Annotated in this window: 54 protein-coding genes and 3 pseudogenes (2 of these 57 cut by a window edge); 38 read left to right on the forward strand and 19 right to left on the reverse strand. The window is 73.9% G+C overall.

The features are described 5' to 3' along the window. The 9 genes and pseudogenes from ACFV9J_RS10220 to ACFV9J_RS10260 all read left to right on the forward strand — a co-directional run. Positions 1–357 carry the 3' portion of an alpha/beta hydrolase gene (locus ACFV9J_RS10220; RefSeq protein WP_385352429.1) on the forward strand. The gene continues 654 nt to the left of window position 1, outside the view, so 357 of the gene's 1,011 nt are visible here — the last part of the coding sequence; its start codon lies off the left edge, out of view; its stop codon occupies positions 355–357. After that, entirely contained in the window at positions 354–1,565 is a 1,212-nt protein-coding gene (locus ACFV9J_RS10225) for an acyltransferase (protein WP_385352431.1), read from the forward strand. The genes ACFV9J_RS10220 and ACFV9J_RS10225 overlap by 4 nt, the downstream gene beginning before the upstream one ends. Positions 1,566–1,640: 75 nt before the next feature. After that, positions 1,641–2,714: a fatty acid desaturase family protein gene (locus ACFV9J_RS10230; RefSeq protein WP_385352433.1), complete on the forward strand. Its 1,074-nt coding sequence runs from the start codon at positions 1,641–1,643 to the stop codon at positions 2,712–2,714. Between the two features lie 28 nt (positions 2,715–2,742). After that, positions 2,743–4,032, forward strand: a complete 1,290-nt coding sequence (locus ACFV9J_RS10235; protein WP_385352435.1) for a sensor histidine kinase — start codon at positions 2,743–2,745, stop codon at positions 4,030–4,032. Beyond that, entirely contained in the window at positions 4,029–4,706 is a 678-nt protein-coding gene (locus tag ACFV9J_RS10240; RefSeq protein WP_115742951.1) for a response regulator transcription factor, read from the forward strand. Before ACFV9J_RS10235 ends, ACFV9J_RS10240 begins: the two co-directional genes overlap by 4 nt. A gap of 161 nt (positions 4,707–4,867) precedes the next feature. Beyond that, complete coding sequence (locus ACFV9J_RS10245; RefSeq protein ID WP_385352438.1) at positions 4,868–5,737, forward strand: ABC transporter ATP-binding protein; 870 nt, start codon at positions 4,868–4,870, stop codon at positions 5,735–5,737. Further along, positions 5,734–8,250: an FtsX-like permease family protein gene (locus tag ACFV9J_RS10250; RefSeq protein WP_385352440.1), complete on the forward strand. Its 2,517-nt coding sequence runs from the start codon at positions 5,734–5,736 to the stop codon at positions 8,248–8,250. Before ACFV9J_RS10245 ends, ACFV9J_RS10250 begins: the two co-directional genes overlap by 4 nt. Before the next feature lie 163 nt (positions 8,251–8,413). Next, positions 8,414–8,767, forward strand: a pseudogene (locus ACFV9J_RS10255) (DegT/DnrJ/EryC1/StrS family aminotransferase); the annotation flags it as partial. Positions 8,768–8,909: 142 nt separating this feature from the next. Then, complete coding sequence (locus tag ACFV9J_RS10260) at positions 8,910–9,326, forward strand: DegT/DnrJ/EryC1/StrS family aminotransferase (protein WP_385352442.1); 417 nt, start codon at positions 8,910–8,912, stop codon at positions 9,324–9,326. 13 nt (positions 9,327–9,339) lie between these two features. Here ACFV9J_RS10260 and ACFV9J_RS10265 read toward each other — a convergent pair whose 3' ends face one another. The 4 genes from ACFV9J_RS10265 to ACFV9J_RS10280 all read right to left on the reverse strand — a co-directional run bounded on the left by ACFV9J_RS10265 (position 9,340) and on the right by ACFV9J_RS10280 (position 14,551). After that, the gene (locus tag ACFV9J_RS10265; RefSeq protein ID WP_385352444.1) at positions 9,340–10,473 is read right to left on the reverse strand and encodes a glycosyltransferase; all 1,134 of its coding nucleotides are present in this window, start codon (positions 10,471–10,473) and stop codon (positions 9,340–9,342) included. Between the two features lie 483 nt (positions 10,474–10,956). Beyond that, positions 10,957–13,509: an FtsX-like permease family protein gene (locus ACFV9J_RS10270; RefSeq protein ID WP_385352446.1), complete on the reverse strand. Its 2,553-nt coding sequence runs from the start codon at positions 13,507–13,509 to the stop codon at positions 10,957–10,959. Between the two features lie 2 nt (positions 13,510–13,511). Continuing rightward, positions 13,512–14,270 (reverse strand): ABC transporter ATP-binding protein, encoded by a 759-nt coding sequence (locus tag ACFV9J_RS10275; protein ID WP_385352448.1) that lies wholly within the window; start codon positions 14,268–14,270, stop codon positions 13,512–13,514. Continuing rightward, a complete protein-coding gene (locus tag ACFV9J_RS10280; protein WP_385352450.1) occupies positions 14,267–14,551 on the reverse strand; it encodes a hypothetical protein in 285 nt (94 codons plus the stop codon). Before ACFV9J_RS10280 ends, ACFV9J_RS10275 begins: the two co-directional genes overlap by 4 nt. A 224-nt stretch (positions 14,552–14,775) precedes the next feature. Between ACFV9J_RS10280 and ACFV9J_RS10285 the strand changes: the two genes are divergently transcribed. Further along, positions 14,776–16,026, forward strand: coding sequence for a sensor histidine kinase (locus ACFV9J_RS10285; protein ID WP_385352452.1), 1,251 nt, complete (start codon positions 14,776–14,778; stop codon positions 16,024–16,026). A 487-nt stretch (positions 16,027–16,513) separates the two neighbouring features. Next, complete coding sequence (locus ACFV9J_RS10290; protein WP_385352454.1) at positions 16,514–17,170, forward strand: hypothetical protein; 657 nt, start codon at positions 16,514–16,516, stop codon at positions 17,168–17,170. A 61-nt stretch (positions 17,171–17,231) separates the two neighbouring features. Here ACFV9J_RS10290 and ACFV9J_RS10295 read toward each other — a convergent pair whose 3' ends face one another. After that, positions 17,232–17,753, reverse strand: a complete 522-nt coding sequence (locus ACFV9J_RS10295) for an NUDIX domain-containing protein (RefSeq protein ID WP_385352456.1) — start codon at positions 17,751–17,753, stop codon at positions 17,232–17,234. Continuing rightward, on the reverse strand, positions 17,750–19,015 hold the full coding sequence (locus tag ACFV9J_RS10300; protein WP_385352458.1) for a tetratricopeptide repeat protein: 1,266 nt from the start codon (positions 19,013–19,015) through the stop codon (positions 17,750–17,752). The genes ACFV9J_RS10295 and ACFV9J_RS10300 overlap by 4 nt, the downstream gene beginning before the upstream one ends. Positions 19,016–19,254: 239 nt before the next feature. Here ACFV9J_RS10300 and ACFV9J_RS10305 point away from each other — a divergent pair, with 239 nt between their 5' ends. From ACFV9J_RS10305 to ACFV9J_RS10325, 5 genes are all read left to right on the forward strand, one after another. After that, entirely contained in the window at positions 19,255–19,677 is a 423-nt protein-coding gene (locus ACFV9J_RS10305; RefSeq protein WP_385352460.1) for an ATP-binding protein, read from the forward strand. 256 nt (positions 19,678–19,933) lie between these two features. Further along, positions 19,934–20,170: a putative ATP-grasp-modified RiPP gene (gene tgmA, locus ACFV9J_RS10310; RefSeq protein WP_385352462.1), complete on the forward strand. Its 237-nt coding sequence runs from the start codon at positions 19,934–19,936 to the stop codon at positions 20,168–20,170. After that, positions 20,170–21,135, forward strand: coding sequence for an ATP-grasp ribosomal peptide maturase (gene tgmB, locus ACFV9J_RS10315; protein ID WP_385352464.1), 966 nt, complete (start codon positions 20,170–20,172; stop codon positions 21,133–21,135). The genes tgmA and tgmB overlap by 1 nt, the downstream gene beginning before the upstream one ends. Beyond that, positions 21,132–22,256 carry an ATP-grasp peptide maturase system methyltransferase gene (gene tgmC / locus ACFV9J_RS10320; RefSeq protein ID WP_385352466.1) on the forward strand — a complete coding sequence of 375 codons (1,125 nt, stop codon included), beginning with the start codon at positions 21,132–21,134 and terminating at the stop codon, positions 22,254–22,256. Before tgmB ends, tgmC begins: the two co-directional genes overlap by 4 nt. 264 nt (positions 22,257–22,520) lie before the next feature. Further along, a complete protein-coding gene (locus tag ACFV9J_RS10325) occupies positions 22,521–22,724 on the forward strand; it encodes a cold-shock protein (protein ID WP_003975194.1) in 204 nt (67 codons plus the stop codon). Positions 22,725–22,783: 59 nt separating this feature from the next. Here the strand turns inward: ACFV9J_RS10325 and ACFV9J_RS10330 are convergent, their stop codons facing one another. Further along, positions 22,784–24,172 carry a hypothetical protein gene (locus tag ACFV9J_RS10330; RefSeq protein ID WP_385352469.1) on the reverse strand — a complete coding sequence of 463 codons (1,389 nt, stop codon included), beginning with the start codon at positions 24,170–24,172 and terminating at the stop codon, positions 22,784–22,786. A 113-nt stretch (positions 24,173–24,285) separates the two neighbouring features. Here ACFV9J_RS10330 and ACFV9J_RS10335 point away from each other — a divergent pair, with 113 nt between their 5' ends. Next, a complete protein-coding gene (locus ACFV9J_RS10335) occupies positions 24,286–25,524 on the forward strand; it encodes a molybdopterin-dependent oxidoreductase (RefSeq protein WP_385352471.1) in 1,239 nt (412 codons plus the stop codon). A 331-nt stretch (positions 25,525–25,855) separates the two neighbouring features. On the opposite strand, the gene ACFV9J_RS10340 is transcribed toward ACFV9J_RS10335, so the two are convergent. Genes ACFV9J_RS10340 through ACFV9J_RS10350 form a run of 3 tightly spaced genes read right to left on the reverse strand, consistent with a single transcriptional unit; the run spans position 25,856 to position 28,013 of the window. Then, positions 25,856–26,632 (reverse strand): class I SAM-dependent methyltransferase, encoded by a 777-nt coding sequence (locus ACFV9J_RS10340; RefSeq protein ID WP_385352904.1) that lies wholly within the window; start codon positions 26,630–26,632, stop codon positions 25,856–25,858. A gap of 14 nt (positions 26,633–26,646) precedes the next feature. Continuing rightward, positions 26,647–27,279, reverse strand: a complete 633-nt coding sequence (locus ACFV9J_RS10345) for a DUF2064 domain-containing protein (protein ID WP_385352906.1) — start codon at positions 27,277–27,279, stop codon at positions 26,647–26,649. A gap of 5 nt (positions 27,280–27,284) precedes the next feature. Further along, positions 27,285–28,013 (reverse strand): glycosyltransferase family 2 protein, encoded by a 729-nt coding sequence (locus ACFV9J_RS10350; protein WP_385352473.1) that lies wholly within the window; start codon positions 28,011–28,013, stop codon positions 27,285–27,287. A 375-nt stretch (positions 28,014–28,388) separates the two neighbouring features. On the opposite strand from ACFV9J_RS10350, the gene ACFV9J_RS10355 reads away from it, so the two are divergent. Together ACFV9J_RS10355 and ACFV9J_RS10360 are read left to right on the forward strand one after the other, a co-directional pair. Continuing rightward, positions 28,389–29,120: a response regulator transcription factor gene (locus tag ACFV9J_RS10355; RefSeq protein WP_385352475.1), complete on the forward strand. Its 732-nt coding sequence runs from the start codon at positions 28,389–28,391 to the stop codon at positions 29,118–29,120. A gap of 2 nt (positions 29,121–29,122) precedes the next feature. Next, positions 29,123–30,235 carry a sensor histidine kinase gene (locus ACFV9J_RS10360; protein WP_385352477.1) on the forward strand — a complete coding sequence of 371 codons (1,113 nt, stop codon included), beginning with the start codon at positions 29,123–29,125 and terminating at the stop codon, positions 30,233–30,235. 20 nt (positions 30,236–30,255) lie between these two features. Here ACFV9J_RS10360 and ACFV9J_RS10365 read toward each other — a convergent pair whose 3' ends face one another. Next, positions 30,256–31,260 (reverse strand): NAD-dependent epimerase/dehydratase family protein, encoded by a 1,005-nt coding sequence (locus ACFV9J_RS10365; RefSeq protein WP_385352479.1) that lies wholly within the window; start codon positions 31,258–31,260, stop codon positions 30,256–30,258. A gap of 200 nt (positions 31,261–31,460) precedes the next feature. Here ACFV9J_RS10365 and ACFV9J_RS10370 point away from each other — a divergent pair, with 200 nt between their 5' ends. From ACFV9J_RS10370 to ACFV9J_RS10390, 5 genes are read left to right on the forward strand one after another with little or no spacing between them, the layout of a single operon-like run. Next, complete coding sequence (locus ACFV9J_RS10370; protein ID WP_385352481.1) at positions 31,461–31,850, forward strand: LPXTG cell wall anchor domain-containing protein; 390 nt, start codon at positions 31,461–31,463, stop codon at positions 31,848–31,850. Continuing rightward, complete coding sequence (locus ACFV9J_RS10375) at positions 31,847–32,473, forward strand: class F sortase (RefSeq protein ID WP_385352483.1); 627 nt, start codon at positions 31,847–31,849, stop codon at positions 32,471–32,473. The genes ACFV9J_RS10370 and ACFV9J_RS10375 overlap by 4 nt, the downstream gene beginning before the upstream one ends. Before the next feature lie 51 nt (positions 32,474–32,524). After that, a complete protein-coding gene (locus ACFV9J_RS10380) occupies positions 32,525–33,016 on the forward strand; it encodes an RNA polymerase sigma factor (RefSeq protein WP_003975205.1) in 492 nt (163 codons plus the stop codon). Continuing rightward, positions 33,000–33,554, forward strand: coding sequence for a hypothetical protein (locus tag ACFV9J_RS10385; protein ID WP_385352486.1), 555 nt, complete (start codon positions 33,000–33,002; stop codon positions 33,552–33,554). Before ACFV9J_RS10380 ends, ACFV9J_RS10385 begins: the two co-directional genes overlap by 17 nt. 46 nt (positions 33,555–33,600) lie before the next feature. Continuing rightward, positions 33,601–33,954 carry a DUF952 domain-containing protein gene (locus tag ACFV9J_RS10390; protein WP_385352488.1) on the forward strand — a complete coding sequence of 118 codons (354 nt, stop codon included), beginning with the start codon at positions 33,601–33,603 and terminating at the stop codon, positions 33,952–33,954. Positions 33,955–33,961: 7 nt separating this feature from the next. Here the strand turns inward: ACFV9J_RS10390 and ACFV9J_RS10395 are convergent, their stop codons facing one another. The 4 genes and pseudogenes from ACFV9J_RS10395 to ACFV9J_RS10410 form a co-directional block, all read right to left on the reverse strand. Continuing rightward, positions 33,962–34,291, reverse strand: a complete 330-nt coding sequence (locus ACFV9J_RS10395) for an SCO5918 family protein (RefSeq protein WP_385352490.1) — start codon at positions 34,289–34,291, stop codon at positions 33,962–33,964. Between the two features lie 78 nt (positions 34,292–34,369). Further along, on the reverse strand, positions 34,370–35,980 hold the full coding sequence (locus ACFV9J_RS10400) for a DEAD/DEAH box helicase (protein WP_385352492.1): 1,611 nt from the start codon (positions 35,978–35,980) through the stop codon (positions 34,370–34,372). A 283-nt stretch (positions 35,981–36,263) separates the two neighbouring features. Continuing rightward, a complete protein-coding gene (locus tag ACFV9J_RS10405; RefSeq protein ID WP_003975209.1) occupies positions 36,264–36,467 on the reverse strand; it encodes a cold-shock protein in 204 nt (67 codons plus the stop codon). A 287-nt stretch (positions 36,468–36,754) separates the two neighbouring features. Then, a pseudogene (locus ACFV9J_RS10410) lies at positions 36,755–36,970 on the reverse strand (aldo/keto reductase); the annotation flags it as partial. Between the two features lie 85 nt (positions 36,971–37,055). Between ACFV9J_RS10410 and ACFV9J_RS10415 the strand changes: the two are divergent. Further along, entirely contained in the window at positions 37,056–37,787 is a 732-nt protein-coding gene (locus ACFV9J_RS10415; protein WP_385352495.1) for a ferritin-like domain-containing protein, read from the forward strand. Between the two features lie 181 nt (positions 37,788–37,968). On the opposite strand, the gene ACFV9J_RS10420 is transcribed toward ACFV9J_RS10415, so the two are convergent. Further along, entirely contained in the window at positions 37,969–38,553 is a 585-nt protein-coding gene (locus ACFV9J_RS10420) for a TerD family protein (protein ID WP_385352497.1), read from the reverse strand. Positions 38,554–38,683: 130 nt separating this feature from the next. Between ACFV9J_RS10420 and ACFV9J_RS10425 the strand changes: the two genes are divergently transcribed. The 13 genes and pseudogenes from ACFV9J_RS10425 to ACFV9J_RS10485 all read left to right on the forward strand — a co-directional run bounded on the left by ACFV9J_RS10425 (position 38,684) and on the right by ACFV9J_RS10485 (position 51,482). Continuing rightward, positions 38,684–39,304 carry a glyoxalase gene (locus ACFV9J_RS10425; protein WP_385352499.1) on the forward strand — a complete coding sequence of 207 codons (621 nt, stop codon included), beginning with the start codon at positions 38,684–38,686 and terminating at the stop codon, positions 39,302–39,304. A 78-nt stretch (positions 39,305–39,382) separates the two neighbouring features. After that, complete coding sequence (locus ACFV9J_RS10430) at positions 39,383–40,672, forward strand: phosphatase PAP2 family protein (protein ID WP_385352501.1); 1,290 nt, start codon at positions 39,383–39,385, stop codon at positions 40,670–40,672. Between the two features lie 184 nt (positions 40,673–40,856). After that, a complete protein-coding gene (locus ACFV9J_RS10435; RefSeq protein WP_385352503.1) occupies positions 40,857–41,375 on the forward strand; it encodes a hypothetical protein in 519 nt (172 codons plus the stop codon). A gap of 120 nt (positions 41,376–41,495) precedes the next feature. Continuing rightward, the gene (locus tag ACFV9J_RS10440) at positions 41,496–42,338 is read left to right on the forward strand and encodes a DUF4097 domain-containing protein (protein ID WP_385352505.1); all 843 of its coding nucleotides are present in this window, start codon (positions 41,496–41,498) and stop codon (positions 42,336–42,338) included. A 66-nt stretch (positions 42,339–42,404) separates the two neighbouring features. Then, on the forward strand, positions 42,405–43,442 hold the full coding sequence (locus ACFV9J_RS10445; RefSeq protein WP_385352507.1) for an ATP-binding cassette domain-containing protein: 1,038 nt from the start codon (positions 42,405–42,407) through the stop codon (positions 43,440–43,442). Beyond that, the gene (locus ACFV9J_RS10450; RefSeq protein WP_385352509.1) at positions 43,439–44,230 is read left to right on the forward strand and encodes an ABC transporter permease; all 792 of its coding nucleotides are present in this window, start codon (positions 43,439–43,441) and stop codon (positions 44,228–44,230) included. Before ACFV9J_RS10445 ends, ACFV9J_RS10450 begins: the two co-directional genes overlap by 4 nt. A gap of 93 nt (positions 44,231–44,323) precedes the next feature. Then, positions 44,324–44,551 (forward strand): annotated as a pseudogene (locus tag ACFV9J_RS10455) (hypothetical protein); the annotation flags it as partial. A gap of 89 nt (positions 44,552–44,640) precedes the next feature. Continuing rightward, entirely contained in the window at positions 44,641–44,730 is a 90-nt protein-coding gene (gene kdpF, locus ACFV9J_RS10460; protein ID WP_037922167.1) for a K(+)-transporting ATPase subunit F, read from the forward strand. A 7-nt stretch (positions 44,731–44,737) separates the two neighbouring features. Next, complete coding sequence (gene kdpA, locus ACFV9J_RS10465) at positions 44,738–46,399, forward strand: potassium-transporting ATPase subunit KdpA (protein ID WP_385352512.1); 1,662 nt, start codon at positions 44,738–44,740, stop codon at positions 46,397–46,399. Then, the gene (gene kdpB / locus ACFV9J_RS10470) at positions 46,396–48,522 is read left to right on the forward strand and encodes a potassium-transporting ATPase subunit KdpB (protein WP_385352514.1); all 2,127 of its coding nucleotides are present in this window, start codon (positions 46,396–46,398) and stop codon (positions 48,520–48,522) included. The genes kdpA and kdpB overlap by 4 nt, the downstream gene beginning before the upstream one ends. 5 nt (positions 48,523–48,527) lie before the next feature. Continuing rightward, positions 48,528–49,205, forward strand: a complete 678-nt coding sequence (locus ACFV9J_RS10475; protein ID WP_385352516.1) for a potassium-transporting ATPase subunit C — start codon at positions 48,528–48,530, stop codon at positions 49,203–49,205. A gap of 21 nt (positions 49,206–49,226) precedes the next feature. Continuing rightward, positions 49,227–50,171, forward strand: coding sequence for an RNA polymerase sigma factor SigJ (gene sigJ, locus ACFV9J_RS10480; RefSeq protein ID WP_385352518.1), 945 nt, complete (start codon positions 49,227–49,229; stop codon positions 50,169–50,171). 114 nt (positions 50,172–50,285) lie between these two features. Then, positions 50,286–51,482, forward strand: coding sequence for an NAD(P)/FAD-dependent oxidoreductase (locus ACFV9J_RS10485; protein ID WP_385352520.1), 1,197 nt, complete (start codon positions 50,286–50,288; stop codon positions 51,480–51,482). 13 nt (positions 51,483–51,495) lie between these two features. Here ACFV9J_RS10485 and ACFV9J_RS10490 read toward each other — a convergent pair whose 3' ends face one another. The 3 genes from ACFV9J_RS10490 to ACFV9J_RS10500 all read right to left on the reverse strand — a co-directional run. Continuing rightward, a complete protein-coding gene (locus ACFV9J_RS10490; protein WP_385352522.1) occupies positions 51,496–52,275 on the reverse strand; it encodes a polysaccharide deacetylase family protein in 780 nt (259 codons plus the stop codon). Between the two features lie 150 nt (positions 52,276–52,425). Beyond that, positions 52,426–52,818: a hypothetical protein gene (locus ACFV9J_RS10495; protein WP_385352524.1), complete on the reverse strand. Its 393-nt coding sequence runs from the start codon at positions 52,816–52,818 to the stop codon at positions 52,426–52,428. Between the two features lie 121 nt (positions 52,819–52,939). Continuing rightward, positions 52,940–54,338 carry the 3' portion of a PH domain-containing protein gene (locus tag ACFV9J_RS10500; protein ID WP_385352526.1) on the reverse strand. 200 nt of this gene lie beyond the right edge of the window, so the window shows 1,399 of its 1,599 coding nt (coding positions 201–1,599); its start codon lies beyond the right edge, outside the window; it ends in the stop codon at positions 52,940–52,942.

Consider the following 54,338-nt stretch of genomic DNA (forward strand, 5'->3'; position numbering starts at 1 on the left):
CACAGCTACGGCTCGGTGGTCTGCGGCCTCGCCGCCGACGACACCGACGCCGAGGACATCGTCGTCATGGGCTCGCCCGGCATGCGCGCCGACGACGTCGGCGCCCTCGGCACCGACGCCCACGTCTGGGCGGCGAAGTCCCCGGACGACTGGATCGACCGCGTCCCCAACGTCGAGTTCCTGGGCCTCGGCCACGGTGCCGACCCCACCTCGCCCGGCTTCGGCGCGACCGTCCTGCCCGCCGCCGACGTCCCGGCGCACGACGAGTACTTCGCGCCCGGCACCTCCACCCTGGCCGCGTTCGCGGCGATCGCGGACGGAGAGCTGGACGGAGAGCTGGACGGAGAGCTGTCATGAGGGTGCTCACCAAGCTCGCGAAGTTCAGCACCGGGGTCGACGAGCGGACCCCGGCCCACCGCGACCGTGCGATCGACGGCCTGCGCGCGCTGGCGCTGCTGGCCGTGCCCACCGGTCACTGGCTGGTCGGCGGCTTCACCCTCGACGGCGACGGCGGACTGCACAACGCCAGCCCGCTGGCCACGTTCGGCGCCCTGGCCCCGGCGAGCTGGGTCCTCCAGATGCTGGGCATCTTCTTCCTCGTCGGCGGCTACTCCTCGTACCTCTCCTACCGGCGTCGCAAGGGGTCGGTCCGGGAGTGGACGGCCGGGCGGCTCAGGCGGCTGGGGCGGCCGGTCCTCGGTGTCACGGCCGTATGGGCGCTGCTGCTTCCTCTGCTGCACTACGGCCTCGGTGTGCCGGGCGACACCCTGCACACCGCCTCCACGCTGGTCGTCCAGCCGTTGTGGTTCGTCGGCGTCTATGCCGTGATCACGGCTCTCACGCCGTACTGCGTCCGCGCGTCCCGGCGCCTCGGCTCCTGGGCCGCGGTGCCGTTGATCGGGTCCGTAGCGGTGGTCGACTTCCTGCGGTACGGGCCCTTCGCGGACGGGATGCCGTCCTGGCTGAGTCTGCTCAATCTGCTGCCGGGCTGGATGTTCGCCTACCAACTGGGCGTGTCCTGGGCGGACGGGCGGATCGGCCGGCGCGGGGCGTGGCTGCTGCTGGCGGGCGGTACGGCGCTGTTCGCCGTGCTGCTGCTCGCCTTCCACTACCCGATGTCGATGGTGGGCGTGCCCGGCGAGGCCCGGACCAACTCCCACCCGCCGTCCCTGCTGGTCCTCGCGCTCGCCGCCGCCCAGTCCGGCGCGGCGATCCTGCTGCGCGACCGGCTGGCCCGGCTGCTGCGGCGGCCCGCCCTGTGGGCGCCGGTGGTCATCGTCAACCTGTCGGCGATGACGATCCTGTGCTGGCACCAGACGGCGATGCTCGCCGCCGCCGTCCCCGGCTCGTACGTCGGTGAGGTCCCCGGGCTGACCGCCGCACCCGACACGGGCGGCTGGGTCCTGGCCCGGCTGGCCTGGATGCCGCTCTTCGCGGGGCTGCTCGTGGCCATCGCGAAGTTCGCCCGGCCGCTGGAGTCCCCGTGGGACCGCACCGGCACGGCCCGGCGTACGGCGGCGGCGGTGCTGGCGGCGGGCTTCGGCTACTTCGCGCTGGCGGCGTGAGGCTCCCAGGGCGCCGGCGATTCCCAGAGAGCCACTCACCCACCCGCCTACCCACCCACACCACCAAGGAGCCCCATGCCCCCGCCCCCGCCCCTGCCCCTGCCCTTGCCCCTGCCCCTGCCCCGCGAAATCGTCCCGCCGGACACCGGCAGTGAGTTCACGCCGCTGTTGCGCGAGGTCAAGGAGCAGCAGCTGCTCGAACGGCGCACCGGCTGGTACGCGCGCACCATAGCGGTCAACGCGCTCGGTCTCGTCGCCGTCGGCACCGGCATGGCGCTCCTCGGCGGTTCGTGGTGGGTGCTCGCGCTCGCGCCCGTCCTCGCCGTCCTGTGTGCCCGTACGGCGTTCATCGGCCACGACGCGGGCCACGCCCAGATCAGCGGCAGCCGCGCCGTCAACCGCCGCATCGGGCTCGTCCACGGCAATCTGCTGCTCGGCATGAGTTACGCGTGGTGGAACGACAAGCACAACCGCCATCACGCCAACCCGAACCACATCGACAAGGACCCCGACGTCGCCGCCGACGTGCTCGTCTTCACCAGCGGTCAGGCCGCCACGCGCGTGGGTTTCCGCGGCTGGCTCACCCGGCACCAGGCGTGGCTGTTCTTCCCCCTCACCCTCCTCGAAGGCGTCGCCCTGAAGCTCCACGGCTTCCAGGACCTGCGGCGCCAGCAGGGCCGGGCGCGCCTGGTGGAGGGCACGCTCCTCGCCGCCCATGTCGCCGGGTACGTCACCCTGCTCCTGACGACCATGCCGCTCGCGCACGCCGTCGTCTTCGCCGCCCTCCACCAGGCCCTGTTCGGGCTGCACCTGGGCCTGGCCTTCGCGCCCAACCACAAGGGGATGGACATGCCCGACCCGGACCCCGACGGCGAGAAGTGGGGGCACCTGCGGCGCCAGGTGCTCACCTCCCGCAACATCAGGGGCGGCTTCCTCACCGACTGGTTCCTCGGCGGCCTCAACTACCAGATCGAGCACCACCTGTTCCCCAGCATGCCCCGCCCGCACCTCCGGCCCGCCCAGGGCGCGGTCAAGGCCCGCTGCCGCGACCTCGGCATCCCCTACGCGGAGACCGGCCTCGCCGACTCCTACCGGCAGGCCCTGCGGCACATGCACGAGGTGGGAGAACCGCTGCGTGCCGACTTCTGAGGAGCACCGGGCGCCTAGGCTGGTGCCCATGACCCCAGTGGAGGCGGAACGCCCGCGCGCGCTGCTCGCGGGCGCGTCGCGGCGGTGGGTGCGGCTGCTGCCGTGGGCCGTGGCGTTCGTGCTGTGCGTCGCCCTGCTGCCCACCACCATCGTGGTCCTCACCGCCGACTACGGACTGAACGGCGGCCTCGCGAGCGCGCTGGCCGTCGCCCAGGCCGCCCCGCTGCTGCTCGCCGTCGTACGGCCGCTGCAGGCCTGGTACGTGGTCTTCGCCGCGGACGTGGCCGGTGCGCTCATGCTGCTCACCGTCGACTTCCAGGAGCGGCTGCTGTGGCCGTTCCCGCCCATGGAGATCGTCGGGTACGTCGGCCTCTGCCTCGCCCTGGGCCTGCGCGAGCGGCGCCGGACGCTGCTGCTGGTGTGGCTGGCGACGGCGGGCGCCAACGTCGGCCTGGGGTTCGTGGCGCCGCACGGCACCGGCGCCAAGGACCTGTTGCTCACCATCCTCGGGGGCGTCGCGCTCCTGCTGGGCGGCGTGCTGCGCGAGCGGTACGAGGTGCAGCGCAGGCTGGTCGAGCAGGAGACGATCAGCGAGGCCGAGCGGGGCCGGCGCACGCTGCTGGAGGAACGCGCCCGCATCGCGCGCGAGCTGCACGACGTGGTGGCGCACCACATGTCCGTCATCACCGTGCAGGCGGACACCGCGGAGTACCGCCTCGCGGCGCTGCCGCCGGACGTGCGGGAGGAGTTCACGTCCATCGCGGCGACCGCACGCGAGTCCCTCGGCGAGATGCGACGGCTCCTCGGCGTGCTGCGCAACGAAGAGGCGCACGGCGAACTCGTGCCCCAGCCGGGCCTCGCGCAGATCGGGCAGCTGGTCGAGGCGACGGCGCGGACGGGCGGGTGGGTGGAGTTCACCCCCTGCGACGCCGAGGTGCCGGAGGCGGTGGGCCTGTCGGCGTACCGGATCGTCCAGGAGGCCCTCGCCAACGTCGTACGGCACGCGCCGGGAGCGGCGACGCACGTGTCGCTGTCGGTTGCGCGGCCCGCCGACGAGCAGGGCGAGGGGCGGGATGAACGGCAGGGCGACGGGCAGCGCGAGGGGCAGGGCGGGGAGCGGCTCACCGTCCTGGTCGTCAACGACCCGCCGCCCGAACCGCCCGCCGGGCCGCTCGAAGTGGGCGGCACCGGGCACGGCCTGGTCGGCATGCGCGAGCGGGTGCGGCTCGTCGGCGGCACCCTCGACGCGGGGCCGCTGCCGGACGGCGGCTTCCGGGTCGCCGCACAACTCCCCCTGACGGAAGAGGACCTCACGTGACGACGCGCGTCATCATCGTCGACGACCAGGCCATGGTGCGGGCCGGCTTCGCCGCGCTGCTGGCCGCCCAGAGCGACATCGACGTGGTGGGCGAGGCCCCCGACGGCGCGCAGGGCGTCGAGCTGAGCCGGCGTACGCATCCGGACGTCGTGCTGATGGACGTGCGGATGCCCGAGATGGACGGGCTGGAGGCCGCGCGCCGGCTGCTGTCGCCGCCGCCGGGGGTGACCCACCGGCCGAGGGTGCTGATGCTCACCACGTTCGACGTCGACGACTACGTGTACGAGGCGCTGCGGGCGGGCGCCAGCGGCTTCCTGCTGAAGGACGCGCCGCCGGCCGACCTCATCGCGGCCGTACGGGTCGTGGCCTCGGGCGACGCGCTGCTCGCGCCCTCCGTGACGCGCCGCCTGATCGCGGACTTCGCCAAGCAGCGCCCCGCTGCTTCACGGGGCAAGCCCGCGCTGCGGCTCAAGGGGCTGACGGAACGCGAGACCGAGGTCCTCACCCTGGTCGCCCGCGGCCAGTCGAACACGGAGATCGCCCGGACCCTGGTGCTGGCCGAGCAGACGGTCAAGACGCACGTCAGCCGCGTCCTCACCAAGCTCGACCTGCGCGACCGTGCGCAGGCGGTGGTCTTCGCGTACGAGTCGGGGCTGGTGGCCCCCGGAGAGTAGTCCCGCCCGGCCGGTCCCGCGCACCCGGCCGCTCTCCTTCTCCCCCTACCGGGGTAGCACCTCCACATTGGCTCCCGGGTATGACGCCCGGCGCCGAGCCGTCCCCGCACTCTTCACCTCGTCACAGAGACGCACGAAGCACGGACGAGGGAGACGGCACCATGAGGCTACGCAAGGGCAAGCGCCAGAAGGCGGACGACCGGGCGGGGGTGGACGGGGTGGACCACCGCCCCGAGGTTCCGGCCGCCACGCCCGGGCTCGCCGTCGAGCTGCGCGGGGTCCGGCGGCAGTACGGCCGCGGCGCGGGCACCGTGCACGCCCTCGCGGGCATCGACCTCGCCCTGCCGCGCGGCACCTTCACCGCCGTCATGGGCCCGTCCGGGTCCGGCAAGTCCACCTTCCTGCAGTGCGCCGCCGGGCTCGACCGGCCGTCGGCGGGATCGGTGCGCCTCGGCGGCACGGAGATCACCGGCATGAACGAGAACGAGCTGACCGAGCTGCGCCGCAGCCGCCTCGGCTTCGTCTTCCAGGCGTTCAACCTGCTGCCGTCGCTGACCGTCGAGCAGAACGTGCTGCTGCCCATGCGCCTGGCCGGGCAGCGCCAGGACCACCGCCGGGCGGCCGAAGTGCTGGCGCAGGTCGGGCTCGCCGACAAGGCGCGGCGCCGGCCCGGCGAGCTGTCCGGCGGCCAGCAGCAGCGGGTGGCCGTCGCCCGCGCCCTGGTCACCGCCCCCGATGTGATCTTCGCCGACGAGCCCACCGGCGCCCTCGACACCGGCACCGCCGCCGAGGTCCTCGGCCTGCTCCGGCAGGCGGTGGACACCCTCGGCGCCACCGTCGTCATGGTCACCCACGACCCGGCCGCGGCCGCCTGGGCCGACCGGGTGCTGTTCCTCGCCGACGGGGCCTTCGCCGACCACCTGGAGCGGGGTTCGGCGGAGCAGATCGCGGCGCGGATGACCGCGCTCACCGGCCGTACGCGGGCGATGGCCGGGGCGGGCGCCGGTGCCGGGGCGGGGGTGGCGGCATGAGCCTCAAGCCCAACGGCCTGGCCCGCGCGGCTGTACGTTTCAAGCCCGCCTCGTTCGCGGGCACGTTCGTCGCGCTGATGATGTCGGCGCTGATCGTCGCGGCCTGCGGTGTCCTGCTGGAGACCAGCATCCGCGCCTCGGTGCCGGCCGAGCGGTACGCGAACGCGCCGGTCGTCGCGGCGGCCGACCAGTCCGCGCGCGTCGTCGCCGACACCGTCGACGGCCCCGAGGAGACCGCGTATCCGCTGCCCGACACCGCCCGCGTGGACGCGGGGCTCGCGGCGAAGGCCGCCGGGGTGCCGGGTGCGGCCACCGCCGTAGCGGACTTCACCTTCCCGGTGCACGGCGACGGTGCGTCGGGCGCGCTCACCGGCCACGGCTGGGGCTCGCACGCCTTCACCGGCACCGCGCTGTCGAAGGGCGCCGCACCGCACGCGGGCGAGGTCGTACTCGGCGCGGACGCGGCCCGCGGCGCCGGGGCGGGCGTCGGTGACACCGTCGTACTGGAGACGGCCGACGGCCGCGCCGACTTCCGGGTGTCCGGGCTGGCCGAGGCCGGTGCCGGGGACACCGCGGGCGAGGGGGCGGGCGGCGCGGCCACGGCCTGGTTCGCCGACGCCGAGGCGCCCGTGCTGGCCGGGCACCCCGGCAAGGCCGACGCCATCGCCGTCATGGCGAAGGACGGGGTCGACACGGACGCCCTCGCCGCCGCCGTGGAGAAGGCCCTCACCGGCACCGGCGCGCAGACGCTGACCGGGGACGACCGCGGCGAGGTCGAGGACCACGGGCTGGCGTACGGCAAGGAGACGCTCTTCGCGATCGGCGGCTCCTTCGGCGGCATCGCCACCCTGGTCGCGGTCTTCACCGCGGCCGGCACGGTCGCCCTCTCCGTCGGCCAGCGCACCCGCGAGTTCGCGCTGCTGCGCGCCGTCGGCGCCACCCCGCGGCAGATCCGGCGCGCGGTCGCCGCCGAGGCGCTCCTGGTCGCCCCGCTCGCCGGGCTGCTCGGCTGCCTGCCGGGCATCGGGCTCGCGCACTGGTGGTTCGGGCAGATGCAGGACCGCGGGGCGGTTCCCGAGGCGGTCGAACTGCACGTCTCGGGGTTCCCGCTGCTGGCCGCCGTCGGCGTCGGGCTGCTCACGGCGCTGGGCGCCGGCCTCGCGGCCGGGCGCAGGCCCGCGAAGATCAAGCCGGGCCAGGCGCTCGCCGAGGCCTCGGTGGAGCGGCTGCGGCCGGGTGTCGTCCGTACCGTCCTCGGTCTCGCCGCGGTCGGCGGCGGCTCGGCGCTCGCCGGTGTGGCGGCCTCCGCCGCCGGTTCCGACGCGGCCAACGCCTCCCTCGGCGTGGTCATGCTCTTCATGCTGGCCGTCGCCCTGCTCGGGCCGATCCTGGCCAGGGCGTGCGCGGCCCTCTTCGGCCTGCTGCTGCGCGGCGGTGACGCCTCCGCGTCGCTGGCCGCCGCCAACTCCCGTACGAACGCCCGCCGCCTGGCCTCCGCGATCACGCCGATCGTGCTGGCGATGGCCTTCGCCTCGACGCTGGTCTTCATGCACACCAGCGAGAGCCACGTCGCCTCGGAGCAGCTGCGCGACGGCATCACGGCGGACCACGTCGTCACCGCCCCGGCCGGCCTGCCCGCCGACGCCGCCGACCGGGCCGCCCGCGCGCCCGGCGTCGACGCGGCCGTGAGCCTGCTGGACACGCAGGTGCTGGTGCCCGTCCGGGGCGGCGGCGAGACCTCGCTGCAGGGGACGGCGACCCAGGGCATCTCGGGCTCCGGCGCGCAGCTCGCGAAGGTGCAGGACCTGGACGTGCGCGAGGGCGACCTGGACCGGGTGGGGCCGGGCCGTATCGCCATCGACAGGACCCTCGCCACCGCCACGGACACCGGCCTCGGCGACCAGCTGTCCCTCTACCTCCCCGACGGCACGAAGGCGGCTCCCGAGGTCGTCGCGGTCTACGGCCGCGGCCTGGGCCTGCCGGCGGTGACCATGGACCGCGCCTCCCTGGACGGGCACGTCACCTCCGCCTTCGCCGACACCCTGCTGGTCAGCGGCGGCGACGCGGAGCCGCTCGCCCCGCTCGGCGAGGTCACCGACGCCTCCGGCTACGCGCTCGCGCAGAACGTGGACCGCGAGTTCGGCGCCTGGGCCAACTACATGATGGCCGCCGTGCTGGGCGGTTTCGCCGCCGTCGCCGCGGTCAACACCCTGGTGATGACGGTCCTGGACCGCCGCCGCGAACTGAACACCCTCCGCCTGGTCGGCTCCACCCGGCGCCAGGTGCTGCGCATGCTGGGCTGGGAGAGCCTGCTGGTGTCGGCGGCGGGCGTGGCCCTGGGCACCGCCATCGCCATGATCACGCTGACCCCGATGATGCGCGGCCTGACCGGCGAGTTCCCGCACGTCCCGCCCCTGCTGTACGCCGCCTTCGCGGCAACCGCGGCAGCCCTCGGCCTGGCCGCCGTCACCCTCCCGGCCCGCACGGCCCTGCGCGACCGGGGGGCGGTCTGAGACCTACCGGTGCGCGAGGCTCCGCCGGGGGGCGGAGGTCCGTCCGGGGGGGAACGCCGCGGGCCTTGCAGCGCGAGATTCGCCGCAAGGCCCGTAACGGGTACGCCCCGGCCAGGGCGCTGATCCGGCCGATCGTCCGACCGACCTCTGAAGGGGCATGGGGATGACCACTGCGATCACCGCGGGGTTCGCCCACAACGCCCGCCCGTTCCTGTACGGGCTGGAAGAGGCCGCGGTCTGTGAGGCCCTGCGCAGCGGCTACTACAACCACTCTGCCGTCACCGACCGGTTCGAAGCGGAAGTCGCCCGCTTCCTGGCGGTGGAGGACACCATGGCCGTCGCCTCGGGCACGGCCGCCCTTCACGTGGCGCTGCTGTCTGCCGGGGTCGGGCCCGGACACGAGGTCATCGTGCCCTCCTTCACATTCTGCGCGACCGTGCAGGCCGTCCTTGCCACCGGGGCATCGCCGCGGTTCGCCGACATCGACCCGCGCACGCTGTGCACGGAGAGCCCCCAGGTGCTGGAGGCCCTGACGCCTTCCACGCGGGCGGTGGTGCCGGTGCTGTACGGGGGCACGGAGCCTGGGGATCACCGCCCCGGCTGCCGCCCGGGCCGGCCTCACCACGTACGACGTCGACAGCTTCGGCCTCCGGGTGCAGATGCCGTCGCTCAACGCAGCCATCGGCCTCGCTCAGCTCGCGCACTTCGGCCGTGCGGAGACGAAGCGCAAGGCGCTGTGGCGGCGCTACGCGGCAGCGCTGAAAGGCCTGGGCGATCTCACGGTGGTGGATGTCGACATCGACCGTACGGTGCCGCATCTGTGCGCCGTACGGGTACTGGACGGCCGGGACCAGGTGTTCCGCGCCTTGCGTGAGCGCGGCATCGGCGTCGGCACGCATTATCCGCCCAACCACCTGCAACCCGCCTTCGCCCGCTGGCAGCGGCCCCTGCCGGTGACGGAGCAGGTGGGCCGGCAGATCATGACACTGCCGTTCCACCAGCACATGACCGACCCAGACGTCGATCACGTGGTGCACGAGCTGCGCAGCGTCATACGGACTCAGGTCCGAAGGTAGAGCCCCGGCCCGGTCAGCCGGACGCGGCGGACAGGATCACATCCACGAGCCTGTCCGCAGCGTCCGGCTTGCCGTGCGCCCGGGCCTGCTGAGCGATCGACGCCCGGCACGCGGGTTCCATGAGGAGCGGGCCCACGGCGTCCCGCAGCGTTGCCGCGGTGACTTCACCGAGCAGGGCCACGGCCGCGCCACCCTCGTGCAGATGCCGAGCGTTGTGGGCCTGCTCGTTGCCGGCCGACGTGGCCAACGGAATGAACACGGCCGCCTTGCCCAGCGCGGTCAGCTCAGCGAGCGTGCCCGCCCCGCTGCGGGAGATCACCACATCGGCCAGAGCGAGTACGTCAGGCAGCTCAGGGCCGACGAATCCCGTCAGGTAGTACCGTGCCGCCTGGCCGGGCGGAAGCCGCGTGGAGTGCTCGTGCAGGGCCTCGACATTGGCGGTGCCGCACTGGTGCACCACGTTGGCGTGCTCCAGGAGCCACGGCAGGACGTCTCGTACGACCTCGTTGATCTGCTGCGACCCTTGGGCGCCCCCGGTGACGTAGATGGTGGGTAGCCGGCGGTCGAAACCCGACAGTCCCAGCGTCTCAATGGCCTTGTCGGCGTGCCCGGACAGTACCTCCGGCCGCACAGGGTTGCCGGTGACGACCGCGATGCGTCGCGCTTCCTCGGACAACAGGGGGATCGTCGACTCGGAGGAGACCGCGATCCGGGTGGCCGACCCCGCGAGCTTGCGGTTGGCGAGCCCCAGGCGAACGGTCTGCTCGTGCAGGACCAGAGGCCGGCGGCACAGGCGAGCGGCCAGACCGGCGGGCACGGCGACATACCCGCCAGTGGCCAGGACGACGTCCGGCTGGAAGTCGGCGATTGCCTTGCGGGCTTGGGCGACTCCGAGTGGCACTCGGGCCATGTCCTTCACGTTCGCGGGGGAAACCATCTTCAGCGGGTTGCTGGAGCGGCGGATCTTGCCGGTCGCGACCGGAGTGAAGGCGATGCCTTCGGCCGGCGCGACGCGCGCTTCCAGCCCGTCCTGAGTGCCGATCCACAGCACCTCCAGCGCCCGCCCGGATGCCGCCAGACGGGCCTGGAGCGCGCGGATGGCGGTCAGGGCCGGGTAGGTGTGGCCGCCGGTGCCACCGCCGGTCACCGCCAGGCGGAAGCTCGGAGCCGGACCGGCGTCCGGGGCGTAGGGGTGCGCACTGTTCACGAGGAGTTCCCGTCTGGCCGTATGGGGATCGCTCGTACGCTAGCGGATCTGAAGGGCGCGCCGGCGTACGAACGCGAGCCTCGTGGCGAGAACGCCGGCGCTGGTTCACGAGGACGGTCACGCGGGCGTCGAGGACGGCCGCGATGCGCATCAGCTCGCTGAAGCGGGGGTCGGCTTCCCCACGTTCGATGCGCTGGCGATTGCTCCGGCTGAGGCCGGTCGCCTCGCAGAACTGCTCCTGGGCGTAGTGCGCGGCGGTCTTGCTGCGCAGGGGAAGGCCCGGCCGGGGAGCGGAGACTCGTTCGGTGGCGGGGCACCTCGGCGCCTGGCCGCGACCCGCCCGGTTGGCGTGGCCACGGCCGGGGTGGGGGCCGCCTCGGGCGCGGGCGTCCCGCCGGGCGCGGGGTTGGCCCGTGCGTCGGGTCACCCTGTTCGCAGCCCCTCCGCCGGAGGTGTGCGCAGGGCGTGGCGGGTGGGGAGTTCGGTCGTGAGGTACGACGTCAGTGCCACCGTCGCCGCCACCGCCGGGAGGAGCCAGGCGGGGCCCGCCGGCCAGGGGTGGCCGAGGAAGCCCTGGCCGAGGAGGGCCAGGGGGACGGCGGACAGCAGGAGGCCGGAGACGAGGGCCGCGGCGGCGATCACCGTGGCCTCGCGGCGCATCATCGCGCGGATCTGCCGGGGCGTCGTGCCGACCAGGCGCAGCGCGGCGATCTCCGTCCGGCGCTGGGCGGTGGCGGCGACCAGCTTGTTGGCGATGCTCAGCAGCAGATAGCCGAGGAGCACCACGACCACCGCCAGGTTGATCCACACCTCGGGCGGCGCGTCCGCGCCCGTGGCGTCCGGGGCGGTGCTCGCGAGGGCGAGGCCGGGTCGGCCGGCGGCCAGCGCGGTGAGGGCCCGCCCCGCCGCCCCCGTGCCGTCGGTGCGGACCAGGGCCCGCTGGTCCAGGCCGGTCGTGGTGTGCCCGGCGGCCAGCTGGCGGGAGAGGACGACCGGGCCGAAGCCCAGTCCCCGGTCGTACACGGCGACGACCCGGGCCTCGACGCGCGCCCCGTCGCCGAGCACCAGGCGCACCCGCTTGCCGAGCCCGGCGTCCCGCGTGCGGGCGGCCTCGGCGCTGACGGCGACCGTCGCCCCGGTCAGCCGGTCCAGGCCGCCGTCCGTCACACCGAGGTCCACGACGTCCCGGGCGTCCGGCGCGAGGATCATCGCCGAGGCCGACTCGGCGACGGGCTCGCCCAGCTCCTCGTACTCCCACACCACCGTGGTCGTCCCGGCCGGCGCGGCGGCCCGTACGCCGGGCACGTCCCGCACGGCGGACAGGGTGCCCTCGGGCAGCCCGCCCAGCGCCGGTGCCGTCAGCTCGTACTGGGCGAGCGTGCCGGTGCGGGTGTCGTCGGAGGTGGCGGCCAGCACCGTGGTCTGGGTGAGGGTGTAGGTCAGGACGAAGACGACGCCCATGGCCAGCGGGCTGACCACCCCCGACAGCCGCAGCGCGTAGGCCCGTACGTTGGACAGCGCCAGCCACGTCGGCGCCGCCACCCCGGGCCGCAGCCGCCGTACGGCGGCCTCGCCCGCGCTCCTGGCCAGTGCCGGGCCGCACAGCGCCAGCCCGATCGCGGCGAGGATGCCGGCGACGGAGGTGACCGAGGCGCCGAGGACCGTCCGGGACAGCAGCGGCACCACCGAGAGTGCCGAGGCCCCGAGGATCAGCAGCAGCCCGGCCCCGGTCCGTGCCCGCGACGGGGTGCGCGGCTCGCTGCGCGACTCGGCGACCGCCTCGGTGGCCGGCATCCGCGAGGTGCGCCAGGCCGCGCACCGGGCGGAGAGCTGCACGGCCGCCGCGACCAGGAGCAGTGTGGCGAGGGCGGGCAAGGGACTGACGGTGAGGGGGAGTTCGGACGGGAGTACGTCGCGGTCGGCCAGCAGCTTCCGGAAGTGGCCCGCCAGCAGGTAGCCGACCGCCACGCCCGGCACCAGGGCGAGGGCCGCGACGACCGTCGACTGCCCGGCGGCCAGCCGCCGGATCTGCTTCGGCGTCGCGCCGACCGCCCGCATCAGCGCCAGGTCGCGGCGCTGCCCGGCGATGGTCACGCCCAGCGCGCCCGCGACGACGAACCCGGTGATCAGCAGCACGATCCCGCCGAGCGAACCGGCGAGCAGGATCAGCAGCGAGCGCGCCGAACCCACGCCCGGGGCCACCGCCCCGCCCCGGTCCGCGCCGGTGGTCACCCGGAGCCCCGTGCCCGCGACCTCCTCGCGTACCGCGGCGGCCACCCGCGCCCCGGCACCGTCGGCGGTCCGCAGGCCGATCAGGTCGACGGTCCCCGCGCGCGGGCCTTCGCCCCCGGCACCGCGCCCGGCCAGCGCGGCGGCCGTCCCGTCCGCGAACCAGACGCCGCCGCCCGCGCCCGGGGCGTCGACCAGCGCGGAGATCCGGTAGGCGGCGGCGGGACGGCCGCCCGCCACGACCCGGACCCGGTCGCCCACCGCGAGGCCCGCCGCGTCGGCCGCCACCGCGTCCACGGCGACCCCCTTCGCACCGGACGGCGCCCGCCCCTCGACCCGCGCGCCCGCCAGCAGCCGCGTCGAGGACCAGCCGTGCCCCGCCGTCACCGGGTCCTGCGCGACGGGGACGGGCCGTCCGCGCCCGTCGAGCAGCGCGGCCGGGAAACCGATGTCGCCGACGGCCGCGGTCACGCCGGGCAGGGCGGCCAGCCGGTCGACGAGCCGGGCCGGGACGGTGGCCCGCTCGGGCAGGGCGATCGGCAGGTCCCCGCTCGGGTGGAACTCCTGGTCGGCGGCGACCACGACGTCCGCGCCGCCGAGCCGCCCGGGCGGCAGCTGCGAACGCAGCCCGGACTCAGCGAGCACGCCGGTGGTGGTGAGCAGGGCCGCGCCGCCCAGCACCGCGCACGCCACGGCGAGCAGTGCGGTGATCCGGTGCGCGGCCATCCGCAGGGCGAGGTGCAGCATGCCTACCGCTCTCCCAACGCGACGAGACGCTCGGCCAGTTGCGGGGCCGTCGGCCGCTCCAGGGCCTCGACCACCCGGCCGTCGGCCATCACCAGCGCCCGGTGGGCGCGGGCCGCGGCGGCCGGGTCGTGGGTGACCATGACCACCGTCTGACCGAGGTCGTCGACGAGGGCGCGCAGCAGGCCGAGCACCTGGTGGGCGCTGCGCAGGTCCAGCGCGCCGGTCGGCTCGTCCGCGAAGACGACGGCCGGTTTCGCCGCCAGCGCCCTGACGACGGCGGCCCGTTGCTGCTGACCACCGGACAGCTCGGCCGGGCGGTGGGAGAGCCGGTCGGCCAGCCCCACCCGCTCGGTCAGCGCGCGCAGCCAGTCCCGGTCCGGGCGCCGGCCGGCCAGGCGCAGCGGCAGCGTGATGTTGTCCTCGACGCTGAGCGAGGGGATGAGGTTGTACGCCTGGAAGACGAACCCGACGCGTTCGCGGCGCAGTTCGGTGCGGCGGGTCTCGTTCAGGCCGGAGATCTCCCGCCCGTCGATGCGGACGCTGCCGGAGGTGGGGGAGTCCAGCCCGGCGGCGCAGTGCATCAGGGTGCTCTTGCCGGAGCCCGAGGGCCCCATCACCGCGAGGAACGTGCCGTGCTCCACGGTCAGCGACACCGCGTCGAGCGCGCGGACACCGCCCGGGTAGGTCCGCGCGACCCGGTCCAGCGCGATGGCGGGCGCCCGGCGCCCGGTGACGGTCGCGGCCGGGACGGCGGTGCTCATCGCCGCCCCCGCAGACGGCGTACGACGAGGGCGCCGGCGGCGAGGACGGTGACCACACCGCTGGCCAGGTGGAGCGGGGCGGCGGCACCGGTGAAGGAGAGGGCCATGTTGGCGACCGCGCTGAGCACCACGACGGCCCACAGCAGCGCGCGCACGACGTCCCCGCGGGAGACGGCGTCCGGGCCGTCGCCGTCGCCGTCGCCATGGCCGGGGGTGGGCGCGGCCTGGGATGTGCCCAGGCGGTAGGGGTCCTGGTGGTCCTGGTGGTCCTGGTGCGTCATGGCTGCGGCCTCCGTCGGCGTCGCTCCCGGTCGTCTTCTTCGTCGTCTTCGACGCTAGGGAGCGAGACCCCCCGCGGCCGATCCCGCGGGCCGCCCGGTCCGGGGTACAGCAGGCTGTACTTTCCGGTTCCGCACGCGCCCGGGGCCCGCCCGGGGCCCGTCCGGCGGCATAGGGTCGGGCACGCCACGCCGCAGGTGCGTACGGCCCGGAGGGAGGCAGACGGATGACGGTCCCGGTTGCGTCCGTGCGGGAGACCGCCGTACGGACCCTGCGCGCCGCCCGCGCCGCGACGGGGCAGCTCGTCGGCGGACTCGGTACGGCGTTCCAGGCGCTGGGCGTGCTGGTGCTGCTGGCGGTGGCCGCCGTGACCGCGCCGGTCGGCGCGGGGCTGCTGCTCGCCCCCGGCGCACTGCGCGCCCTGCACGCGCTCGCCCGCCGGGAACGCGGACGCCTGTCCGGCCGGGGCATCGAGATCGTCCCGCCCGATCCGCCGCCCACCCGGCTGCGGCCCGCCCTGGCCGACCCCACCACCCGGCGCGAGCTGAGCTGGCTGGTCCGGCACGCCACCCTGGGGCTGCTGCTGGGCCTGCTCGGCCTGCTGCTGCCGCTGTGCGCCGTGCGGGACACCACCTTCCCGCTGTGGTGGCGGCTGAGCCCCGGGGAGGCGACGACCACGTCCATCGGCATCGGCACCGCCCACGGCTGGCCGGACGCGCTCGCGGCGACGCTGCTGGGGGTGGGCTGGACCGCGATCGTCCTGGGCCTCGGCCCGGGCATGGCCCGCCTCCAGGCCGCCCCGGCCCGGCGACTGCTGGTGGCCGGTCCGGGCACGGACCTGTCCCTGCGGGTGGCCGAGCTGACCGCGACCCGGGCCGCGGCCCTGGACGCGCACGCCACCGAGCTGCGCCGGATCGAACGGTCCCTGCACGACGGCGCGCAGAACCGGCTGGTGTCGGTGACGGTGCTGCTGGGCGCGGCGCGCCGGATGGCGGCGCGGGATCCGGCGGGCGCCGACGAACTGCTGGAGCGGGCGCAGTCCGCCGCCGAGCAGGCCCTGGCGGAGCTGCGCCAGGTGGCGCGGGGCATCCTGCCACCGGTCCTGGCCGACCGCGGCCTCGCGGGCGCGCTGTCGGGCCTCGCGGCGGACTGCGGGGTGCCGTGCCGCGTCGAGGCCGACGTGCCCGAGCGGTGCGCGGCGTCGGTCGAGGCGACGGCGTACTTCGTGGTGGCCGAGGCGCTCACCAACATCGCGAAGCACAGCGGCGCCGCCCGCGCCTCGGTCACCGCACGGGCCCGTGGGGGCCGGCTGCGCCTGCTGGTCGAGGACGACGGCCGGGGCGGCGCCGACGAGGACGGCGGCTCGGGCCTGACCGGCATCCGCCGCCGCGTCGCGGCCCTGGACGGCACCCTCCACCTGACCAGCCCACCCGGCGGCCCCACCACCCTGGACGTGGACCTCCCCTGCGGGCGGTGACCCACCGGGACGGGGCCGGGGGCCGAGGGCGCCTCGGGTCCGACCGGGGTCCGCGGCCGTGTCGCGGCGTTGGACGTGCCCCCGGGGCCTGACCAGCCCACCCGGCGGCCCCACCACCCTGGACGTGGACCTGCCCTGCGGGCGGTGACCCACCGGGACGGGGCCGGGGGCTGGGAGGGCCCCGGGTCCGACCGGGGTCCGCGGCCGTGTCGCGGCGTTGGACGGCCCCCCGGGGCATGACCAGCCGGCCCGGCGGCCCCACCACCCTGGACGTGGCCCTCCCCTGCGGGCGGTGACCCACCGGAACCCACCGGGAACGCCCCGGAACCCACCGGAACCCACCGGGAACCCACCGGGACGCGTCCCGGGGCCGGAGGTACCGTGGAGGAACCGGGGGACGCCGCGCACCGGCCCCGACACCGGTGCCGCTCCCGGCGATCGACGACACCGGGCCGGACCCGCCCGAGCCCGGGGCAGGACTCGCCTCATGACGGTGCACGTGCCGGTGCGGCCGGCGACCACAGAGCCTCACGGACGCCCCGCCGGCACCCACCGGTCGGGCCCGGCACAGCGCTCCTCGCCACAGGCCGGGGAACGGCTGCGGCCACTGACCCGGCGTCAGATCGAGGACCGGTTCGCCGAGCTGGGCAACCTGTACGCGCAGACCTCCGGCGGCGGGCCCCGGGCGTGGAACGCGGCCCGGGGCGCCTTCCTGCGCCGGCTGGCCGCCGACGTACGGCGTCCGGGCTTCGGCCTGCTGATAGCGGAGACCACCGTCCTGACCGGCTGCGCCTACGGCTACCCCGTGCCCGGCGGCGCCCCGCCCGGCGTGCGGGGCCTGGAGCGGTACCTGACCGGGAGCGTGCTGCCCGTCGCCGCGTCGGGCCGGCTCTTCCTGGTCTCCGGGATCGTCGTCCCGGCCCGGGTGCGCCGGGAGCACCACGACCGGGCCTGGAACCTCGCCCGCCGCCTGCAGACCCGCCTGCTCGCCGAACACGACGCCGCCCTCGGCGTCACGCTGGTGGACCGAGCCGACGGCGCGACCGTACGGGCGCTGCGCTCCTGGGGCTGGCGCTACGCGGAGGGCGACACCCTCCAGTCGTCCGTGCTCGGCCCGTACGGCGTCCTGGTCCTGGGGCCCTGAGCGGCATCGCGGTGAGTCGCCGGTTTGCGTCCGCAGCGACCCGTCGACGCCGGTGTCGTGATCACATAAGAGGTGTGCCGTCGTGGAGGTACAACGGTCGGCCCGCCTCCAGTGCCAACAGGGTGTGCCCGAATCGCCGTCGGATGCGGTCACCGAGGCGCCCGGCGGCTTCGGCGGCCGTGACGAAAACGGCTTCGGACACTTCGTCGTCTCGTGGCCGCAGTCGATCGGCCTGTTCTTCGCTCAGGACGCCACCGTCGAAGACGAACGCGAGCTGATCATCCCAAGGACCGTGCGGGGCAACCCAGTCCACCACCAGTAGCCCGAGCACAGTGACGCGTACACCGAGTTCCTCCATCAGCTCACGACGGACCGTTTCCTCCGGCGGCTCGTTGGCCTCCGACATCCCACCGGGCAGGTCCCATCCCGGCTTGTATGTGGGGTTTACCAGGAGTACACGACCAGAGGGATCCCGCAGCAGCACATCGGCCGCCGCACGCTTGCGGGCCTGCTTGGCGTTGCCCTCCGCGAGGTATGCGTTCCACGCGTCCGCGTCGGCAGGATCGGGGGCTGGGGGCCTCATACGGTGGTGCCTCCCGGAGACGGAGGGATCAGATCGGTCAGCAGGAGCATTCTGGCGCGGCGTGCGTCATCGAACCGCACCAGGTAGTCCCGGACCGGTCGGTGCCCCCGGTGCGGCTCCAGTACTCGGCGCAGTCCGTCGAGCTGCTGCAGCACCCGGACCGAACCGAGAGTCGGGCTCGTACCGAGTAGGTCGTGGCCGACGCTCACTGCGGCGTCCAGCTCGCCTCGGCGCACGTGGAGGTCCACCAGGCTGATCCGGCTGAGGGCCAGGGACCGCGCCCGCCCCGCCTCGCGCAGGGCAACAGCTTGCCCGGCGTACGACAGGGCCTCGTCGTACTGCTCCAGGTCACGCAGGATCAGAGCTGACTCGCCGGCCAGTGCGGCGGCGTCGAACGGGCTCAACCAGGGGTGATCGGCATCGGGCGACGCCTCCAGATCACGGTGTGCTGCCGCCAGAGCCTGGGCGGCCGGGGCGCGCTGCGATGCGACCGCCAGCGCACGTGCCTGCATCGTGTGCAGCCGCGCCGTCAGCGTGGGAATCAGATGCCCCCGCGCGGCCAGGTCGAGCCCGGTCCGCGCCCAACCGACAGCCCCGGCCGGGTCCCCGGTCTCCAGGGCGAGATGGCTACTGCTCGCAGCGACGTGCGCGGCCAGCGGGAGGTCACCGGAGGCGCGGGCCAGGGGGAGAGCGCGGGCAAAATGCTGGGCCGCGAGGTCGTCATGACCGGAGTCGTGCGCCATCCAGCCCGCCATCTCGGTCAACGCGGCAGCGGCGGCGAACACCTGCGGGCTGCTGCCGATGCCGACCAGCCGGGGCGCCACTCGGTCCGACAGATGCCGGACGACAGCCCCGTACAACCGGCTGCCGCCGGTCTGACGGTCAGCACTGCGGAAATGATCCATCGCCACCAGGTCGTCACTGTCCGGCGGCGGCCGGTCCATCCGCTCGTGTTCGGCGGTCGCCGATGGGGGTTCCCACGAGCGTCGAGCCAGCCCCAGCAGATGGCCAGGGATATGGAGGGCATCAGCGATCTGCTCGAACAGGGTCAGCTTCTCCACCCGGCTCTTGCCGTTCATGTACTCGTACAGTCGCCCCTGCGTGATGTCGACGGCGGCAGCGATGCGCCGCGTACTGACGCCCCGTGCATTGAGCATCCGGAACATCGTGCCCATGTCTCGCTCGGAGCACGCATTGATCAGGCGTTCATCCCCGAGCAAACCGGCGACGACCTCACGCGGATCCGGTAACACGCGGTCCATGTACCGCTCCCCTCAGTAGTGAATGGCGTCGATGCCAGGATCAACGCCGCTGAGGTGACTCCGTGTTGGAGTCATCTTCTGGAGTCTCTCCATACCCCTCTGCACGCGTTGACTGTCTGTCAGCCCGCCGGAACGCGCCGCTGTGCACGCATCTCGGCCCGCCCTGCCCGCAGGTCTCTCCCCGAGGCGCGCGGGCGGGGCCGCCCCCAAGCCACCCAGACCAAGGCGTGACGACGACCATGACCAACGAGCGAGTGAGACCAGGGCAGTACCCGCGCCAGAGCGCCACCCTCGCGAGCGATGCCGCCACTGTTCCGGTGGCGCGTCGGATAGTCCGTGAGGCGTGCGCAGAGTGGGGCATGGGTCAGGACGCTGCTGAGACAGGCATGCTCCTGATCTGTGAGATCGTCACCAACGCAGTCCGCCACGGTCGCTCTCGCAGCGTCCGGGTGATCGCCGAGCGACCGCACCCTGACCGGCTCCGCGTCGCCGTGGTCGACAAGTCCCGCCGTATGCCCGAGCTGCGCACCGTTGGACCGGACGCCGTTGGCGGCCGTGGCCTCCTCTTGGTCGAGGCCCTCTCCGACCGCTGGGGAACCGACCTCCTTCCCTGGGGCAAGCGCGTATGGGCCGAGATCGCGATCAAGGTGTGCGACCCATGACCGGCCGCCATCGCATGTGGGAAGCCGACGGGGCAGCCTCCGGCGTCGGGCTCCTGGGCTCCGTCGCCGTCGGACTCGGTCTGGTCGTGTCCGTGATTTCCAACGAGGTTCGCACGGAGTCTGCCCGGGCTGTGTACTCCGTTCCGCACAAGGAGCCGTACGCAGCGGCTCTCGCCGCACCGGCCCCCACAGCCACTGATGGATCACCCGAGAGACGAGGAGACTCATGCACCAGCCCTTGACGTCACTGGATCAGATGAAGCCTTGGGGACTCGGGCGCATGCGGCCCTACCCGGCCGCGGCGATCCTCTCCGCTGCCCGGCCCGTCCTCGACCCGCACACGCAGATCCCGGCGTGGGTCGGGCTCGACGGCGCACCGCTGACAGCGGAGGCCAAACACAAGCGGTCGGAGACGTCGCAGGAGACGAGCACGAAGACCAGCCTGGATGGCACCCCGGACCAGGGCAGCGACCAGAACGGGGACTCCGACTGATGGCTGCGGGCGGGCGGCCCGTCCTCGTCGTCACACGCCTGGACGACGCGACTGCGGACGAAGTGATCGCCGAACTGAACCAGCGTCGCGTGCCAGTGGTCCGCCTGGACCCCGGCGACTTTCCGCGCGAGGTGGTCCTTTCCGGCACCTACGACAGCGGTGGGACCGGTGGCACCCTCGCCACCGCGTCCCGGAGCGTCGACCTGGGGAAGGTCCGCTCGGTGTACTGGCGGCGGCCCACCCCCTGCACTGCCGACGTCTCCATGGACGAGCAGACCGGCCGGTGGGCCGTCGAAGAAGCCCGCTACGGCCTCGGCGGTGCCCTTGCCGCTCTGTCCGGCGCGCACTACCTGAATCACCCATGGCGCAACCGGGACGCCGAGTACAAGCCGGCACAACTGGCCGTGGCTGCTGCCTGCGGCTTTACCGTGCCACCCACGCTCATCACGAATGACCCCGACCGCGTCCGCACCTTCGCCGCCGAACATGGCCCGGTCATCTACAAGCCGCTCAGGGAGACCGAGTACGCCGACGACACCGGCCGTGCGCTGACCGTGTGGATCGAGGATGTCACGCCGGGCCAGATCGATCATCACGTACGCCACACTGCGCATCTGTTCCAGCAGCGCGTCCGCAAGTCCGCCGACATCCGCCTTACCGCAGTCGGTGATTGCCTCACCGCCGTCCGCATCGACGGTGCACCCGGCGTGGACTGGCGCCGCCATTACGACCGGCTCACCTACACGCCCGTGCCCGTCCCCCGAGGCATCGCCAGAGGCGTGCGCGCCTACCTCGACGCCTTCGGACTCACCTTCGGTGCCTTCGACTTCGGACTGGACAGTGATGGCGCCTGGCACTGGTACGAGTGCAACCCCAACGGTCAATGGGCATGGTTCCCCGACCACATCACCGCGCCCATCACGCACGCCATCGCCGACCGTCTACAGCACGGAGCCTCCGCATGACCGACCCCGCAGACCTGCGTCGTCAACTCGCCGCCGCCGTCCCTGTGGACGACCCGGCATGGCGCACAGCCCTCGAAACGGTGCCCCGCGAACCCTTTCTCGGCAACGGCCTGTTCCAGTTCGACGGCCGACAGTGGATCCCCGTACACCGCGACCGGACCGATCCCGAAGAGTGGCTGGGGCTCGTCTACCAAGACACCACCTGGGTCACCCAGGTCGGCGGCACCACCGCCGCCGACGCCACGGGGCCCGTCACCGGCCGCCCCACCTCGTCCAGCACGCTGCCCTCCCTGATCGTGCGCATGCTTGACGTCGCGGGGATCAGCGAGGGGCACAAGGTGCTGGAGATCGGCACCGGTACCGGCTACTCCACCGCCGTCCTGTGCAGCCGCCTTGGCGACAAGAACGTGTACTCCGTCGAGTGCGATCCGGGCTTGGCCGTCGCGGCGGCGGACCACCTCCACGCCACCGGGTGTCATCCCACCCTGATCACCGGAGACGGTCTCGCCGGGCACAAGGACGACGCCGAATACGACCACCTCGTGGCCACCTGCGCGGTCCGTCATATTCCTCCAGCCTGGCTCTGTCAGGTACGTGCCGGCGGAACCATCACCACCACCGTCAGCGGATGGATGCTTGCCTCGGGACTCGTCCGCCTCGTCGTCCAGGACGACGGCACCGCCACCGGCCGCTTCCACACCGACGAGATCAGCTACATGCTCGCCCGGCCCCACGAACGCCCACCCCGGCCCACTTTCCACCAGCTTCCCGGCCAGACACGTGCCACCCGCGTGAACCCCGCACTCCTGGACGACTGGACCGGGCAGTTCCTCGCTCAGCTCGCCGCACCGTCCGCCGAACTCATGAGCACCGGCACCGGCGTGATCCTCGTGGATGTCGCCACCGGATCACAGGCGTGGACCGAACCGGCACGAGACGGCTGGACCGTGCACCAGCACGGCCCTCTTCGCCTCTGGGATCAGGTGGAAGACGCTCTCGCTGACTGGCAGGAGGCAGGCTTGCCCCCGCACTCCGACCTCGGTCTGACCGTGGACCCGGACGGGACCCAACGCGTGTGGCTCGGGACACCCGATGGCCGCTCCTGGAGACTGCCGGTCTGACCTGACGACGACAAGAGCCCCCGGCAGTGAAAACCTCAGCCGTTGAAACATATATTCGCCCAAGGTGGGAATACATTCCGCCGCGAAAATTACCGGTCTCCGTCGGCGATTTCTTACCGGGTTGTCGATGTATTTCGTGCTAGGCTGGACATCAGTTGCAGTTGTGGTTGCCATTTGTGTTACCGGGTTTCCGGGCAGGTGATCATCGCGGCGATGGGGGGCTCGCACAGTGCGGGCCTTCAACACTGCCTAGGAGAAAAAAGCATGGCTTCCGGTACCGTGAAGTGGTTCAACGCCGAAAAGGGCTTCGGTTTCATCGCGCAGGACGGCGGCGGCGCCGACGTCTTCGCCCACTACTCGAACATCGCCACCCAGGGCTTCCGCGAGCTCCAGGAGGGCCAGCGGGTGAACTTCGACGTCACGCAGGGCCAGAAGGGCCCGCAGGCGGAGAACATCGTTCCCGCGTAACAACACGCGCCCAGTACGCGCCGAGGGCCCGCACCGCACGGTGCGGGCCCTTCGTGTGTTCACCAGCCGGTCGCCACCAGGTGGTTCAGCAGCAGCGCCAGTACCGCCTGCGCCGTCAGCCAGCCGCGCGGCCGGGTGAGGAACGCGCAGGCCGCAAGGAGCCACAGGGCGAAGGGGAGCCAGATGCGTTCCGTCTCCGCCTTGCTCATGCCGGACAGGTCGGCGGCCAGCAGGGCGAGCAGCCCGGCGGCCACGAGGAACGCCAGCCGGATCTCCCCGGCCCGCCCCTCGTCCGCCCCCACCTCGTCCGCCCGCACGCCCTCGGCGCGCCGCCGGAGCAGTACGCCCCCGGCCCGCCGCAGTCCCGCCACCGTGGCCAGGCCCGTGATGAGCACCGTGCAGGCGAGGTTGGCCCACACCCAGTACGCGTAGGGGCGGACGCCGGCCGCGCCCTCGTAGTAGCGGGTGACCAGCAGGCGGTACGCCTCCCACCAGTCGAACCCGGCCGCCGTGAATGCCACCGGCACCACCGCCGCCCCCGCCAGGAGCGCCGCGAGCAGCACCGGCCGCGCCCGCACCCCGCGCCGGCCGAGCACGAGCACCGCCGCCGCGATCACCGCGAACAGCGTCAGACCGTACGAGAGATAGCAGGTCAGCCCGAACAGCAGTCCCGAGCCCGCCGCCCATCCCGGTGAGCGCCGGGTGACCGCGAGGGCGAGCAGCGCCACCGCCCACGCGGCGACCGCCGCGAAGTAGCCGTCGGCGGACGTGCCCATCCACACCGCGGCCGGTGCCAGGGCCAGGAAGGGCGCCGCCCGCCGGGCGAGCCGCTCGCCGGCCAGGGCCCGCACCGTGACCAGCACCGCCACGCACGCCGTCGCGCCCACGGTGATGGTCAGGGCCCCGGCCCAGCCCCCGCCGCCGAGCCCGATCCGGTCCAGCAGCACGTAGGTGAGCGTGGCCCCGGGCGGGTGACCGGCGACGTGGGCGGGCCAGTTGTCGGGGGAGTGGAGCAGGATGTGGCCGTTGAAGTCGCGCAGGGTCGCCGGGACGTCGTGCCAGCGGTCGACGACCGAGAGGTACTCCTGGCTCGTGGTGAGCCGCCCGGCGATGCCGCGTTCCCATCCGTCGATCAGGGCCAGCGACCAGGTCCACGCCAGCGCCGTGCCCCAGGCCGCGGGGAGCAGCGCGCGCCACGGCAGCCGGGCGGCGACGGCCGGGCCGTACGCCACCACCCCCGCCGCCACCAGGACGGCCGCCGGGGTACCGGGGCCCAGGTGCGGGTCCCAGCGGCCCAGCAGGGGCGGCCAGCCGACGATCAGGTCGGCATAGGTGTACACGTACCGGCCGACCAGGACGGCGGCCGTCACGAGGAGCGCGGCCGCCGCGGCGGCGTACAGGTCGGGGGAGGCGGAGCGAGGGCGGGAGCGGGGGCGGGGGCGGGTCACACCGGCACCGTAGGACGGAGGATCGCGCAACGGGCGGTGCGCAGGGCGGACGTCAGCGTTTCGTCATGGGTCGCGGACCGTCCCGGGGGCCCCTCGCGGCCTACGGTCGGGACATGCGCGACCTCGCCCCACGGCTCCCCTCCTCGCCGGGTTTCTGGCGCAGCCCGCTGCGCGGGCCCTGGTTCACCTCGGTGCTCGGCCTCGTCCTGCTCGTCGGCATCACGGTGCTGTTCGTGACGGGTCTGCTGTCCTACGCCGCCTACAACCCCGGTCTGGACCCGGTCAACGACAAGACCCCGGACAAGGGGATCCTCGGCTTCTACCTCTTCGCCTGGCCGACCGACCCGCCCTGGCTGTACCGGCTCACGCAGGGCGTGCACGTCACCGTCGGGCTGGTCCTGATCCCGGTGCTGCTGGCCAAGCTGTGGTCGGTGGTGCCGAGGCTGTTCACGCTGCCGCCGGTGCGTTCGCTCGCCCACGCGCTGGAGCGGATCTCGCTGCTGCTGCTGGTCGGGGGCGCGCTGTTCGAGTTCGTCACCGGGGTGCTCAACATCCAGCTGGAGTACCTGTTCCCCGGCTCCTTCTACCCGCTGCACTTCTACGGTGCCTGGGTCTTCTTCGCCGCGTTCGTCGCGCACGCCGTGCTGAAGACGCCGATCGCGCTGCGCAACCTGCGGGCGATGCGCGAGGAGCGCGACGACCTGGTCTCCCCGCGACCGGCCGCGCCCACCGTGTCGCGGCGCGGGGCCCTGTGGTTCGTCGGGGGCGGCTCGCTGCTGATGTTCGCCACGAACGCGGGGCGCAGCTTCGACGGGCCGCTGCGGGCCACCGCCGTGCTCTCCCCGCACGGCGGGCCCGAGCCGGGCAGCGGTCCGAACGGGTTCCAGATCAACAAGACGGCCGCCCACGTGGGCATCGACCCGGCCGAGACGGGCGAGGACACCTGGCGGCTCGTCGTCACCGGGCGCTCGGGGACCGTCCGGTTCAGCCGGGCCGAGCTGCTCGCCATGGAGCAGCACAGCGTGGCCCTGCCCATCGCCTGCGTCGAGGGCTGGTCGACGTCCGACCAGTGGTGGCGCGGCGTGCGGCTGCGGGACCTCGCCGCCCGCGTGGGCCACGAGGACGACCCGCCGGACGTGTTCGTCGAGTCCCTCCAGCGGCGCGGCGCCTTCCGCAGCGGCGCCCTGCGGGCCAACCAGGTGGCCGACCCGCGCTCCCTGCTCGCCCTGTACGTCAACGGCGAGGAGCTGAGCCCGGACCACGGCCACCCGGCCCGGATCATCGTGCCCGCCGCACCAGGCGTGCTGAACACCAAGTGGGTGGCCCGGATGACGTTCGGAGACCTGGGATGAACCTCCCGCGCAGGCCGTCGCGGCCGGGCCCGCCGCTCGGCAGCCCCCTCCAGATCCTCCTGCTGGCCTGCTCCTTCGCGCTCGCGGGCTACGCGGGCGTGCGGCTGCTCGCCGGGGACTGGCTCGGCGTGGTCCTCTGGTTCGTGGGCGCGGCGCTCCTGCACGACCTGGTGCTGCTGCCGCTGTACGCGGTGCTTGACCGGGCGGTCACGGGCGGTCTCGGCGCGGCCCGCCACCGCGAGTGGACCTCGTACGTCCGGTTCCCCGCGGCCTTTTCCGGGCTGCTCCTGCTCGTGTGGTTCCCGCTGATCGGCGGCCGGGTCGACGCGGGCTACGCGGGGGTCGCCGGGCTGTCCGCGGACGGCTTCCTCACCCGCTGGCTGCTGATCACGGCGGCGCTGTTCGGCGGCTCGGCGCTGCTGCTCGCCCTGCGGCTGCTGCGCAGCGCGACGAAGCGGCGCTCCCCCGAGGTCCACTGACCGGCGGGACGCCACTCGGCGTCGTGCGCATGGCGGAGCAGGGCGGGCGTGCCGACCCGCGCCCACGGGAACGGGTGGTCGCTCGCGCGGCCGGTGTCGCCGACGACCTGCACGTGGGCGCGCTCGTCGATGTCGGACCCGGCCGTCTCGGCGATCAGCAGACCGCCGGGCGCGAGCAGGGCGGCGACGCGGCCGAGCAGGGCGCCGGGGTCGCCGCCGATGCCGACGTTGCCGTCCATGAGGAGCACGGTGTCCCAGCGTCCCTCGCCGGGCAGCGGCTCGAACACGGAGCGCCGCAGCGACTGCCCGCCGAGCCGCACGGTGCGGGTCACGGCGGCCTCGCTGACGTCGATGCCGAGGACCGTACGGCCCCGGGCGGCGAGTTCGGCCACCAGCCGGCCGGGGCCGCAGCCCACGTCGAGCACGGCGCCCTCGCACCGGTCGAGGACGTCCAGGTCGACGGCGTCGGCCCGCGCGCACCAGCGCTCCACCTCCAGCGGCAGCAGCCAGCCGTCGGTGCGGCGCAGGAACAGCGGCCCGTGCCCCGACCGCAGGGCGGCGGCATAGGGGTCGGAGGTCTCCCAGGAGGGGGCGGGGGCGGGGGCGGGGAACGGCCTGCCGGGGGCCAGTCGCGCGGCGCCCGTCACCGGCTCGCCCGCCGCCGGTCGGCCACCGGTGCGCAGGTCGCCAGCCGGGCGGCGAACCGGCCGTCCGGGGCCAGGGCGGCGACGGCGCGGGCGTCGGCGGCGGTGTCGACGTCGCGCAGCGCCGGCAGGTCCCGTACCCGCAGTCCCGCCGCCAGCAGCCGCTCGCGCTGCACGGCCCCCGTCACCGGCGTCGACATGGGCACGCCCCGCAGCAGCGCGGGTTCGGGCCTGGCCAGGCCCAGCGCCCAGAAGCCGCCGTCCTCGGCCGGGCCGAAGTACGCGTCGCAGTCGCAAAAGTCCACGTCGAGCAGGCCGGGCGTCACCTGCGGGGTGTCCATCCCGATCAGCAGGGCCGGTCCCGTGCAGCCGGCGAACGCGGCCGCGAGGCGGGCGTCGAGGCCGCCCGCGCACTGCGGTACGACCTCGAATCCCGGCGGCAGCCAGGGGCCGGGGGCGCCGTCGAGCACCAGCATCCGGCGCCGCGCGGGCGTCGCGGCGACGACGGACAGGGTGTCGGCGAGGGCCTCCTCGGCCAGCGCGGCCGCCTCGACGGGCGTGAAGGGCGGGGTGAGCCGGGTCTTGACCCGGCCGGGACGCGGCTCCTTGGCGATGACGAGGAGGGTGTTCACCATGCTCATCGTGGGTTCCCTTCGTGGGCCGCGTTACTCGGCACCGGCCGGCCGGGCGGCTCGGCCAGCACGCGGCGCATGTCCCGCACCGCGTGCCAGGTGCCGCGCCAGGTCCCGGTCACCTTCGAGGCGCCGGTGCGGGGCAGGTACGGGACGTCGTGCTCGGCGATCCGCCAGCCCGCGTCGGCGGCGCGGACGACCATCTGCAGCGGGTAGCCGCTGCGCCGGTCGGTGAGGCCGAGGCCGAGGAGCCGTTCGCGGCGGGCGGCGCGCAGCGGGCCGAGGTCGTGCAGCCGCAGGCCGGTGCGGCGGCGCAGCATCCGGGCCAGGGCGAGGTTGCCGGCGCGGGCGTGCACCGGCCACGCGCCCCTGGCCTGCGGTCGTCGGCGGCCGAGGACCAGGTCGGAGGTCCCGGCGCGGATCTCGTCCACGAAGGGGATCAGCAGGCTGGGGTCGAGGGAGGCGTCGCAGTCGCAGAAGCAGACGACGTCGGCGGTCGCGGCGGTCAGTCCGGCGTGGCAGGCGGCGCCGAAACCGCGCCGCGGCTCGGTCACGACGGTGGCGCCGAGCGAGCGGGCGAGGTCCGCCGAGCCGTCGGTGGAGCCGTTGTCGACGACGAGCGCACGCCAGCCGGCCGGGATGCGGGCCAGGACCCAGGGCAGGGCCCCGGCCTCGTTCAGGCAGGGGAGTACGACGTCGGCGTCGGGAGCGGGCGAGGTGGTCACGGCGTTCACCCTACGAACCGGAATCGGACGAATCGGGCTTCCACTCCTTACGAAACACGGACGTCGGACACCCGGCCCCGCTCGGGAGGGACACCGGCGCGGCGACGGTGCGAGGCTGGCCGCATGCACCAGCAGCCCCACAAGCCAGCCCCGACGGACCCGTCCCCGGCCGGGCCTGCGGTGGGTCCCCCAGGGGGTCTTTCGGGCGGGCCTGCAGCCGGTCCCCCGGGCGGGCCTGCAGCCGGTCCCCCGGGCGGGCCTGCGGCGGGTCCTCCGGCCGGGCCTGTGGTGGGTCCTCCGGGCGGGCCTGTGGTGGGTCCTCCGGCCGAACCCGCGGCGGGTCCTCCGGGCGGTCCTTCGGCCGGTCCCCCGGCCGGGCCCGCGGTGGGTCCTTCGGGCGATCTTCCGGCCGGTTCTCCGGCCGACCCCGCCCGGATCCTCGTCGTGGACGACGATCCCACCGTCGCCGAGGTCGTGGCCGGGTACCTCGGCCGGGCCGGTTACCGCGTCGACCGGGCCGGTGACGGTCCGGACGCGCTCGCGCTGGCCGCCGGGCACCGTCCCGACCTGGTGGTGCTCGACCTGATGCTGCCCGGCATGGACGGACTGGAGGTGTGCCGGCGGCTGCGCGGCCAGGGGCCGGTGCCGGTCATCATGCTGACCGCCCGGGGCGACGAGGACGACCGCGTCCTCGGCCTGGAGGTCGGCGCCGACGACTACGTGACCAAGCCGTTCAGCCCGCGGGAGCTGGTGCTGCGGGTGGAGTCCGTGCTGCGCCGCACCCGGCCCGCCCCGGCGCCGCGCCCGCCGTCCGCGGCCGGTCTGACCGCCGACCCGACCGCCCGCAGGGCCACCAAGGACGGCGCCGAACTGGCCCTGACCCTGCGCGAGTTCGATCTGCTCGTCTTCTTCCTGCGGCATCCGGGGCGGGCGTTCGCCCGGGAGGAGCTGATGCGTGAGGTGTGGGGCTGGGACTTCGGCGACCTGTCCACCGTCACCGTCCACGTCCGGCGGCTGCGCGGCAAGGTCGAGGACGATCCGGCCCGGCCCCGGCTGGTCCAGACGGTGTGGGGCGTGGGCTACCGCTTCGACCCCGCGGGCCGGGAGGCGGACTGACCGTGCACGCCACCCTCCTCATCGCCCTCTACGCCTTCGCGGGCGCCGCCGCCACCGGCCTGGTGGGCGCGGCCGTGCTGCGGCTGATCCGGCGGCGCTCGCTGACCGCGTCGCTCGCCGTGGTGGCCGCGGTCGCCGTCCTCGCCATGCTGGCGGGCACGCTGGCCGTCGCCTGGGCGATGTTCCTGTCCCCGCACGACCTGTCCGTCGTCACGACCGTCGTGGCGATGGCGGCCGTCGTCTCCCTGGCCACCGCGCTGCTGCTGGGCCGCTGGGTGGTCGCCCGCAGCCGCGAACTGACGGCCGCCGCACGGTCCTTCGGCGACGACGGGGACTACGCCGCCCCCAGCACCCCGGCGACCGCCGAACTGGACGCGCTCAGCCGCGAACTGGCGGCCACCAGCGCCCGGCTCGCCGAGTCCCGCGAGCGGGAGCGCGCCCTGGAGGCCTCCCGGCGCGAGCTGGTCGCCTGGATCTCGCACGACCTGCGTACCCCGCTGGCCGGGCTGCGCGCCATGTCCGAGGCGCTGGAGGACGGGGTCGCCGCCGACCCCGACCGCTACCTGCGGCAGATCCGCGCCGAGGTGGAACGCCTCAACGACATGGTCGGCGACCTCTTCGAACTCTCCCGCATCCACGCCGGCACGCTCGTCCTCGCCCCGGCCCGGATCTCGCTCTACGACCTGGTCGGCGACGCCCTCGCGGGCGCGGACCCGCTCGCGCGCCGGCACGGCGTACGGCTGGTCGGCGACGCGGTGGCGGCCGTACCGGTCGAGGTGGACGGCAAGGAGATGAGCCGGGTCCTGGGCAACCTGCTGGTCAACGCGATCCGCCGGACCCCGGCCGACGGCACGGTCGCGGTCGCCGCCGAGCGGTCCGCCGACAGGGTGGTGGTCTCCGTGACCGACGGCTGCGGCGGCATCCCCGAGGAGGACCTGCCGCGGGTCTTCGATACCGGCTGGCGCGGCACCCACGCCCGTACGCCCCCGGCCGGGGCGGGTCTGGGCCTCGCCATCGTCCGCGGCATCGTCGAGGCCCACCGGGGCCGGGCCACGGTCCGCAACATCCCCGGCGGCTGCCGCTTCGAGGTGACCCTGCCGCCGGCGGAGGCCTGAGCCCCGGGCGGTCCCGGGGGTCAGTCCCCGCGCAGCCCGTCCCGGGCGAACTCCCGCATGCCCTCCGCGAATCCGACCCGGGGCCGCCAGCCCAGGCCGGTCCGCAGGCGCGCCGAGTCGGCGGTGATGTGCCGGACGTCGCCGAGGCGGTACTCGCCGGTGACGACGGGCTCGGGGCCGCCGTGGGCGGCGGACAGGGCGACGGCCATCTCGCCCACGGTGTGCGGCTCACCGCTGCCGGTGTTGTAGGCGCTGAGGGCGCCCCGAGGCGGCCGGGCGGACTCCAGCGCGGCGACGTTCGCGGCGGCCACGTCCCGCACGTGCACGAAGTCCCGGCGCTGGCGGCCGTCCTCGAAGACGCGCGGCGCCTCACCGCGGGCCAGCGCGGAGCGGAAGAAGGAGGCGACCCCGGCGTACGGGGTGTCGCGGGGCATCCGGGGGCCGTACACGTTGTGGTAGCGCAGTGACACCGCCGTCGCGCCGGTCGTCCGGGCCCAGGCGGCGGCCAGGTGCTCCTGGGCCAGCTTGGTCGTGGCGTACACGTTGCGCGGGTCGGCCGGGGCGTCCTCGCCGACCAGCCCCGGGGCCAGGTCCGCGCCGCACCGCGGGCAGGTCGGCTCGAACCGGCCCGCGTCCAGGTCGGCGACGGCGCGCGGCCCGGGCCGCACCACGCCGTGCCGCGCGCAGGTGTACCGGCCCTCCCCGTACACGACCATCGACCCGGCGAGCACCAGCCGCCGCACGCCCGCCCCGGCCGCCGCGGCGAGCAGGACGGCGGTGCCGAGGTCGTTGCGGGAGACGTACTCCGCCGCGTCGGCGAAGCCGTTGCCGAGGCCGACCATCGCCGCCTGGTGGCACACGGCGTCAACCCCGGCCAGTGCCCGCGCCAGGGCCGCCGGATCGCGCACGTCGGCGCCGGGGTCCTCGCGGACGTCGTAGCCGACGGGCTCGTGCCCGTGCTCCCGCAGGGCCTCGACGACGTGGGACCCGATGAAACCGGCGCTGCCGGTGACCAGTACGCGCATGCCCGCCACGCTAGGCCCGGGCAGGCGCCGGGCCGGGTGCGCCGACCCGCACGTCACGGGTCCGTAAGAAGCGGGGCGGTCGCGGACCCGAGGCGACTTTGCCATTCCTTTACAACCCGGCCGGTCCCCGCCTCGTCTCTCCGTCCGACCCGCATCACCACCCCCCACGTGGTGCGCCGACGACGAAAGAGAGCGACCCGATGCGCCGAACCATCCTCAGTGCCGTGGCCCTGGCCTGCACCGTCGTACTGGCGGGCACCGCGCCCGCGTTCGCCGACGACCCCACCCCGGCCCCCGCCGCCCCCGCCGAGAGCGCCCCGGGCCCCGGCACCGAACCGGCCGACGCGACCCCCGTGCCGTCCGTCAGCGCCCCCGCCGCCGAGCCGAGCGAGGCACCGGCCCCCGCGCCGGCCGACGGCCAGGTCTCCGTCGTACCGGAGGGCGCGGCCGACACCGGCGTGGCGGGGCCCTCGGACCCGGCGGGGACCGACGAGGGGCTGATCGGCGCGAGTGCCGGCGGGGTGCTCCTCGCGGGCGGCGCGGTCCTCTTCGTCGTACGCCGTCGGCGGGCGGCGGCGACCGGCGCATGATCCCGCGCCCCGGCCGGGTCCTCGCGACCGCCGCGCTGGCCGCGCTGCTCGTGGGCTGCGGCGGCGGCCGGGGGGACGGCGGCACGGCGCCCGACCGGCCGACGCCCGCGACGGCCGCGGCACCGCCCGCGCGGGCCCCCGCGAAGCCGGTGCGGCCCCTGGCGCGTTCGGTGCCGGTGGGACTGCGCATCCCCGCCATCGGGGTCGACACCCCGGTGATGGGCCTCGGTCTCGCCGCGGACGGCACGGTGGAGGTCCCGCCCGTCACGGACGACGACCGCGCCGGCTGGTACCGGCACTCGCCGACGCCGGGTCAGGTGGGTCCTTCGGTCCTCCTGGGCCACGTCACGGTGGGCAGGTACGGCGACGGGGTCTTCCGGCACCTCGCGCACCTGCGCCGCGGTGAGCGGATCGAGGCCCGCCTGGAGAACGGCACCGCCGCCGAGTTCACGGTCACCGCCGTACGGACGGTGGCGAAGGACGACTTCCCGACGGACGACGTCTACGGGGACGTGGCGGGGCCGGAGTTGCGGCTCATCACCTGCGGCGGTCCGCGCGACGGCGAGGAGTACCGGGACAACGTGATCGTCTTCGCCGAACTGAGCGCCACCAAGGGCGGCTAGCCCAGGCCCCGGTGCGCACCGCACCGCATACCCTCACGACCATGGAGAGCGTTGAAACGGTCCCGTGACAGGGCGGCGTCCGAGCTGTTCGCCGCCCTGTATCCGCGCCTCGCCGGCTGGTGCCGCCGGCTCGTCGACGACGACGAGACGGCCCACGAGATCGCCTCCGAGGCGTTCACCCGGCTCTGGGCCCGCTGGACGTCCGTGGAGGAGCCCCGCGGCTTCCTCTACGTCACCGCCGCCAACCTGGTCCGCGACCACTGGCGCAAGCTGGAGCGCGAGCGCCGGGCGGTGCGCCGGGTCACCGCGGAGGTCGCCGTGCGCCCGCACCCGGAACAGGCCGACCCCTCGGTGCGGCTGCTCGTACAGTCGCTGCCGGAGCGGCTGCGGGTGCCGATCCTGCTCCACTACTACGCCGACATGCCGATCCGGGAGGTGTCCGTGCTGACCGGACGCAAGGAGGGAACCGTCAAGGCCGACCTGCACGCGGCCCGCGAACTGCTCCGCGTCCATCTGAGGAGAAGCCTTGACCACACGCCTTGAGGACGAGATGGACGAGCCCGGTTCCGACCGCGACGGCGACGATCCGCTGCTGGTCGTGCTGCGTCCGGGCGCCGACTTCCTGGGCCCGCCGCCGGGCCGCTACGAGGCGGTCCGCCGGGCCGCGTCCCGGCGGCGCCTGCTGCGCGCCGCCGCCGGTGCCGCCGCGACCGCTGCCGCCGCCGCCCTGATCGCGCTGCCGCTGAACCGGGCGTCCACCGCCCCCGCGCGCCCGACGCCGCCCATGGCCCCGGCCCCGGCCTCCCCCACGCCAAAGGCCACACCGAGCCCGGTGCCGCCGAGCGACTCCTCCCGGGCGCCCGGTCCGGGCCCGGCACTGCCGACCGGGGAATCCGCGCCGACCGGCGCCACGCCGTCGCCCTCGGAGCCGACGCCGTCGACGCCGTCGTCCGAGCCGTCGGCCGAGCCGTCGGCCGAGCCGAGCGACCCGCCCGTCCGGCAGGCACCGACGAGCGCGCCCGGCACCGTGGTGCCCACGCCCTCGGCGCACGGCCCCGCGGAGCAGGGCGCACGGCGGTGACGGACGAAACGGCGGTGACGGACGGCACGGCTGCTAGAACGGGGTGATGATCTACCACGTGGTGCCGCTCGCCGAGTGGAACGCCGACCCGGGCCGGCCGTACGCGCCCGCCTCCCTCACGCGGGACGGGTTCGTCCACTGCTCGCCCGACGAGGAGACCACGCTCGCCGTCGTCGACGCCTTCTACCGCGGCGCGCCCCGGCCGCTGGTGGCCCTGCTCCTGGACGAGGACCGGCTCACCGCGAGGTGCGGGTGGGAGACCGCCGCACCCGCACCGCCGCCGGGTGTCGCCGAGGGCACCCTCTTCCCGCACGTGTTCGGCCCCCTCGACCGTGCGGCCGTCCAGCGCGTGCTGGAGGTCCGCTGGGACGACGAGGGCCGGGCGACGGGCCTGTTCTGATCCGGCCTCAGAGTTCCTGGGGGGTGCTGACGGTGCCGCCGAGCAGCGCGGACGCCGTCTCGACCGGCGTGGTGGCGGGCGCCGCCGGGGCGGGTTCGGCGCCGGGGGCGGGGTGGCAGGTGAAGCCGAGGCGGGTCATGGCCCGGGTCACCTCGCCGCCGCTGAAGTCGCGCCGGTCCTGCCGGGTGACGACCTCGCCCACCTGCTTGACGGGGTAGCGGCGGCGGCCGATGGTCACCGACTCACCGGTGACGGGTTCGGGCGTGACGCCCTTCATCGAGTCCAGCACCCCGCTCTTGGTGAGGTCGAACGGGTACCGGGCGATGACACAGCGCATGATGCCTCCAACGAGCGGAATGGGGCGGGTGGGGTCAGGACCCGGGTCCGGACCGGGTCCGGACCCGGGGCGGGTGTCCTAGGCCGCCGAGCCGGTCGAACCGGTCGAGCCGCCGGTGGACTGGCGGCGCGGCCTGCGGCGCGGGGACTCGCCGGTGGGCCGCCCCTGGGCGGCGCGGCCCTGGCCTGCGGTGCGGGGCTGGCCTGCGGTGCGGGGCTGTGCGGCGCCGGTGCGGGACTGGGTGCCGGTCCCCTGCCCGCCGCTGCGGCCCTGCGCGGAACGGCCGCGGCGGCCGCGGGAGGAGGACCCCGCGCCGGCGGCGGCGCGCCGGGGGCGCTCCACGACCGGTGCGGCGATGACGACGGGGACGCCCGAGGGGGCCTGCGCACCGGTGATGCGCGCCAGCTCCGCCTCGCCCGAGCGGACCGGGGTGACCTGCGGGGTGATACCGGCCAGGGACATCAGCCGGGTCATCTCGCGCCGCTGGTCCGGCGTCACCAGGGTGACGACGCTGCCGGACTCGCCGGCCCGGGCGGTGCGGCCGCCCCGGTGCAGGTAGTCCTTGTGGTCGCCGGGCGGGTCCACGTTGACGACCAGGTCGAGGTTGTCGACGTGGATGCCGCGGGCCGCGACGTTGGTCGCCACCAGCGCCGTCACCTGCCCGTCCTTGAACTGGGCGAGGGTGCGGGTGCGCTGCGGCTGGGACTTGCCGCCGTGCAGGCCGGCGGCGCGCACCCCGCTCTTCAACAGGTGCTTCACCAGCCGGTCCACCCGGTGCTTGGTGTCCAGGAACATGATGACCCGGCCGTCGCGCGCCGCGATCTCGATGGTCGCGCGCTGCTTGTCCTCGTCCTGCACGTGCAGCACGTGGTGCTCCATCGTGGTGACGGCGCCGGCCGACGGGTCGACGGAGTGGACCACCGGGTCGGTCAGGTAGCGGCGGACCAGCTTGTCGACGTTGCGGTCCAGGGTGGCCGAGAACAGCATCCGCTGCCCGTCCGGCCGCACCTGGTCGAGCAGGGCGGTGACCTGCGGCATGAAGCCCATGTCGGTCATCTGGTCGGCCTCGTCCAGGACCGTGATGGTGACGTCGCCGAGGACGCAGTCGCCGCGGTCGATGAGGTCCTTGAGCCGCCCGGGCGTCGCGACGACGACCTCCGCGCCGGAGCGCAGCGCGCCGGCCTGCCGGCCGATGGACATGCCGCCGACCACGGTGGCCGACCTGAGGCCCACGGCGCGGGCGTACGGGGTGAGCGCGTCGGTGACCTGCTGGGCCAGCTCACGGGTGGGGACGAGGACCAGGGCGAGCGGACGCCGCGGCTCGGCGCGCTTGCCCGCCGTGCGGGCCAGCAGGGCCAGGCCGAAGGCGAGCGTCTTGCCCGAACCGGTGCGGCCGCGGCCGAGTACGTCGCGTCCGGCCAGGGAGTTCGGCAGGGTCGCCGCCTGGATGGGGAACGGCACCGTCACGCCCTGGTCGCCGAGCGCGGTCAGCATGCGGGCCGGCAGGTCCAGTTCGGCGAAGGTCTCGACGGCGGGCAGCGCCGGGGTGACGGTCTTGGGCAGGGCGAACTCGCCGCCCTGGGGCGCGGCGGCCGGGCGGCGGCCGGAGCTCTGGGGGCGGCCGGACGAACGGGAGCGACGGGGGCCGTCGCCGGCGCGCCGGCGGTCGTTGGTGCGTGCGCGGTTCATGGGGAACCTTCCTTGATACGGCACGTATCAAGGGAGACCCGCAGCGGACGAGCGGCGCAGGGAATCGCAAGAACGAGCCGGACCGGTCGATTGCGGCGTGTGGGGCCGGGCGGACCGGGAGAATTGGTGAATGCGGGGGAACGCGGAGATGCGGGGAACGCGGGTGAGCCGAATGCGCGGGGGAAAATCCGTGGCCCCCGCGGGGCGGCGTGCGCCCGGAAACGCGGCGAGCTGGGGCCCGCACCCCAAGGTGCGGGCCCCAGCTGCGCGGTGTGCGTGAGCGTCAGGCCGGGGTGATGTTCTCGGCCGTCGGGCCCTTCTGGCCCTGCGCGATGTCGAAGGTCACCTTCTGACCCTCGAGCAGCTCGCGGAAGCCCTGCGCGTTGATGTTCGAGTAGTGGGCGAAGACGTCGGGGCCGCCGCCGTCCTGCTCGATGAAGCCGAAGCCCTTTTCGGCGTTGAACCACTTCACGGTGCCGGAAGCCATGTTTTCTCCTTCGGTACGGTGCTCGGAGTTCACCCTGTGTGCACTCCGGTCGCCGCGATGATCACCCCGTCGGAAAAAACCTTCAGGCAACCACAACTGCAACTTCGTCCGACAGTAGCACGCCGTGATCGACCGGGTGCCGGCGATAATCTTGGCCCGATCGGCCGCCGGGGGAATATTCCCGGGACGGCCCCCGGGTTCTCCCCGCCGACCTGGCGCACAGCGCCGGTCCGTCGCGCGGAAACCCCCGTACCGAGACAAAGGACACGTCCGTGCGGGCGGGGCCGGCGGAGGTCGGCGAGGTCCTCGGCGGTCAGGACGATCGACCGGGCGGCGGTGTTCTCCTCCAGGTGGGCCACGGAGCCCGTGCCGGGGATGGCCAGGGTGACGGGCGAGGAGGCGAGCAGCCGGGCCAGGGCGATCTGCGGGACCGTGGCGCCGTGCCGGTCCGCGACCTCGGCGACGCGGCCCCCGCCGATGCCGGCCAGGCCGCCGCCCAGCGGGACGGTGCGCGGGGAACGGATCGGCGGTCGGCTGCGTCGTCCCCTTCCAGGGCACGGCGGCCGTGTCCCGGGGAGGGGCGGTGCAGTGGGTACGGACGGGTTCGCCAAGTGGACACGGCGGTTCGAGGACGAGCGGGAGCGCAGGGCGGCGCAGGGCGATCCGGACTGGGCGCGGGGCGCCGTACTGCACCGGGCGGTGTGGGCGGGCATCCAGCGTTTCCAGGTCGGCGAGGACGGTGACGGCGCGAACCTCGTCGCCAAGGCCGAGGAGGCGGGCGACGCCGACTACGCGCGGGCGGTGCGGCTCTTCGTCGCCGAGGAGCAGAACCACGCCAGGCTGCTCGCCCGGCTGCTGGCCGCCGGGGGCCGGCCGACGCTGAGCGGCCACTGGAGCGACACCGTCTTCGTACGGCTGCGGCGGCTGCTGGGCCTGCGCACCGAACTGCTGGTGCTGATGATCGCCGAGGTCGTGGCGCTGCGCTACTACCGGGCCCTGCGGGACGGCACCGACGACGCGCTGACCTCGGAGGTGGCGGGCCGGATCCTGGCCGACGAGCGGCGCCACGTCCCCTTCCACTGCGAGCGGCTGCACCACTCCCTGGCCGAACTCCCCGCGGTGACGCGCCGCCCCGTGATGGCCCTGTGGCGGCTGCTCCTGCTCGCCGCCACCGTGGTCGTCGCCGCCGACCACGGCGCGGGGCTGCGCCGGCTCGGCGTCGGCCGGCGCCGGTTTGGGGCCGACGTCATGGCCTCGGCCTCCGAGGTGGCCGAGGCGGTCCTGACCCCCCGGCCGGACGCCTGGTCCGGCGGCGCGTGAGGACCGGCGCCGTCGGCCGGCGCCGGTTTGCGGCCGACGTCATGGCCTCGGCCTCCGAGGTGGCCGAGGCGGTCCTGACCCCCCGGCCGGACGCCTGGTCGTGCGGCGCGTGAGGGCCGGCGCGTGAGGGCCGGCGCCGGTGGCCGGGCGCCCGCGCCCGCTGTCGGGCCGTAGCGCCGTACTACTTGCTGACGGCGAAGCGCATCAGGGCGTGCTCGTCGCCCTGCTTGACCTTGCCCGTCTCGTTGACGACCTCCAGCTTCCAGGTGCCGCCGACCCGCACCGCCTTGGCCACGGCGCAGCCGTTGTCCTGGCTGAGCAGGCTGGGCCAGATGTCGGCGACCTGCTCCGAGCTGCCCCCGGTCGCGTCGTAGACCTTGAAGCTGATGTTGCGCGCCTTCTGGAAGGAGCTGCCCTTCTTGTACGCGGCGGCGACGAACACGATCGAGGTGATGGCGCTCGGAAGCCGCGCGAACTCGACGGTCACCGTCTCGTCGTCGCCGTCCCCGTGGCCGGTCTGGTTGTCGCCGCTGTGCAGCAGCGAGCCGTTGCCCATCGGGTCGAGCGAGTCGAGCCCGGCGAGGCGCACCGGGTCGCCGCCCTGCAGCGCGACGGCGATCAGGTCGAGGTCGGTGCCGGTCTTGCGCCGCAGCTTGCCGAGCACTCCGCCGCTGCTGCCGGCGGTGGGGTCCCAGGAGACGCCGATGGACAGGTGGGTCACTCCGTCCAGGTCCGCGGGGCCGCCTTCCTTGGTGAGCGTGATCATGTGTACGTCATCCTCCGTGGTCGTGCCTGTGCCGCAGAGTCTGCCTGGCGCCGAAACGTTCCGGCAGGGCGGGGGAGCCGGTCAGTTTTCGAGAAGCACCGCGGACCCGCCCGCCCATAACGTCTAGGACATGAACTCCATCGACTCCGTCACCCTCGAGGTGGCCGACACCGAGGCCGCCGCCCGCTTCTACGCCGACGCCTTCGGGCTCGACGGATCACGGGTGCGGTTGCGCGCCTCGGACGACCCGACGAGCGGGTTCCGCGGCTTCACCCTGTCGCTCGTCGTCGCCCAGCCCGGCAACGTCGACGCCCTGTTCACCGCCGCCGTCGAGGCCGGCGCCACCGTCCTCAAGCCCGCCGCGAAGTCGCTGTGGGGCTACGGCGGAGTCGTGCAGGCACCGGACGGCACGGTCTGGCAGCTCGCGACCTCGGCGAAGAAGGACACCGCCCCGGTCACCCGCGACGTCGACGAGATCGTGCTCCTCCTGGGCGTCGAGGACGTCAAGGCCACCAAGCGGTTCTACGTCGAGCAGGGCCTCACCGTGGGCAAGAGCTTCGGCGGGAAGTACGTCGAGTTCGCCACCGGTCCGGACACCGTCAAGCTCTCCCTCTACAAGCGCCGGGCCCTCGCCAAGGTCGCGGGCGTCTCCGCCGAGGGCACCGGTTCGCACCGTCTCGTCGTCTCCGGCGGCACCCGCCCGTTCGCCGACCCCGACGGCTTCGCCTGGCAGCCGGAGCTCAGCCACTGATGGGCTAGTTTCCTGTGCATGTCTTCACGGGAAACACCGCGAATACCCAGGGCCGGGACGCGGGCGAGACTCTGGGCCGTGGCGGGTGCGGCGACCCTCGCGTTCCTCGTCGTGCTGGAGGTCGCCGCGCGCCGCTACGGCCTGCCGGGGCCGATGACCAACCAGGCCAAGGAGTTGGTGTTCGCCCCCGCCTCGGGGCCCCTGCTCTACGCCGGGCTGGCGCTGACGATGGTGGTTCTCACCTGGCGGCAGCGGCTGGTCGCGGCGGCCGTCGCGGTCGGTATCGACCTCGCCGTCGTACTGGTGCGGTGGGCGGCGGACGCCACCGCGTCCGGCAGCCACTCCTTCGGCAACGGCGCGCTGTGGGTGGTCCTGGGCTGCGGGGTCCTCGCCCTGACCCGGCGCACCGGCCCCGAACGGATCCTGCTGCTGAAGGGCGTCGGGCTCGGCCTCCTGCTGGTGGCCGGGCGCAAGACGGGCGACGCCTGGCTGCTGATCACCTCCAAGACCCGCCCCGACGTCCTCGACCCGTACGTGGCGACCGCCGACCACGCGCTGGGCAACCCGTCGTGGCTGGTGGGACGGGCCGTCGAGGCCACGGGCGCGGTCGGTGAGCACGTACTGGACTGGGTCTACGTCCAGCTCGCGGTGGCCGCGGTCGTCGTCGCGCTGTACCAGCTGCGCAAGGTGGCGGCCGAGCGCCGGTTCCCGCGCCACCACCTGGTCCGCACCTTCCTGCTGATAGGCCTGCTCGGGCCGGGCATCTACATGATCTTCCCGGTCGTCGGACCGGTCTTCGCCTACGGCACGGGCGCCTTCGGCACCGGCGGCGCACAGTGGGCGATCGCCGACCTGTGGCCCCACACGCTGCCGCCGATCGGCCCGCCCCACCCGTTCACGTACGACGGGGTCACCCCCCGCAACTGCATGCCCAGCCTGCACACGGCATGGGCCACCGTGATCTTCATCCACTCCCGGAAGGGCCCGCGCGTCCTGCGCTGGGCGGGAACGTTCTGGCTCGTCGCCACGCTCACCGCGACGCTGGGGTTCGGTTACCACTACGCCATCGACCTCATCGCCGGCGTCGTGTTCGCGGTCACGGTCGAGGCGGGGCTGCGCTCCCTGGACCGCGGCTGGGACCGGTCGGGAACCCTGCTGGTCGCCCACGGGGCGCTGGTGTTCGCCGCGATCCTGGCCTCGACGCGCTACCTGTCGCTGGAGATGGCCCGGCACCCGTGGGTCTTCGGACCGCTCCTGCTGCTGGCCATGGCCTCGGTGATCCACGGCTACGTACGGACCACGAAGGGCTGGGAACCGGTGACCGCGGCGCCGTCACCGCGACCGGAACCGCAACTGGAGGCAGCCTGACGGACCGGGATCGACGAGTTCGCGGACGAAACGCCTGTGCCTCCGTGGTGCCACTCATGGCGCCACGGAGGCGCAGGTTTTTTCTACGGTATTTCCGCAGGTCGGGGGCTTGCGGTGTACCGCCTTGGGGGCGTGGTGCCGTTGGGGCTTGCGTATGGCGCCATCGTGGTGCCATCATGGCGTCATGGATCTCACCCCGTATGTCGACACACTTCGCCGTGAACTCGCGGTGGCCGCCGAAGCCGGGGGCGACGAAGCCCGCGAGCTGGCCGAGCGGCTCCTCGCTCCGCTGGAGTCGGCGACCCGGCTGACCATGCTCAACGTGCTCTCCGCCGCGATGGACGAGATCACCCGCGAGCTGGCTCCCGGTTCGGTCGACGTACGGCTGCGCGGGCTCGAGCCCGATTTCGTGGTGACGCCGCCGCCCACCGACGGCGGTGGTGCCACCGGGCAGGCCGCGCCCGTCGAGACGCTCAGGGCGCCGGCGCCCGCCGACGGCGACGAGGGCGGTACCGCCCGGGTCAACCTGCGCCTGCCGGCCCACCTCAAGGCGCGGGCCGAGGAGGCCGCGAGCCGCGAGGGGCTGTCGGTCAACGCCTGGCTGGTGCGGGCCGTGTCGGCCGCCGTCGACGGCGGCGGCACCCCGGCCGCGCCGGAGCGGGCGCGCAACGTCGGACAGAGCTTCACCGGCTGGGTGCGCTAGCCACCCGACCCGCGCCCGCACCCGGGTGACGGAGAACCGAGCACCGCACCGCACCGCACAGCGCTCACCCCACGTCCCACCAGCGGGGACGCCCCACGGACCCAAGAGGACGGTACAGCCATGCCTTCTTTCGACACTCCCCGACCGATCGCGGTGAACGCCCACGTGGGCGCCGGCTCCATCCGGTTCACCGCGAGCGACCGGCCCGACACGGTCGTCGAAGTGCGCCCCGGCGACCCCGGGCGGGACAAGGACGTACGGGCCGCCGAACAGACCGAGGTCTCCTACGCGAGCGGCGTCCTGACGATCAGCACGAAGGAGCGCCGTTTCATCGGCCCCACCGGCGCGGTCGAGGTGACGGTGGAACTGCCCGCGGGGTCGCGCGTGGACACGGTCGGCTCCTGGACCCAGGTCCTCGGCGAGGGCCGGCTGGGCGAGGTCCGGGTGAAGACCCCGGGCGGTGACGTGCGCCTGGACACGACCGGACCGCTCGAGCTCAACGCCTCCCACGGCTCGGTCACCGTGGACCGGGTCGAGGGCTCGGCCGAGATCACCACCAGCTCCGGCAGCGTCCGCGTCGGCGTCATCGACGGTCCGGCCGTACTGAAGAACTCGCACGGCTCCACCACCGTGGGCGCCGCCCTCGGCGACCTGCGGGTGAAGAACGCCAACGGTGACATCAACGTCGCCCGCGCCGAGGCCTCGCTCACCGCCACCACCGCGCACGGCACCCTGCGGGTGGACGAGGTGGTCCGCGGCGAGATCCGGCTGGAGACCTCCTACGGCGCCATCGAGGTCGGCGTCCGCGAGGGCACGGCCGCCTGGCTCGACGTCCAGTCCAGCGGCGGGCTGGTGCGCAACACGCTCACCGCGTCGGGCGGCCCCGCCGGGACCGAGGAGACCGTCAAGGTCCACGCCCGCACCCGGTACGGCAACATCGACGTCCGCCGCGCCAAGGCCTGAGCACCGCGCCCGCCCCTGTCCGTCAGCCACCCCCACCCCTGTCATCCCCTCGAACGGGAGGGCTCCATGCCTTCGTCTGTCATGCCCACGACCATCCCGGGAGCCGGGCCGCAGGCGCCCGCCGCCGTCTCCGCCGCGAATCTGCGCAAGTCGTACGGCGACAAGACCGTCCTCGACGGCATCGACCTGCGCATCCCGGCCGGGTCCGTGTTCGCGCTGCTCGGCCCGAACGGCGCCGGCAAGACCACCACCGTGCAGATCCTCTCCACCCTCATCTCCGCCGACGGCGGGCAGGCCCAGGTGGCGGGCCACGACCTCATCACCGCCCCGCAGGCGGTCCGCGGCGCCATCGGCGTCACCGGGCAGTTCTCGGCGGTGGACGGTCTGATCACCGGCGAGGAGAACATGCTCCTCATGGCGGACCTGCATCTGCTCTCCCGGCGCGAGGGGAAGCGGGTCGCCGCCGAACTGCTGGAGCGCTTCGACCTCACCGAGGCCGCGCACAAGCCGGCCTCCACCTACTCCGGCGGCATGAAGCGCCGCCTCGACATCGCGATGACCCTGGTCGGCGACCCGCGGGTCATCTTCCTCGACGAGCCCACCACCGGCCTCGACCCCCGCTCCCGCCACACCATGTGGCAGATCATCCGCGAGCTCGTCACCGGCGGCGTCACCGTCTTCCTCACCACCCAGTACCTGGAGGAGGCCGACGAACTCGCCGACCGCATCGCCGTGCTCCACGACGGCAGGATCGCCGCCGAAGGCACCGCCGAGGAACTGAAGCGGCTCGTCCCCGGCGGACACGTCCGGCTCCGCTTCACCGACCCCAACGCCTACCGCCACGCCGCCACCGCCCTGCCCGGCGGCACCGGGGACGACGACTCCCTCACCCTCCAGATCCCCAGCGACGGCAGCCAGCGCGACCTGCGCTCCGTCCTCGACCGCCTGGACGGCGCGGGCATCGAGGCCGACGAACTCACCGTCCACACCCCCGACCTCGACGACGTCTTCTTCGCCCTGACCGGCGGCGCCGGCGTCCCCGCCCAGTCCGCCCAGTTCGATCAGTCCGCCCAGTCCGACGCGACCAAGGAGACGGTCCGATGAGCACCCTCGCCCTCGCCGTGCGCAACTCCTCGACCATGCTGCGCCGCAACCTCCTGCACGCCCGGCGCTACCCCTCCCTCACCCTCAACCTCCTCCTCACGCCGGTCATGCTGCTGCTCCTCTTCGTCTACGTCTTCGGCGACGCGATGAGCGCCGGGATCGGTGGCGGCGGCGCCGACCGGTCCGCCTACATCGCGTTCATCGTGCCGGGCCTGGTGCTGATGACCATCGGCAGCACCACGGTCGGCACCGCGGTCTCCGTCTCCAACGACATGAGCGAGGGCATCGTCGCCCGCTTCCGCACCATGCCCATCCACCGCGGCTCGGTGATCACCGGGCACGTCGTCGGCAGTGTGCTGCAGTCGGTGATCAGCGTGGTCCTCGTCGGTGCCGTCGCCGCGGCCATCGGCTTCCGCTCCACCGACGCCACCGTCCTGGAGTGGCTCGCGGCCTTCGCGCTGGTCGCGCTGTTCGCCACCGCGCTCACCTGGATCGCCGTCGGTATGGGCCTGATCAGCCCGAACGCCGAGGCCGCCAGCAACAACGCGCTGCCGCTGATCTTCCTCCCGCTCGTCTCCAGCACCTTCGTGCCCATCGACGCCATGCCGGGCTGGTTCCAGCCGATCGCCGAGTACCAGCCGTTCACCCCCGCCATCGAGACCCTGCGCGGCCTGCTCCTCGGCACCGAGATCGGCCACAACGGCTGGCTCGCCCTCGGCTGGTGCGTGGCCCTCTGCGCGCTCGGCTACCTCTGGTCCAAGTCGGTCTTCAACCGCGAGTCGAAGTAGGGCGGCCACCTCGGCCACCTCCGTAGTGATGTCATCAACGGCGCTACGGAGGGGGGCGGTCCGGCCATGGACGCAGTGCGGAGCCGTCGGCAGGCCACGCCCGGCGCGGTGCTCGAACAGGCCGTCTACCTGTCCGCCTCCGCGCTCGCCGGCATCGCTCGCTTCGCGGTCCTGCGCCTCGTCGTCTTCGCGCGGGGCGTCCCCTCGTCAGAGACGTGTCAAAGGCGCTCACGCCGCCGTATGGAAGCCGTCAACGGTGGTCGAATCCGGTCGGAACGGGGCTCTCATCTCCCTGTCAGCTTCTTTTCCGAACCTCACTAGGAGCCAGCGATGGCCGACGTGGCCTTCGTCGTCACCACGATCGCGGTGTTCGCGTTCGTGGCCCTTGTCGCCAAGGGGGTGACGAAGCTGTGACCGCGGAGAACATCGTCGGCCTGATCGTGGCCGTCGCCCTGCTCGGTTACCTCGTCCTCGCCCTGATCCACCCGGAGAGGTTCTGAGCACCGCATGAGCCCCGTCCTCGCCGGCGTGCTCCAGCTGCTCGCGCTCACGGCCGCGCTGGCGCTCGCCTACGTCCCCCTCGGCAACCACCTGGCCCGTGTCTACTCCTCGCCCAAGCACCTGCGGATCGAGAAATGGATCTACCAGGGCATCGGCGCGGACCCGGACACGGAGATGCGCTGGCCCGCGTACCTGCGCGGCGTCCTCGCCTTCTCGCTCGCCGGGGTCCTCTTCCTCTACCTGCTCCAGCGGCTCCAGGGCGTGCTGCCCGGCTCGCTCGGCTTCGCCTCCATCGACCCGGACCAGGCGTTCAACACCGCCGCGTCCTTCGTCGCCAACACCAACTGGCAGTCGTACTACGGCGAGCAGGCCATGGGCCACGTCGTGCAGACCGCCGGTCTTGCCGTGCAGAACTTCGTCTCGGCGGCCGTCGGTATCGCCGTCGCCGTCGCTCTCGTACGCGGCTTCGCCCGGTCCCGCACCGGTGAACTGGGCAACTTCTGGGCGGACCTGGTCCGCGGTGTCGTCCGCGTCCTGGTGCCCATCGCCGTGGTCGGCGCGGTGATCCTGGTGGCCTGCGGCGTCATCCAGAACTTCTCCGGCATCCACGAGGTCGGACAGTTCACGGGGGGTACACAGCAGTGGAACGGGGGCGCGGTCGCCTCCCAGGAGGTCATCAAGGAGCTGGGCACCAACGGCGGCGGCTACTTCAACGCCAACAGCGCCCACCCCTTCGAGAACCCCACCCCGTTCACCAACCTGTTCGAGATTTTCCTGATCCTGCTCATCCCGGTCGCCCTGACCCGCACCTTCGGCGTCATGACCGGCTCGGTGCGCCAGGGCTACGCGATCCTCGGGACGATGGCCGCCATCTGGGTCGGCTTCGTCGCCCTGATGATGTGGACCGAGTTCGCCCACCACGGCCCCGCGCTGCAGGCGGCCGGCGGGGCGATGGAGGGCAAGGAGCTGCGTTTCGGGATCGGCGGCTCGTCGCTCTTCGCGGTGACGACGACCCTCACCTCGACCGGCGCCGTGGACTCCTTCCACTCCTCCTACACCGGACTCGGCGGCGGCATCACCATGCTCGGCATGATGCTGGGCGAGATCGCGCCGGGCGGGGTCGGGTCCGGGCTCTACGGCATGCTGGTCATGGCGGTCATCGCGGTGTTCATCGCCGGACTCATGGTCGGTCGTACGCCCGAGTACCTGGGCAAGAAGATCGGCACCCGCGAGATCAAGTTCGCCGCCTGCTACATCCTCATCACCCCGGCCCTGGTCCTGGTGTTCACGGCCGCCGCTATGGCCCTGCCCACGCCGGGCGACTCGATGACCAACAGCGGGGCGCACGGCTTCTCCGAGATCCTGTACGCCTACACCTCCGCCTCGAACAACAACGGCTCCGCCTTCGCGGGCCTGAACGCCGACACCCAGTGGTTCAACACCACCCTCGGCCTCGCCATGCTGCTGGGCCGGTTCGTGCCGATGGTGTTCGTCCTGGCCCTCGCGGGCTCGCTGGCCGAACAGCAGCCGGTGCCGGCCACCAAGGGGACCCTGCGCACCGAGAAGCCCCTGTTCAGCGGGTTGCTGGTGGGCGCCGTCCTGATCATCACCGGGCTGACCTACTTCCCGGCCCTCGCCCTGGGCCCGCTCGCCGAGGGGCTGGCATGACCACTCACACGCGGAAACAAGAGGACGCCATGTCCACCGTCACCACCCCGGACCGGGCGCCGCACGACGACGTACCCACCGGGCACAAGCCCGAGCAGGGCCGCGTCGGCGCGGGCCTCTTCGATCCGAAGCAGCTGGTCAAGTCGCTGCCCGACGCGTTCCGCAAGCTCGACCCGCGGGTGATGGTGAAGTCGCCCGTCATGTTCGTCGTCCTCGTCGGCTCCGTCCTGACCACCGCCTTCTCCTGCACGGACCCCGGTGACTGGTTCGGCTGGACGATCAGCGCCTGGCTCTGGCTGACCGTGCTCTTCGCCAACCTGGCGGAGGCGGTCGCCGAGGGCCGCGGCAAGGCCCAGGCCGACACCCTGCGCAAGGCCAAGACCGACACCGTCGCCCGCCGGGTCGACGGCACCACGGTCCCCGGCACCGCACTCACGGTCGGCGACCTGGTCGTCTGCGAGGCCGGGGACGTCATCCCCGGCGACGGCGACGTCGTCGAGGGTGTCGCCTCGGTCGACGAGTCGGCCATCACCGGCGAGTCGGCGCCCGTCATCCGCGAGTCCGGCGGCGACCGGTCCGCGGTCACCGGCGGGACCAAGGTGCTCTCCGACCGCATCGTCGTCAGGATCACCACGAAGCCGGGCGAGACGTTCATCGACCGGATGATCAACCTGGTCGAGGGAGCGGCCCGGCAGAAGACGCCGAACGAGATCGCGCTGAACATCCTGCTGGCCTCGCTGACCGTCGTCTTCCTGCTGGCCTGCGCCACCCTCCCGCCGTTCGCCGACTACGCGGGCACCCACCTGGACATGATCGTGCTGGTGGCCCTGCTGGTCTGCCTCATCCCGACCACGATCGGCGCCCTGCTCTCCGCGATCGGCATCGCGGGCATGGACCGCCTGGTGCAGCGCAACGTACTGGCGATGTCGGGCCGCGCGGTCGAGGCCGCCGGTGACGTCTCCACGCTGCTCCTGGACAAGACCGGCACCATCACGCTGGGCAACCGGCAGGCGGCCGAGTTCGTGCCGGTACGCGGTGTGCCGGAGGCCGGACTCGCCGACGCCGCCCAGCTCTCCTCGCTCGCCGACGAGACACCCGAGGGCCGCTCGATCGTCGTCCTCGCCAAGGAGGAGTACGGCCTGCGCGAGCGCCACCAAGGCGAACTCGCCGGCGCCGAATGGATCGAGTTCACCGCCCAGACCCGTATGTCCGGCGTGGACACCGACGGCCGCAAGGTCCGCAAGGGCGCGGCGGGCTCCGTCGTCGCCTGGGTCCGGGAGCGCGGCGGCACGGTCGCCGAGGACGCGGACCCGGCGGTCGAGCGCATCTCCGCGGCGGGCGGCACACCGCTGCTCGTCGCCGTCGAGGACGAGCGCGGCGCCCGCGTCCTCGGTGTCGTCCACCTCAAGGACGTCGTCAAGCAGGGCATGCGCGAGCGGTTCGACGAGCTGCGCCGCATGGGCATCAGGACGGTCATGATCACGGGCGACAACCCGCTGACCGCCAAGGCGATCGCGGACGAGGCCGGCGTCGACGACTACCTCGCCGAGGCCACGCCCGAGGACAAGATGGCCCTCATCAAGCGCGAGCAGGCCGGCGGCAAGCTGGTCGCGATGACCGGCGACGGCACCAACGACGCCCCCGCGCTGGCCCAGGCGGACGTCGGCGTGGCGATGAACACCGGCACGTCGGCCGCCAAGGAGGCCGGCAACATGGTCGACCTCGACTCCAACCCCACCAAGCTGATCGAGATCGTCGGGATCGGCAAGCAGCTCCTGATCACGCGCGGGGCGCTCACGACGTTCTCCATCGCCAACGACGTCGCCAAGTACTTCGCGATCATTCCGGCGCTCTTCGCGGCCGTGTACCCGGGCCTGGACAAGCTCAACATCATGGGTCTGTCCTCCCCGGACTCCGCGATCCTGTCCGCGGTGGTCTTCAACGCGCTGATCATCGTCGTGCTGGTGCCGCTCGCGCTGAAGGGCGTGCGCTACCGGCCCATGAGCGCCGACCGGATGCTGCGCCGCAACCTCGGCCTCTACGGACTGGGCGGGCTGGTCGCCCCGTTCATCGGCATCAAGCTCATCGACCTGATCGTCTCGCTCATTCCCGGGATCGGCTGACCGACATGAACACTTCCCTGACCAACGCCGCCCGGCTGTTCACGGCGGGCCTGCGCGCCCTGCTCGTCCTGACCGTGGTCACCGGCATCGTCTACCCGCTCGTCGTCACCGGCGTCGCCCAGGGGCTGTTCCCCGGGAAGGCGAACGGCTCCGAGATCAAGGCGGACGGGAAGGTCGTCGGCTCCTCCCTCATCGGCCAGTCCTACGACCTGCCGCTGAAGGAGGGCCAGGAGACCCCGGAGCCGGACCTGAAATGGTTCCAGGGCCGCCCGGCCAACGGCCTCGGCACCAACACCGTGAACACCCGGTACGAGCTGATCCTGTCCGGCGCCACCAACCGCTCCGCCGACAACCCGGAACTCCTCCAATGGGTGAAGGACGCCAAGGCCGCCGTCGTCAAGGACAACTCCGTGCCCGGACACCCCGTGCGGCCCCAGGACGTGCCCGCGGACGCCGTCACCTCCTCCGGCTCCGGCCTGGACCCGGACATCTCCCCGAGGTACGCCGGCCTCCAGGTGCACCGGGTCGCCGCGAAGAACGGCCTGCCCGCCGAGCGCGTCCAGGAGCTCGTCGACGAGCACACCACCCCCCGCACCCTCGGCTTCATCGGCGAACCGCGGGTGAACGTCCTCGAACTCAACATCGCGCTCGGGGAACTGGTGGCACCGGCGGCCGGGCACTGAGCCGCGGTTACCATCAGGGCCATGGCCCTGACCGTGAGCGACGTGGAACGGTTCGAGGCCTCCAGGCACCGTCTGGAGGCCATCGCCTACCGCCTGCTCGGCTCGGCGAGCGAGGCGGAGGACGCCGTGCAGGAGACGTTCCTGCGCTGGCAGGCGGCCGACGTCGCACGCGTCGAGGTCCCCGAGGCCTGGCTGACCAAGGTCCTCACCAACCTGTGCCTCAACCAGCTCACCTCGGCCCGCGCCCGCCGGGAGACCTACGTGGGCCAGTGGCTGCCCGAGCCGCTGCTCGCCGGGGACCCGATGCTCGGCCCCGCGGAGACGGCCGAGCAGCGCGAGTCGGTCTCGCTGGCGGTCCTCGCCCTGCTGGAGCGGCTCTCACCGGGGGAGCGGGCGGTGTACGTCCTGCGCGAGGCGTTCGGATACCCGCACCGGGAGATCGCCGCGATCCTCGACATCACGGAGGACGCCAGCCAGCAGACCCTGCACCGGGCCAGGAAGCACGTCGCGCGGGGCAGGGCCCGTACCGAGGTCGACGAGGCCGCCGCCCGGCGGATCGTGGAGGAGTTCCTCGCGGCGGCCACCAGCGGCCGGACCGAACCCCTCGTGCAGCTGCTCACCCAGGACGCCGTGTCGATCGGCGACGGCGGCGGAAAGGTCCCGGCCCGCGCCAAGGCGTTCGAGGGCGCCCGCGCCGTGGCGACCTTCCTGCGGGGCCTGTTCAAGCCCGGCAAGGCCAAGCGCGTGCTGACCGGCGGCCCCGCCGAGATCCACGCGACCACCGCCAACGGCGACCCCGCCGTGGTGGCCGTCGTGCACGGCCGGGTCATCGGGATCATGTGCCTGGAGGTCACCCCCGAGGGGCTCGCGGGCTTCCGCAACCAGGTCAACCCCGACAAGCTCGAACGCGCGACCCGCCGGTGGGCGGCCACCGACCACGGGGAACCCCTGGTCCGCGCCTTCTGACCGGACTGTGGCGCGCGTCACTCCCCACCCCTGTCAGGAATCGGCGGGCTGCCCGGTTCAAGGGGCGAGTTCCGCCGGAGAGAGCGCCGGCGGCCGGAGACAAGGGAGCACGTCATGCAGCACACCCCGCGGCACCGCATCGTCGTCCTGGGCGCCGGATACGCCGGAGCCGTCGCCGCCGGCCGTCTTGCCAGGCGGCTGCGGAGCGAGGACGCGGCCATCACCCTCGTCAACGCCGAACCCCACTTCGTCGAACGGGTCAGGATGCACCAGCTCGCCGTCGGCCAGGACCTCAGGGCCCGGCCGCTGGACGAGATGTTCGCGAACACCGGGGTCGAGGTGCGGATCGCGAAGGTCACCGGCGTGGACGCCGAGCGCAGGACCGTCGCCGTCACCGACGAGGACGGCGCCGGTGAACTGGTCTACGACACCCTCGTCTACGCCCTCGGCAGCGCCTGGAACCCGCGGGACGTCCCCGGTGCCGCGGAACACGCCCACGAGATCGCCGGCCGCCCGGGAGCGCTCCGGCTGCGCGAACGCCTGGCGGGGCTGGAGCCCGGCCGCACCGTGGTCGTCGTCGGCGGCGGGCTCACCGGCCTGGAGGCGGCGTCCGAGATCGCCGAGGCCCGCCCGGACCTCGACGTGTCGCTCACGGCCCGCGGCGGACTCGGCGACTGGCTCTCCCCCAAGGGCCGCCGCCACCTGCGGAAGGTCTTCACCACCCTCGGCATCACGGCGCACGAGAACGCCGCCGTCACGGCCGTGGCCGCGGACCGCGTCGTCACCGCCGACGGCACGGCCGTCCCGGCCGACGTCACGGTGTGGACCACCGGATTCGCCGTCCACCCCCTGGCGAGGGCCACCACGCTGGACGTCACCGACACCGGCCGGATCGTCGTCGACGGGACCATGCGCTCGGTGTCCCACCCGGACGTGTACGCGGTCGGCGACGCGGCGCTCGCGGCGGGCCCCGGCGACAAGCCGCTGCGGATGTCGTGCGCCTCGGGCGTGCCCACCGCCTGGCAGGCCGCCGACGCCATCGCCGCCCGGCTGACCGGCGGGAAGCTGCCGAACGTGACGCCGCGCTACTTCAACCAGTGCATCTCGCTCGGCCGCGGCCAGGGCCTGATCCAGTACGTCACCGCCGACGACCGCGCCGTGCGCGCGGCCCTGACCGGACGGCTCGCCGCCCGCTACAAGGAACTCGTCTGCAAGTCCGCGGCCTGGGGCGTCGCCAACCCGACCCTCGGCGTGCCGACCCGCCGCCGTCCGGTGGCGCCCCGCACCCCGGAGCCGGTCCCGACGCGCTGAACGAGGGGCGCGCTCACCGCACCGGGAAGCCGAAGGTGCGGCCCTGCTCCTTCAGCCAGGGCAGGACCTGCCGCAGCGCTTCGACGGTCTGGCTGCGGTCGCCCCCGGCGTCGTGGAAGAGGATGGTCGGGCCGTTGGACAGCTCCCGCTTGACGGTGGCGACGATGGCGTCCGAGCCCGGCCGCTCGAAGTCCTTGGTGTCCACGTTCCAGCCCAGCGGGCGCATGCCGTGGGAGGCGGCGAGCTTGCGGCTGTAGGGGGTGAACGCCCCGCCGGGGGCCCGGTAGTACATCGGCCGCACGCCCCCGGACGCCTCGATGATCATGCGCTCGGCGTCGAGGATCTCCTTGGACTGGTAGGCCTCGGACTTCTTGTCCATGGTGGTGTCGTGCGACACCGTGTGGTCGCACAGCCGGTGCCCGGCCGCGACGACGTCCTTCACGAGGTCCGGGTGGGCCTCGGCCTGAAGACCCGTCATGCAGAAGGTGGCCTTGACGCCGTACTCCTCCAGCAGGTCGAGCACCTGAGGCGTCCACGCGGGGTCGGGGCCGTCGTCGATGGTGATGTTCACGCCGCTCGGCCCCGCGTCCGAGGCGTGCGCGATGCTGATGTCGACGGTCTTGGCGGCGCCGCCCGGCGTGGCCGACGCGGACGCCCGCGGCGTCGGGCCGCCGCCGCCGACGGAGTCGGCCTGCGCGGTCCACACCGAGGCGCCGACGGCGAGCACCGTTACACCCAGCGCCGCCCCGACCACCTTGCCGTACCAGCCCCGCCCACCACCGTGCCGCGCCATGTCCGCCGCCCCGCCTTCGCGTAGTTGCCCGCCGCCCCCGCTCGCGTCGGGGACCACATGACAGGACGGGAGAAACCCGCCGCGGGATCCCTCCGTTACCGATCACGGACAATCCCGGGGGAGTTCGCGGACAACTCGGCCATCTGCGGCTCAGGCGAGGGCGTACTGCCAGAGATAGCCCGCGGCTCCCGCGCAAGCCGTGCCCGACCCGGCGATCCAGTACAGGGAGAAGGTGCTGACGGGGACCTTGTCCCAGGGCTTCTCCTCCTGTTCCCGGATGTCGGCCGCGACCTTCTTTGCGATCGGCGCCAGCATGACGACGAACGCGAGCAGGACACTGCTGTAGATGTAGAGGGTGTGCGGGACGGAGTAGCCCTTCACCGTGGCGTTGGGCAGCAGGAACAGCCAGCCGGCCAGCGGGGCGGCGAACATGCGCAGCCGGGCCTTGGACGTCGGCATGCACCAGTACATCGCGGCCGCGTAGACGACGGTGGCGCCGAAGGCGATGAGCCACCAGTCGTCCGTGCTCAGTCGGACAGGCATGATCGGGACCCCCTTTCGGACGGAAGCCTAGGCAACCCGGCCGCCCCGGCGTGAGCCTGCCTTCCGGCACGGGAGACGGGTCGAATCCTGCCGTGTTCCGGCAACTTCAGGCGCCGTCCCGTCAGGCCCGGGCGGACGTGGCGCCCGTGGCGGCCCCCGCCGCGCCCAGGGCGTGCAGGATGCGGGCCAGGTCGGCCGGGGCCGCCGCGAGGCGGACCGGCTCGCCCGCGTCGTCGAACTCGGCGACGTGCCAGCCGCGCGGCACACCGTCGCCGTCGCCGCCACGCGGACGCCGTACGCCCTTGACGGCGAGCCGGTGCGCGGGAACGGGCCTCGCCGCGAACCGTCCCGGCCCGGGGTGGGGGACGACGGCGGGCGGGCCGTCGCCGAGCACGACATGGGTGCCGAAGCGGTTCGGGTTGTAGTCGGTGCTCTCCAGGAAGCGGGCGGCGAGGAACACGTCCGCTCCGGCGGCCTCCCGGGGCACCGTCCCGGTCGTCTCGGTCGCCCCCGTCGTCGTGGCCGTCGTGGCCGTCGCGGCGACCTGTGGCGTGCGGATGCGGGTCGCGCGCCACGCCGGGACGAGGAGGCCCAGCGTGACCAGGGACCCCGCGGCCGCCCAGGAGAGGGGCCCGGGGGAAGCCGGCGGGCCCATGGGGTGGACGTAGCAGAACGGCAGCAGCCACAGCGCGGTGACGACCAGAACACCCGCGAACGGCAGCGCCGACGGCAGCACCTCGTCGTCGGGAAGCCGGCGCCCGCGCCGGTGCATCAGCACCCGGGCACCCGGATACCCGGCCGCGAGGACGAGCGCGGCGGCGAGGACGGCCACCGATCCGGCGCTGGTGAAGTGCTCGCGCCACACGTGGTGTTCCGCCGCCACCACCCTCACCTGCCCGCGCCACAGGGTGAGTTCGACGCGGTCACCGGCCCGGAATCCCAGGGCGCCCTCCCGCGAGACCGTGAGCCGGTCCACCGGCCGGCCGTCGGCGAAGTAGAGCCGGCTGGGCTGCTTCGCCCGGCCCACCTCGGTGCGCGCGATCACGGCCGGCAGGGTGGTCAGGCACGCGCCGCGCTCGGCGGACGGCGTCCCGGCGGCGCACGGGACCGCCGAGTCCCACGCCTCCTTCGTAGCCCCCGTGACCGGCACGAACCACGCGGCGAGCCCGGCCCCCGCGAGCAGCAGCAGGCACAGGAACAGCGGTCCGGCGGCGCCCCGCCCCGCGGTGCGCCGGGAGATGACGGCGAGATGGTCCGACTCGGGGTTCCCGTGCCGGCGGTGCAGGGCCCGCAGCGCGTCCAGTGTCGCGTCGAAGTCCGGCCGGTCGTCCCGGGACCCGGACACCGGCAGGGGCAGCCGCCGCGTCCGCCCGTCGCGCAGCAGTACGCCGACGCGGAAGTACTCCTCCCCGTGCCGCCCGTACTGGATGTGCACGCGCAGGTCGGCGATGTCGTCCCACGGCACGCTCCGGTGACGGCGCAGCAGCGAGCCGTACCGCACGCCGTACGCGTCGGCGCCC

The sequence above is a fragment of the Streptomyces sp. NPDC059906 genome (assembly GCF_042730645.1).
GTDB classification, from domain to species: Bacteria; Actinomycetota; Actinomycetes; order Streptomycetales; family Streptomycetaceae; genus Streptomyces; species Streptomyces rubrogriseus.

Excerpts from the sequence above, each read along its gene's own strand:
- ACFV9J_RS10225 (WP_385352431.1), top strand. The coding sequence starts at position 354 with ATGAGGGTGCTCACCAAGCTCGCGAAGTTCAGCACCGGGGTCGACGAG.
- ACFV9J_RS10230 (WP_385352433.1), top strand. The coding sequence starts at position 1,641 with ATGCCCCCGCCCCCGCCCCTGCCCCTGCCCTTGCCCCTGCCCCTGCCC.
- ACFV9J_RS10235 (WP_385352435.1), top strand. The coding sequence starts at position 2,743 with ATGACCCCAGTGGAGGCGGAACGCCCGCGCGCGCTGCTCGCGGGCGCG.
- ACFV9J_RS10245 (WP_385352438.1), top strand. The coding sequence starts at position 4,868 with ATGAGGCTACGCAAGGGCAAGCGCCAGAAGGCGGACGACCGGGCGGGG.
- ACFV9J_RS10250 (WP_385352440.1), top strand. The coding sequence starts at position 5,734 with ATGAGCCTCAAGCCCAACGGCCTGGCCCGCGCGGCTGTACGTTTCAAG.
- ACFV9J_RS10260 (WP_385352442.1), top strand. The coding sequence starts at position 8,910 with ATGCCGTCGCTCAACGCAGCCATCGGCCTCGCTCAGCTCGCGCACTTC.
- ACFV9J_RS10270 (WP_385352446.1), bottom strand. The coding sequence starts at position 13,509 with ATGCTGCACCTCGCCCTGCGGATGGCCGCGCACCGGATCACCGCACTG.
- ACFV9J_RS10275 (WP_385352448.1), bottom strand. The coding sequence starts at position 14,270 with ATGAGCACCGCCGTCCCGGCCGCGACCGTCACCGGGCGCCGGGCGCCC.
- ACFV9J_RS10280 (WP_385352450.1), bottom strand. The coding sequence starts at position 14,551 with ATGACGCACCAGGACCACCAGGACCACCAGGACCCCTACCGCCTGGGC.
- ACFV9J_RS10285 (WP_385352452.1), top strand. The coding sequence starts at position 14,776 with ATGACGGTCCCGGTTGCGTCCGTGCGGGAGACCGCCGTACGGACCCTG.
- ACFV9J_RS10290 (WP_385352454.1), top strand. The coding sequence starts at position 16,514 with ATGACGGTGCACGTGCCGGTGCGGCCGGCGACCACAGAGCCTCACGGA.
- ACFV9J_RS10295 (WP_385352456.1), bottom strand. The coding sequence starts at position 17,753 with ATGAGGCCCCCAGCCCCCGATCCTGCCGACGCGGACGCGTGGAACGCA.
- ACFV9J_RS10300 (WP_385352458.1), bottom strand. The coding sequence starts at position 19,015 with ATGGACCGCGTGTTACCGGATCCGCGTGAGGTCGTCGCCGGTTTGCTC.
- ACFV9J_RS10305 (WP_385352460.1), top strand. The coding sequence starts at position 19,255 with ATGACCAACGAGCGAGTGAGACCAGGGCAGTACCCGCGCCAGAGCGCC.
- tgmA (WP_385352462.1), top strand. The coding sequence starts at position 19,934 with ATGAAGCCTTGGGGACTCGGGCGCATGCGGCCCTACCCGGCCGCGGCG.
- tgmB (WP_385352464.1), top strand. The coding sequence starts at position 20,170 with ATGGCTGCGGGCGGGCGGCCCGTCCTCGTCGTCACACGCCTGGACGAC.
- tgmC (WP_385352466.1), top strand. The coding sequence starts at position 21,132 with ATGACCGACCCCGCAGACCTGCGTCGTCAACTCGCCGCCGCCGTCCCT.
- ACFV9J_RS10325 (WP_003975194.1), top strand. The coding sequence starts at position 22,521 with ATGGCTTCCGGTACCGTGAAGTGGTTCAACGCCGAAAAGGGCTTCGGT.
- ACFV9J_RS10335 (WP_385352471.1), top strand. The coding sequence starts at position 24,286 with ATGCGCGACCTCGCCCCACGGCTCCCCTCCTCGCCGGGTTTCTGGCGC.
- ACFV9J_RS10365 (WP_385352479.1), bottom strand. The coding sequence starts at position 31,260 with ATGCGCGTACTGGTCACCGGCAGCGCCGGTTTCATCGGGTCCCACGTC.
- ACFV9J_RS10370 (WP_385352481.1), top strand. The coding sequence starts at position 31,461 with ATGCGCCGAACCATCCTCAGTGCCGTGGCCCTGGCCTGCACCGTCGTA.
- ACFV9J_RS10375 (WP_385352483.1), top strand. The coding sequence starts at position 31,847 with ATGATCCCGCGCCCCGGCCGGGTCCTCGCGACCGCCGCGCTGGCCGCG.
- ACFV9J_RS10390 (WP_385352488.1), top strand. The coding sequence starts at position 33,601 with ATGATCTACCACGTGGTGCCGCTCGCCGAGTGGAACGCCGACCCGGGC.
- ACFV9J_RS10395 (WP_385352490.1), bottom strand. The coding sequence starts at position 34,291 with ATGCGCTGTGTCATCGCCCGGTACCCGTTCGACCTCACCAAGAGCGGG.
- ACFV9J_RS10400 (WP_385352492.1), bottom strand. The coding sequence starts at position 35,980 with ATGAACCGCGCACGCACCAACGACCGCCGGCGCGCCGGCGACGGCCCC.
- ACFV9J_RS10405 (WP_003975209.1), bottom strand. The coding sequence starts at position 36,467 with ATGGCTTCCGGCACCGTGAAGTGGTTCAACGCCGAAAAGGGCTTCGGC.
- ACFV9J_RS10420 (WP_385352497.1), bottom strand. The coding sequence starts at position 38,553 with ATGATCACGCTCACCAAGGAAGGCGGCCCCGCGGACCTGGACGGAGTG.
- ACFV9J_RS10425 (WP_385352499.1), top strand. The coding sequence starts at position 38,684 with ATGAACTCCATCGACTCCGTCACCCTCGAGGTGGCCGACACCGAGGCC.
- ACFV9J_RS10435 (WP_385352503.1), top strand. The coding sequence starts at position 40,857 with ATGGATCTCACCCCGTATGTCGACACACTTCGCCGTGAACTCGCGGTG.
- ACFV9J_RS10440 (WP_385352505.1), top strand. The coding sequence starts at position 41,496 with ATGCCTTCTTTCGACACTCCCCGACCGATCGCGGTGAACGCCCACGTG.
- ACFV9J_RS10445 (WP_385352507.1), top strand. The coding sequence starts at position 42,405 with ATGCCTTCGTCTGTCATGCCCACGACCATCCCGGGAGCCGGGCCGCAG.
- ACFV9J_RS10450 (WP_385352509.1), top strand. The coding sequence starts at position 43,439 with ATGAGCACCCTCGCCCTCGCCGTGCGCAACTCCTCGACCATGCTGCGC.
- kdpA (WP_385352512.1), top strand. The coding sequence starts at position 44,738 with ATGAGCCCCGTCCTCGCCGGCGTGCTCCAGCTGCTCGCGCTCACGGCC.
- kdpB (WP_385352514.1), top strand. The coding sequence starts at position 46,396 with ATGACCACTCACACGCGGAAACAAGAGGACGCCATGTCCACCGTCACC.
- ACFV9J_RS10475 (WP_385352516.1), top strand. The coding sequence starts at position 48,528 with ATGAACACTTCCCTGACCAACGCCGCCCGGCTGTTCACGGCGGGCCTG.
- sigJ (WP_385352518.1), top strand. The coding sequence starts at position 49,227 with ATGGCCCTGACCGTGAGCGACGTGGAACGGTTCGAGGCCTCCAGGCAC.
- ACFV9J_RS10485 (WP_385352520.1), top strand. The coding sequence starts at position 50,286 with ATGCAGCACACCCCGCGGCACCGCATCGTCGTCCTGGGCGCCGGATAC.
- ACFV9J_RS10490 (WP_385352522.1), bottom strand. The coding sequence starts at position 52,275 with ATGGCGCGGCACGGTGGTGGGCGGGGCTGGTACGGCAAGGTGGTCGGG.
- ACFV9J_RS10495 (WP_385352524.1), bottom strand. The coding sequence starts at position 52,818 with ATGCCTGTCCGACTGAGCACGGACGACTGGTGGCTCATCGCCTTCGGC.